Below are 56971 nucleotides of genomic sequence, written 5' to 3' on the forward strand. Positions count from 1 at the left end.
CTACGAGATCGCCCCCGCCGGAAACGCCTCCACCAACGGCGGCATCACCGCCGTCTCCCGCATCCCCGGCAGCATGGAACTCTGGTGGATCGGCGGCAACGGCTCCGTCCAGGGCGCCTACTGGTACGACGGCACACCCTGGACCCGCTACGAGATCGCCCCCGCCGGAAACGCCTCCACCAACGGCGGCATCACCGCCGTCTCCCGCATCCCCGGCAGCATGGAACTCTGGTGGATCGGCGGTGACAGCTCGGTCCAGGACAGCTTCTGGTACGACACCTCGAGCAAGAACTTCGACCAGAACGTCACCACCGACATCGCCATCGGAGGCGCGGCGCACGTCGTGATGCGGCAGGACGGCTTCTTCTCGTTCAGCACCCACGCGCACGACAGCGGCTTCGACAACATCGACTACACGATCACCGCCGCCGTGATGACGCCGGACGGGACCGTGTTCACCTTCCAGCACTCCGGCCACACGGAGGGGACCGTCGCCGGTCTGCCCTTCGGCACCCCGGACCGCAACGACGACTTCACGTTCACCGGCAACAATCCGAAGATCACCGAGAAGTGGGACGGCATCCTCGCCGGCACCTTCAAGGCCGACCTGGACGCGACGGACACTCTCGCGGCGGGCGTCGCGGGCGCTCTCGGCGACCTCGTGCAGGCGATCGTGTCCGCGGCGGGGAAGGCGGCGGCGCAGGCGGTCGTCAAGCTGGTGTCCTGACCGTCACGCCCGGCGCATCCCGCACCGCCCGCCCATGACGGCGGCCCCTCGCTCGGGTGAGCGGGGGCCGCCGTGAGCCGCCCGGTGCGGGACGCGCCGGGCCTCAGCCCTGCGCTGCGCCTCGGCCCTGCGCCGCGCCTCAGCCCTGGTCGCCGCCGCGGCGGCGGCGGGCGAGCAGGACGAGCGCGCCGCCGAGGAGCACGACACCACCGCCGACTGCCGCGATGACCGGGGTGGCGTCGCTGCTACCGGTCGCGGCCAGCGCCGGGCCGGCCGGGGTCGGCGCGGACGTCACGGGCGGGACGGGCGCGGCGGTCGACGGGGTGGACGTGGGCGTCGACGACCGGCTCGGCGTCACGGTCGGGGTGACCGGGGGCGGGGTCGGCGTCACCGTGGCGGTGGGCGACGTCGTCGGCGTCACCGTCGCGGTGGGCGACGGGGTGGGGGTCTGCGTCGCCGTGGGGGTCGGCGTCGGCGTCGGGGTGACGGTCTGGCTGGGAGTCGGGGTGGGCGTCGGGGTCGCGCAGACCTCGATCGTCTTCGTCTCCGTCTTGTTCCAGTCGCCGTTTTTCGGGTCCTCGGTGGTGGTCACCACGAACGTCGCCTTGATCGGCGCACTGTGGGCCTTCACCGGGAAGGTCTGCTTGAAGCTCTTGCCGAACTCCTTCTGGTCCAGCAGCTTCTCGCCGTCGACGGTCAGGCTGACGGCGTTCTTGACGCCCGCCTTGTCGCTGTAGTTGGCGAGGTCGATCACGATCTTGTCGCAGGTGACCTGCCAGGTCGGGACGTGGGCCGAGGCACTGGTCGCCAGCGCCACCGGCAGCAGGACGGCCGCCACGGCCGTTCCCGCGATCGCCGCACTGCCGATGCCTATCTGCCGCCGCTGTCGCGCCATTTCGTAGTTCCCTCCGAACGGTCTTGTGCAGCAGGCGCATTGAGTGGAACAGCGGTGGGCCCGCTACGACTGTCCGGGGGACTCTACCGGCAGCCCCCTACCGCTCCACACCCCACTGCACGTCCGGATTTCGACTTTCCGGTGACATTCGGATGTGCTTCGGCGGCCTCGCGGGCCCGTCAGCTCGGGCAACACGGCTGCGGACGACCCGAATGGACACGGTCAGGGTGGCCGAAAGACTGCACCCCTGGTGATCATTTTCGATCACCAGGGGTGCCTGAAGGAGCAAAACGGGTCATGCTCCTTCAACCGGTACGGAGCGGTCCGTCACGGGTCAGACCCGGCCGGCCGCCTTGCGCCGACGCGCGACCAGGACCAGCGCGCCACCGGCGGCGAGGGCCAGGCCACCGGCGATCGTCAGCGGCACGACCGGACCGGAGCCGGTGTGGGCGAGGCCGCCCTCGGTGACGGCCCCGGCCGACGGGCTCGCCGAGGCGCCCGGCACGGCCGCCGAGGCGGACCCGCTCGCGGACGGGCTCGCCGACGCGCTCGCGGACGGCCTCGCGGTGGCCGGAACGGACGGGCTGCCCGAGGCGCCCGGGGTCACCGTGGGCACCGGGGTGCCGGTCGCGCCGGGGGTGGTCGGCGGCGTGCTCGGGGTCCCGGTGGAGCCCGGCGTGCTCGGGGTGACGCTCGCCGACGGCGTACCGGTCGGCGGCACCACCGGCGGCGTGGTGGCGGGCGGAGTGGTCGGCGGCGTGGTCGGGGGCGTGGTGGGCGGCGTGGTCGGCAGGCAGCCGGTGAAGGGGTAGTGGTGCGTCTCCGCACCGCCCTTGCCGGTCAGCGACTTGACGATGACCGAGCCGTTCACCGGGGCCGCCGAGCCGAGGTCGAACGCGGCGTTCGGCGCCAGCACGGTGCCGGACCAGGCGGCCTGGCTGCTCTTGACCACCTTGGTGGCGGTCGGGAAGTTCCAGAGCAGCTTGGAACGGACCGCACCGCCGTGCGCGCTCTGCAGCTTGTCGTCCAGGACGTAGGCCTTCTTGCCCTCGTCCCAGAGGTGGAAACCGGTGGTCCGCGCGGCCGCCATGTCGTAGGAGTCGCCGGTGACGGTGACCACGGTGACCGAGCCGGCCGGCACCTTCACGAAGATGTCGGTGGCGCCCTGGAGGGCGGCGGCCGAGACCGTGAAGCTGTTGAAGGCGGCGTCGCCGCTGGTGAGGTGGAGCTCCTTGCCCTTGGCCTCGACCTTGGCGCCAGCGGTCTGCGGAGTACCGGCCAGGGCGGTGGAAACGGCGCGCACCCGGGCGAACTCGGCGGCGAAGTCGATCGGCGACCTGCCCTGGGCGACCGTGCCCTGGTGGGCCTGGACCACGGCGCCCTCGGCCTTCGAGCCGTAGACGCCGTTGCCCTTCATCACCTGGGTGTTGTTGCCGGTGAGCTTGCCGGCGACGACCAGGGCGTTGCCGCCCGGAAGCGCCTTCACCTGCTCGGGGGTCAGCTCCTGGCCGACCGAGAAGCCGCCGGTGAAGTCGGCGTTGCCGCCGACCGCCACCGCGCCCTCGGCGTCCGGCGTGTGGGTGTCGTCGCCCTCGACGAACTCCCCGTAGAGGTTGGCGACCCCGAGGCTCAGGCACTGGCCCGGCTCGGCGACGGCGTGGGCGGCGGCCGGGGCGACGAGCCCGGCCAGAACGAACGAGCCGCCGAGCGCGAGCGCGGCGGCGGGAACGGATATGCGCATGTGCAGGATCTCCGCTTGTGTGCGGGGGTGTGGGAGGGGTCCGGAAAAAGGTATGGACCAAACCGCACTCTTTCGGCCAGACCGGCAATTGGTCAAGACCACTGACCCCCTTGACCGAATGGTCCCTTTTGACCCGTCATGCCCATGGTGGTTTTACCGCCAAGTCGACATCGAAGCCCCCGCGGCCTCCGCCCGCCCCCGCCCCAAGATCGGCTGTAAGGCCGCATACCATGGACGCCGTGCCTAACACCACCCCCTTCTCCCTGCTCGCCGAGCGCTGGCAGCCCTCCGCCGCCGTGGTCAAGCGCGCCGCGTTCGCCGCGCTGGTGATGAGCGTGGTGATCGTCGTCACCGGCGGTGCCGTCCGCCTCACCGCCTCCGGCCTCGGCTGCACCACCTGGCCGCGCTGCACCGACGAGAGCCTCACCCCGACCGCCGAGATGGGCTTCCACGGCGTCGTGGAGTTCACCAACCGGATGCTCACCTACGTGCTGAGCGCCGCCGTCGGCTGGGCGATCCTCGCCGCGCGCTGCGCCCGGCCCCGGCGGCGCGGCCTGACCAAGCTCGGCTGGGCCCAGTTCTGGCTGGTGATGAGCAACGCCGTGCTCGGCGGCATCACCGTGCTGACCGGCCTCAACCCCTACACGGTGGCACTGCACCTGATCGCGGCGATGGCCCTGGTCTGGGTGGCGACCCTGATGTGGGAGCGCTCCAAGGAGGGCGACGGTCCGGCCCGGCCGCTGGTGGCCGAGCCGATCAAGCGGCTCGCCCAGGTCCTGGTCGGCGTGATCGGCCTGCTGGTGGCCGCCGGCACCTTGGTCACCGGCGCCGGCCACCACCCCGGCACGCCCAAGGACAACAAGATGGTCCCGCGGATCCCGCTGGACTACGACCGGCTCGCCCAGGCCCACGCCGACCTGGCCTTCCTCTCGATCGGCCTCTCGATCGCGGTGGTCTTCGTGTTCGTGGCCGTGAAGGCCCCGCCGGCCGCCCGGGCCCGGTCCCGCGAGCTGCTGATCGGCCTGCTGCTCCAGGGCGTGATCGGCTTCGTCCAGTACTTCACCGACGTCCCGGAGCTGCTGGTCGGCCTGCACATGCTGGGCGCCACCCTGATCTGGATCGCCGCCCTGCGGATCCCGCTCGCCCTGCGCACCCGCGAGGACGCCCCAGCGACCGCCGACGCCCCCGCACCCCGCACCCCCCAGGCCGCGGCCGCCTGACCCCGCGCGGACATGCCGAAGGGCCCCGGTCTCACGGAGACCGGGGCCCTTCCTCGTGCGCCGGGGCGGGGTCAGCCGCCGATCTGGATGCCGGCCATCCGCTTCCACTCGTACGCGCCGGTGCGCACCTTCAGACCGAGTTCGCCCTCGAAGTTCTCGTGCAGGGTGACCCCGGCCAGCTCGGCGGCCCGGCGGCCGACCGCGTAGCTGGGCGCGACCTGGTCGCCCCAGGCGCCGTCGGCGCCGACCACGACGATCCGGGTGGCGACCGCGCCGACGTACTCGACGACACCGTCGGCGCTGCCGCCGTGCGCCGCGGCGAAGGCGGTCAGGTTCTTGGCGATGCGCTTGGCGCGGCGCTCGGCACGGGCGTCCGGCGCGGCGGGGGTGGCGGTCTCTGCGCTGCTCATGCCCGCATGCTACCGAGCGGTAGTAGAGCTGGCGACGGGAGCGCCGTGTGCACCGGGCCACATACTGGTGGGGTGACCTTCGACGGCTGGCCGGCCGAGGCGCTCGACTTCTACGAGCACCTCGAGGCCGACAACTCCAAGACCTTCTGGCAGTCCCACAAGGACCGGTACGAGCAGGCCGTGCGGGAGCCGATGGAACGGCTGCTGGACGAGCTCGAGCCCGAGTTCGGGCCGGGAAAGATCTTCCGCCCCAACCGCGACGTGCGGTTCAGCGCGGACAAGTCCCCGTACAAGACGCACATCGGCGCCCACCTGGCGGCCGGCGGCTACGTCCAGCTCTCCGCCGACGGCCTGGCCTGCGGCAACGGGCTGTACCGGCTCGCCCCCGACCAGCTGGACCGCTACCGGAGCGCGGTCGCCGAGGACGTCTCCGGCGCCGAGCTGGAGCGGGTGGCCGACCGGGTCCGCCGGGCCGGGCCGGAGGTGGTCGGCCGGGACTCCCTGAAGTCCGCCCCGCGCGGCTACCCCAAGGACCACCCCCGGATCGGGCTGCTCCGCCACAAGGGGCTGATCGCCTGGCAGGAGTGGGCTCCCGAACCCTGGCTGGGCACCCGCGCCGCGTACGAGCGGATCACCGGGTTCCTGCGCGCCTCGCAGCCGCTCAAGGACTGGCTGGACGGCCACGTCGGCCCCTCCGAGCTGCCCGACCGCTAGCCCGTCGGCACCGCCGCGACGCCCGCCCGCCGCACCACCCGCCCGCCGCGCCGCCCGCCGGCCCGGCCGGCACCGCCAGGAACGCGAAGGGCCCCGGTCGACTCGACCGGGGCCCTTCCTCACGCCTGCGTCACCGCGTCACTTCACGAACGGGTCCACCGCGATCACCACGAACAGCAGCGTCAGATAGGTGATCGACCAGTGGAACAGCCGCATCTCCTTCAGCTTGGCGCCGACCACACCGGCCTTCGCCCGCCCGTACAGCGCGTGCGCCTCCTTCAGCCAGAAGGCGCCCAGCACCACCGCGGCGGCCGGGTACAGCCAGCTGGTGTCGGCCAGCGGCCACAGCAGCAGCGAGACCGCCACCATCACCCAGGAATAGGCGACGATCTGCTTGGCCACCGCCAGGTTGCCCTTGAGCACCGGCAGCATCGGCACCCCGGCCCGGGCGTAGTCCTCGCGGACCTTCATCGACAGCGGCCAGTAGTGCGGCGGCGTCCAGAAGAAGATCACCAGGAACAGCACCAGCGCCGACCAGGAGAGCGAGTTCGTGATCGCCGCCCAGCCGACGAAGACCGGCATGCAGCCGGCGATGCCGCCCCAGACGATGTTCTGCGCGGTGCGGCGCTTCAGCCCCAGCGTGTAGACGAACACATAGAAGAGGAGCGCGCCGAGCGCCAGCGCGGAGGACAGCCAGTTGACCAGGAGGCCCAGCCAGAGCGTCGACAGCACACCGAGCGCGATGCCGAACACCAGCGCCTCGCGCGGTGACACCATGCCGGTGACGATGGGCCGGCGCTCGGTGCGGGACATCACCGCGTCGATGTCCCGGTCGATGTACATGTTGAGGGCGTTGGCGCCGCCCGCCGAGAGGTAACCGCCGATGACCACCTCCAGCACCAGCAGGAGGTTCGGCACCCCGCGCTCCGCCAGGAACATCACCGGCACCGTGGTGATCAGCAGCAGCTCGATGATCCGCGGTTTGGTCAGTGCGACGAAGGCGCCGACACGGGCCCCGAACGGCCGGTGCGCAGGCGTCGCCCCGGTGACCCCGGCGGGACGGGATTCGACGGCGGTCACTAACACCCCAACTGAAGATGAATCCTCACAGGCGGCCACCGGAACGTTGTTCCCGAATCGTCCGCTCTGCGCGTACCACGCCACCTTAGACGCTCCATATCTCCCCACCGGCCCCGGGGTGCCCCGGCGGGGCGGAACGCACACCCCCGGGTGAACCCCCGCGGTCCCCACCAGGAACGTTGTCCGCGAAGCCGCTCCCGGGCCCGCCGGGACCACCGGTCCCCCGTCCCGCGCGCCGGAGAGGCGAACCGGACGGATCCGGGCGAGGGTGGACAAAGGGACCGGGCCCCCGGTCGCACGGTCGTCCACGAAATGTCCGGGGAATGACTGCCAACATGCCAGGGTTCTCCCACCACGGAGGGTGAGCCCCGGGCCGGACGGTAGGCTCGCCCACAGAAGCGGGATCTACCCTCCGTGACCGGCACCACCCAGCGTCCGGCCCCAGCGACGTGGCCGACCCGGTCCCTCACGGGGTCACTCTTCACAATGGAAGGAGCCCTGAGACAGGGTGAGCACGACGCCGAATGCATTCGAGTGGTCGGACCTCGACGACCGGACCGTCGACACGGCCCGGGTCCTGGCGATGGACGCGGTTCAGAAGGTCGGCAACGGACACCCGGGGACGGCCATGTCGCTGGCCCCCGCCGCCTACCTGATCTTCCAGCGCTTCCTGCGCCACGACCCGACCGACCCGGCCTGGGCCGGCCGTGACCGGTTCGTCCTCTCCCCCGGGCACACCAGCCTGACCCTCTACACCCAGCTCTACTTCTCCGGCTACGGCCTGGAGCTCGACGACCTCAAGGCCTTCCGGGTCGCCGGCAGCCGCACCCCCGGTCACCCGGAGCACGGCCACACCGCCGGCGTCGAGACCACCACCGGCCCGCTCGGCCAGGGCATCGCCAACGCCGTGGGCATGGCGATGGCGGCCCGCTTCGAGCGCGGCCTGTTCGACCCGGACGCCGCGGCCGGCGAGTCGCCGTTCGACCACACCGTCTGGGCCATCGTCTCCGACGGCGACCTGGAGGAGGGCATCTCCGCCGAGGCCTCCTCGCTCGCCGGCCACCAGAAGCTCGGCAACCTGGTCGCGCTCTACGACGACAACCACATCTCGATCGAGGGCGACACCGAGACGGCCTTCTCCGAGGACGTCCTCAAGCGCTACGAGGCGTACGGCTGGCACGTCCAGCGCGTCGCCCCGAAGTCGAACGGCGACATCGACGTCGCCGCGCTCGCCGACGCCCTCGCCGCCGCCAAGGCCGAGACCTCCCGCCCGTCGATGATCGCTATGCGCACGATCATCGCCTGGCCGGCCCCGGACGCCCAGAACACCGCCAAGGCGCACGGCTCCGCGCTCGGCGCCGCCGAGATCGCCGCCACCAAGAAGGTCCTGGGCTTCGACCCGGAGAAGACCTTCGAGGTCAGCGACCAGGTCATCGAGCACGCCCGGCTGGTCGTCAAGCGCGGCAAGGCCGCCCGCGGCGAGTGGGAGAAGTCCTTCGACGCCTGGCGCGCCGCCAACCCGCACCGCGCCGCCGAGTTCGAGCGCATCACGGCCGGCGAGCTGCCCGAGGGCTGGAAGAAGGCCGTCCCGGTCTTCGAGGCCGGCAAGGCCGTCGCCACCCGCAAGGCCAGCGGCGAGACCCTCAAGGCCCTCGGCCAGGTGATCCCGGAGCTGTGGGGCGGCTCGGCCGACCTCGCCGAGTCCAACCTCACCACCATCGACGAGGACAGCTCCTTCCTCCCCGAGGGCAACCCGCTGAAGTCCGCCAGCCCCTACGGCCGGACCATCCACTTCGGCATCCGCGAGCACGCCATGGGCTCCACCATGAACGGCATCGCGCTGCACGGGAAGACCCGCGTGTTCGGCGGCACCTTCCTGGTCTTCGCCGACTACATGCGCCCCGCCGTCCGCCTGGCCGCCCTGATGAAGCTGCCGGTCACCTACGTGTGGACGCACGACTCCATCGGCCTCGGCGAGGACGGCCCGACCCACCAGCCGGTCGAGCACCTGGCCTCGCTGCGCGCCATCCCGGGTCTGGCCATGGTCCGTCCGGCCGACGCCAACGAGACCGCCGTCGCCTGGCGCACCGTCCTGGAGCGCCAGACCACCCACCCCGGCCCGGTCGGCCTGGCCCTCACCCGCCAGAACGTCCCGACCTTCGACCGCACGGTGTACGGCTCCGCCGAGGGCACCGCGAAGGGCGGCTACATCCTGGCCGAGGCCTCCAGCGGCACCCCGCAGGTGATCCTGCTCGGCACCGGCTCCGAGGTCCAGCTGGCCGTCGACGCCCGCGAGGTGCTGGAGGCCGAGGGCATCGCCACCCGGGTCGTCTCGGTCCCGTCCTTCGAGTGGTTCCAGGAGCAGGACCAGGCCTACCGCGACAGCGTGCTGCCGCCGTCGGTCAAGGCCCGCGTCTCGGTCGAGGCCGGCATCGCCCAGGGCTGGCGCGAGCTGGTCGGCGACCACGGCCGGATCGTCTCGCTGGAGCACTTCGGCGCCTCCGCCGACTACCAGGTGCTGTTCGAGGAGTTCGGCATCACCGCCGAGCGCGTCGTGGCCGAGGCCCACAACGCGCTCCGCTCGCTCGAGGCCGTCAACCGCTAGCGGCCCCCGGGCCGGGGCGCCGACCGCACATCGGCGCCCCGGCCCGCCCCACACACCCCACAGCAGCAAAAGACGTAAGGACTGAAGCACCATGACCGACGCACTGAAGCGCCTCAGCGACGAAGGCGTGGCGATCTGGCTGGACGACCTCAGCCGCAAGCGGCTGAACAGCGGCAACCTCGCCGAGCTGGTGCAGCACAAGCACGTGGTGGGCGTGACCACCAACCCGACCATCTTCCAGAAGGCCATCGGCGGCGGCGACAGCTCCTACGACGGCCAGCTGAAGGACCTCGCCGTCCGCAAGGTCACCACGGACGAGGCCGTCCGCATGATCACCACCTCGGACGTCCGTGACGCCGCCGACGTGCTGCGCCCGGTCTACGACGCCTCCAACGGCCGCGACGGCCGGGTGTCGATCGAGGTCGACCCGCGGCTCGCCCACGAGACCGCCGCCACGGTGGCCGAGGCCAAGCAGCTGTGGTGGCTGGTCGACCGCCCGAACGTGTTCATCAAGATCCCCGCCACCAAGGCCGGTCTGCCCGCGATCGCCGAGGTCATCGGCAAGGGCATCAGCGTCAACGTCACGCTGATCTTCTCGCTGGAGCGCTACAAGGCCGTCATGGAGGCCTACCTGACCGGCCTGGAGGCCGCCAAGGCCAAGGGCCTGGACCTCTCCCAGATCGAGTCGGTCGCCTCCTTCTTCGTGTCCCGCGTGGACACCGAGATCGACAAGCGGCTGGAGAAGATCGGCGGCGACGCCAAGGACCTCCGCTCCAAGGCCGCGCTGGCCAACGCCCGCCTCGCCTACCAGGCGTACGAGGAGGTCTTCGGCAGCGTCGACGGCAAGAGCGCCGGCAGCGCCCGCTGGGCCGCCCTGGAGGCCGCCGGCGCCAAGCCGCAGCGTCCGCTCTGGGCCTCCACCGGCGTCAAGGACCCGGCCCTGCCGGACACCCTCTACGTCACCGAGCTGGTCGCCCCCGGCACCGTGAACACGATGCCCGAGGCCACCCTGGACGCCACCGACGACCACGGTGTGGTCACCGGCGGGACCATCGTCCCCAACTACGCCGACGCCAAGGCCGTGATGGACGCCATCGCCGCCGCGGGCGTCGACTACGACGACGTCGTCCAGGTGCTGGAGGACGAGGGCGTCGAGAAGTTCGAGCAGTCCTGGAACGAGCTGCTCGACACCGTCACCGCCTCGCTCGCCTCCTTCGCCGACGAGAAGTGACCCCCTGCGAACGGCGCACGAAAGCGGAGCCCATCAAGTGAGCACTGATTTCCCCGAGTTGACCCCGGTGCAGGACGCGGACGACCTCCCGTCGGCACCCGTCAACCCGCTTCGCGACCCCTCGGACCGGCGGCTCCCGCGCATCGCGGGGCCGTCCGGCCTGGTCATCTTCGGGGTCACCGGCGACCTCTCCCGCAAGAAGCTCATGCCGGCCATCTACGACCTGGCCAACCGCGGCCTGCTGCCGCCGGGCTTCTCGCTCGTCGGCTTCGCCCGCCGCGAGTGGGAGGACGAGGACTTCGCCAAGGAGGTCCACGACGCGGTCAAGGAGCACGCCCGCACCCCCTTCCGCGAGGAGGTCTGGCAGCAGCTCGCCAAGGGCATGCGTTTCGTCCAGGGCGACTTCGGCGACGACGAGGCCTTCGACAAGCTCCGCGAGACCATCGAGGAGCTGGACCAGGCCCAGGGCACCGGCGGCAACTTCGCCTTCTACCTGTCCGTGCCGCCGAAGTTCTTCCCGACCGTCGTCCAGCAGCTCAAGAAGCACGGGCTGGCCGACCCGCCGAGCGGATCCTGGCGCCGCGCCGTCATCGAGAAGCCCTTCGGCCACGACCTGGAGTCCGCCCAGGAGCTGAACCGGATCGTCCACGAGGTCTTCCCCCGGGACGAGGTCTTCCGGATCGACCACTACCTGGGCAAGGAGACCGTCCAGAACATCCTGGCGCTCCGCTTCGCCAACCAGATGTTCGAGCCGATCTGGAACCGGTCGTACGTCGACCACGTGCAGATCACCATGGCCGAGGACATCGGCATCGGCGGCCGGGCCGGCTACTACGACGGCATCGGCTCCGCCCGTGACGTCATCCAGAACCACCTGCTCCAGCTGATGGCGCTCACCGCCATCGAGGAGCCGGCGTCCTTCCACCCGAAGGCGCTGGTGGCCGAGAAGCTCAAGGTGCTCAGCGCCGTCAAGCTCCCGGCCGACCTGGGCGAGCACACCGTGCGCGCCCAGTACACGGCCGGCTGGCAGGGCGGCGAGGAGGTCGGCGGCTACCTCGACGAGGACGGCATCAACCCGGACTCCAAGACCGACACCTACGCGGCCATCAAGCTGGAGATCAACAACCGCCGCTGGGCCGGGGTGCCGTTCTACCTGCGCACCGGCAAGCGGCTGGGCCGCCGGGTCACCGAGATCGCGGTGGTCTTCCAGCGCGCCCCGTACCTGCCGTTCGACTCCTACGCGACCGAGGAGCTGGGGCAGAACGCCCTGGTCATCCGGGTGCAACCGGACGAGGGCGTCACCGTGCGGTTCGGCTCCAAGGTGCCGGGCACCTCCTTCGAGGTCCGGGACGTCACGATGGACTTCGCCTACGGCGAGTCCTTCACCGAGTCCTCCCCGGAGGCGTACGAGCGGCTCATCCTCGATGTGCTGCTCGGCGACGCCAACCTCTTCCCGCGCCACCAGGAGGTCGAGCTCTCCTGGCAGATCCTCGACCCGATCGAGAAGTACTGGGACGCCCACGGCAAGCCCGCGGAGTACGCGGCCGGCACCTGGGGCCCGGCCGAGGCGGACGAGATGCTCGCACGAGACGGCAGGAGCTGGCGCCGGCCATGAAGACCGACCTCACGGACACCACGTCCAGCAAGATCAACGCAGCGCTCATGGAGGCCCGCCGGGCCAGCGGCTCGACGGCCGCCGGCATGGTGCTCACCCTGGTGATCGTGACCGACGAGGGCAGCGCGTACGACGCCCTCAGGGCCGCCAACGACGCCTCCCGCGAGCACCCCTCGCGCACCCTGGCGGTCATCAAGCGTGCCGGGCGCTCGCCCCGGGCCCGCGCCGAGACCCGCCTGGACGCCGAGATCCTGGTCGGCTCCGACGCCGGCTCCGGCGAAACGGTCGTCCTGCGCATGCACGGCGAACTCGCCGCGCACGCCCAGTCGGTCGTCCTGCCGCTGCTGCTGCCGGACGCCCCGGTCGTGGTCTGGTGGCCGGAGAACGCGCCGCTGCACCCGGCGCAGGACCCGCTCGGCGCGCTCGCCCAGCGCCGGATCACCGACGCGGTCACCGCCGAGTCCCCGGTCGGCCAGCTCGCCCAGCGGGCCCAGAGCTACACCCCGGGCGACACCGACCTGGCCTGGACCCGGATCACCGGCTGGCGCTCGATGCTGGCCGCCGCGCTGGACCAGCGGCCGTCCACGATCACCTCCGCGGTGGTCGAGGGCGAGTCCTACAACCCCAGCGTGGAACTGCTCGGCCTGTGGCTGCACAACCGGCTGCACGTGCCCGTCGAGCGGGTCGTCACCAACGGCCCGGGCATCACCGCGGTGCACCTGCGCACCACGGACGGGGACATCACCCTGGACCGCCCGGACGGCCTGCTGGGCACCCTCTCGATGCCCCGCTCGCCGGACCGCCAGGTGGCGCTCAAGCGGCGCGAGACCTCGGAGCTGATCGCCGAGGAGCTGCGCCGGCTCGACCCGGACGACATCTACGCGGTGGCCGTCCGCACCCCGGTGGAGCGGCTCAAGGAGCCGGACACCACCGAGGCGGCGGCCGCGGCGAAGGCCGCCGGCGCGGCCGTCGAGCAGGCCGCCGAGGAGGCCGTGGCCGAGGAGACGGCCGCCGCCACCGCCCCGGAGGGCGGGGCCCGCAAGGGCGCCGCCAAGCGCGCCGCCAAGAAGGCGGGCGCATGACCGCGGCCACCCCGCAGCTGGTCGTCCACCGGGACAAGGAGCTGATGGCCCAGGCGGCCGCGGCCCGGCTGATCACCCGGATCGTGGACGCCCAGGCCGCCCGCGGCACCGCCTCGGTGGTGCTCACCGGCGGACGCAACGGCAACGCCCTGCTGGCCGCGATCGCCGCCTCCCCGGCGCGCGACGCGATCGACTGGGCGCGGCTGGACCTCTGGTGGGGCGACGAGCGCTTCCTGCCCTCCGCCGACCCGGAGCGCAACGCCGTCCAGGCCCGCGCCGAGCTGCTGGACGCCGTCCCGCTCGACCCGGCGCGGGTGCACGAGATGCCCGCCTCGGACGGCGTCGACGGCTCGGACGTGGACGCCGCGGCCGCCCGCTACGCGGAGGAGCTCGCGAAGGCGGCCGGCCCCGCCGACCGGCTCCGGGTGCCCGCCTTCGACGTGCTGCTGCTCGGCGTCGGCCCGGACACCCATGTCGCCTCGCTGTTCCCGGAGCACCCCGGGGTGCGGGAGACCGAGCTGACGGTGGTCGGCGTGCGCGGCGCGCCGAAGCCTCCGCCGACCCGGATCTCGCTCACCCTGCCGGCGATCCGGGCCGCCCGCGAGGTCTGGCTGCTGGCGGCCGGCGAGGACAAGGCGGACGCGGTCGCGCTGGCCCTGTCCGGCCCCGGCGAGCTCCAGGCACCCGCCTCCGGCGCGCACGGCACCGGCCGCACCCTGTGGCTGCTGGACCGCGCCGCCGCGGACCGGCTGCCGCCCCAGCTGTACCCCCCGGCCTCGGCCTGAGGCTCGGGAACACCGAAGGGCGCCACCCGTCACGGGTGGCGCCCTTCGGTGTTCGCCTGCTGCTCAGATCTCGCCGCGGAGCTTGGCCAGCGCCTCGGCGAGGATCGCCTCGCCGTCGGCGTCGGTGCGCCGCTCGCGGACGTAGGCCAGGTGGGTCTTGTACGGCTCGTTGCGGGAGGGCGCGGGCGGGTTGTGCTCGTCCTGCCCGGCCGGGAAGCCGCAGCGCGGGCAGTCCCAGGTGTCCGGGATGACCGCCTCGGCCGCGAAGCTCGGCCGGGTCTCGTGCTTGTTGGCACACCAGAAGGAGATCCGGTTGCGGGGGGCGGATTCGCCGCGCTCCGCCTCACCCATCGGGCCGGCTCCGACCCTGCTGCCACGGATGGCGTTGCCACTTGCCACGGTCTGACTCCCTGCGTGCTGGTGCGCCGACGCGCCGCGATGCGCGTCGGTGGCGAAAGTCGTCCTAGTGTAAGCAGGAGTTAAGGATGCGCCACCACCGGCTCCGCCCCGGACCCTTCCAGGATAGGCCGCGGGGCGACGGGGCGTCAGAGGTATGTCAGCTCTTGTACTTCAGGACCATGCTGAGCACGAACAGCGAGGCGAACCAGGCCAGACCGACCACGATCGTGATGCGGTCCAGGTTGCGCTCGGCGACCGCGGAGCCACCGCCGGTGGACATCGCGCCACCACCGAACATGTCCGACAGGCCGCCGCCCTTCCCCTTGTGCAGCAGCACCAGGAGGATCATCAGCAGGCTGAAGACGATCAGGGCAATCGAGAACCCGATAACCACGACGGGACCAACTCTCTCGTATCTTCGGCGAAGGGGCCGGACCACGTCGGGTGGTCCGGCCCCAAAGCCTACGTTGCTGCGGCGGCGTTAGCCTACTGCCTGCTCACGGTACCGCACGATCTTGACGAACTCCTCGGCGTCCAGCGAGGCACCGCCGACCAGGCCGCCGTCGATGTCCGGCTTGGCCATCAGGCCGGCCGCGCTCGACGACTTGACCGAACCGCCGTACAGCACCCGGACCTTGTCCGCGAGCTCGGCGGAGTACAGCTCGGCGATCCGGGCGCGGATCGCGGCGCAGACCTCCTGGGCGTCCTCGGGGGTCGCCACCTCGCCGGTGCCGATCGCCCAGACCGGCTCGTAGGCGACGACGACCGACTCGGCCTGGTCGGCCGGGACGTCCTTCAGGCCGCCGTCGAGCTGGGCCAGGGTGTACTCGACGTGGGTGCCGGCCTTGCGGATCTCCAGCGGCTCGCCGATGCACAGGATCGGGGTGATCCCGTTCCGGTAGGCGGCCTTGACCTTGGCGTTGACCAGCTCGTCGGTCTCGTTGTGGTACTCGCGGCGCTCGGAGTGGCCGATCACCGCGTAGGTGCACTTCAGCTTGGACAGCATCGGGCCGGAGATCTCGCCGGTGTAGGCGCCGCCGTCGTGCTGCGAGATGTCCTGCGAGCCGAACTTGATCTTCAGCTTGTCGCCGTCGACCAGGGTCTGCACCGACCGCAGGTCGGTGAACGGCACGAGGACGGCGACCTCGACCGCCTCGTAGTCCTTGTCGGCCAGCGCGAAGGCCAGCTTCTGGGTGTGCTGGATGGCCTCGAGGTGGTTGAGGTTCATCTTCCAGTTGCCCGCCATCAGCGGGAGACGCTCAGTCATGCGTGATTCAGCCTTCCAGTGCGGCGAGACCGGGGAGGGTCTTGCCCTCCAGGTACTCGAGGCTCGCGCCACCGCCGGTCGAGATGTGCCCGAACTTCGTCTCGTCGAAGCCCAGGATGCGGACGGCGGCGGCGGAGTCGCCGCCACCGACCACGGTGAACGCGTCGCTGTCGACCAGGGCCTGCGCGACCGCCCTGGTGCCCTCGGCGAAGGCCGGGTGCTCGAAGACGCCCACCGGGCCGTTCCAGAACACCGTCTTCGCGTCGGCCAGCTTCGCCGCGAACAGCTCCCGGGTCTTCGGGCCGATGTCGAGGCCCTCCTTGTCCGCCGGGATGCCGTCGGCGTCGACGACCTCGAAGTCCTCGACCGGAGCGTGCGTCTTCGTGTCCGGGAACTTCGCGGAGATCGCGACGTCCACCGGCAGCACGAACTCGACGCCGCTCTCCTCGCCGCGCTTCAGGTAGTCCAGCACCGTCGGGATCTGGTCCTCCTGCAGCAGCGAGATGCCGACCTCGTGGCCCTTGGCCTTGAGGAAGGTGTACGCCATGCCGCCGCCGATCAGGATGCGGTCGGCCTTGCCGAGCAGGTTGTCGATCACGCCGACCTTGTCCGAGACCTTGGAACCGCCGAGCACCACCACGTACGGGCGCTCGACCTCCTCGGTGAGGCGCTTGAGGACACCGACCTCGGTGGCGATCAGGTCGCCGACCGCGTGCGGCAGCAGGGCCGGCAGGTCGAACACCGACGCGTGCTTGCGGTGCACCGCGCCGAAGCCGTCGCCCACGTACAGGTCGGCCAGCGCGGCGAGCTGCTCGGCGAAGGCCTTGCGCTCGGCGTCGTCCTTGCTGGTCTCACCGGCGTTGAAGCGCAGGTTCTCGAGCAGCGTGACCTCGCCGTCGGCCAGGGCGGCGACGGTGGCCTTCGCGCTCTCGCCCACGGTGTCGGTCGCGAACGCGACCGGGCGGCCGAGGATCTCGCCGAGGCGGGCGGCCACCGGCGCGAGGGAGAACTGCGGGTCCGGCGCGCCCTTGGGACGGCCGAGGTGGGAGGCGACGACGACCTTCGCGCCGCGTTCGACGAGCTTGGCGATGGTCGGGGCGACGGCGCGGATCCGGCCGTCGTCGGTGATCGTGCCGTCGGAAAGCGGGACGTTCAGGTCCGCACGCACGAACACGCGCCTACCGGCGACGTCCAGATCTTCGATGGTCTTCACGGTCTTCGGTCTCCTGGCGAGATGGTGGAGCAGGGGACGGCACAACGCTGTGCCGTCCATGGGGAGTTGAGGGTGCGCAGACGGAGGGCCCGGTCGGCTTCGCACATGCCTTCCGGGCCCTCCCCCCTACTTCACGTCAGCTCCCGCTGCGTCAGAGCCCGGCACCGACGAGGGTGGTCAGGTTGACGAGGCGGTTCGAGTAGCCCCACTCGTTGTCGTACCAGCCGAAGACCTTGACCTGGTTGCCCTGGACCATGGTCATCAGCGAGTCGAAGATCGTGGAGAACGGCGAGTTCACGATGTCGGAGGAGACGATCGGGTCCTCGGTGTACTGCAGGATGCCCTTGAGGGTGGTCTCGGAGGCCTTCTGGAAAGCCTCGTTGACCTCCGCGACGGTGACGTCGCGCTCCAGGGTGACCACCAGGTCGGTGATCGAGCCGGTCGGGACCGGGACGCGCAGCGAGGTGCCGTCCAGCTTGCCCTTGAGCTCCGGGAGGACCAGGGCGGTGGCCTTGGCGGCACCCGTCGAGGTCGGGATGATGTTGAGGGCCGCGGCGCGGGCGCGACGCAGATCCTTGTGCGGGAAGTCCAGGGTGACCTGGTCGTTGGTGTACGCGTGCACCGTGGTCATCAGACCCTTGACGATGCCGAAGTTCTCGTTCAGCACCTTGGCCAGCGGCGCCACGCAGTTGGTGGTGCAGGAGGCGTTGGAGATGACGGTGTGCTTGGCGCCGTCGTACTTCTCGTCGTTGACGCCCATGACGATGGTGATGTCCTCGTCGGTGGCGGGCGCCGAGATGATGACCTTCTTCGCGCCGGCCGTGACGTGCTTCTTCGCCGCCTCGGCCTTGGTGAAGATGCCGGTCGACTCGATGACGATGTCGACGCCCAGCTCGCCCCAGGGGAGGTTCGCCGGGTCGCGCTCGGCGATGACCTTGAAGGTCGTGCCGTCGACGGTGATGCTGTCCGCGGTGTGGGACACCTCGCCCGGGAAGGTGCCCAGGATCGAGTCGTACTTGAGCAGGTGCGCCAGGGTCTTGGTGTCGGTCAGGTCATTGACGCCGACGATCTCGATGTCCGCGCCCTGGGACTTAACCGCACGGAAGAAGTTGCGGCCGATGCGGCCGAATCCGTTGATGCCTACCCGGATCGTCACGAACCGATCTCCTCGTTAGGTACGCCGGACGCTATGCCGACGGGGTGGAATTTTGGGATGTCCCCGACCGCCTATGACCCTACCCCTCCGAGGCCGGATGGAGCACATCAGGCGTTTGCGCAACCCCTGGCGTGGCGCGTGTTCCCACCGTTTTCGGGCCGTCCGGCCGTGCCCGTCCGGGCAGTTGGTCCCGACCCGCGCGAGGCCCGCGGCAGCGGCCCGTCCCAGCACCCGGACACGACCGCGCCGGTGCCCGCGTTGGCGGGCACCGGCGCGTGGATCATCTCCGGGTCCGATCGTCAAGACCCCGGCCGGATCCGGTCGGGGAGCGGCGTCAGCTGAGCGCCATCTCGTCGGTGAGGTTGGCCTCGGTGCTCGGCAGTCCGAGCTCGGAGGCGCGCTTGTCGGCCATCGCCAGCAGCCGGCGGATCCGGCCGGCCACCGCGTCCTTGGTGAGCGGCGGGTCGGCGAGCGCGCCCAGCTCCTCCAGCGAGGCCTGCTTGTGCTGCATCCGCAGCTGGCCGGCGGCGGCCAGGTGCTCGGGCACCTCCTCGCCGAGGATCTCCAGCGCGCGGGCCACCCGGGCGCCGGCCGCGACCGCGGCCCGGGCCGAGCGGCGCAGGTTGGCGTCGTCGAAGTTGGCCAGCCGGTTGGCGGTGGCCCGCACCTCGCGCCGCATCCGGCGCTCCTCCCAGGCCAGCACCGACTCGTGCGCGCCGAGCCGGGTGAGCAGTGCGCCGATGGCGTCCCCGTCGCGGATCACCACCCGGTCCACGCCGCGCACCTCGCGGGCCTTGGCGGGGATGCCGAGCCGGCGGGCGGCGCCGACCAGGGCGAGGGCGGCCTCCGAACCGGGGCAGGTGATCTCCAGCGAGGACGAGCGGCCGGGCTCGGTGAGCGAGCCGTGGGCCAGGAAGGCGCCGCGCCAGGCCGCCTCGGCGTCACAGGTGGCGCCGGAGACCACGGCCGGGGGCAGACCCCGGATCGGACGGCCGCGGCCGTCCACCAGGCCGGTCTGGCGCGCGAGCAGCTCGCCGTCCTTGACCACCCGGACCACGTAGCGGCTGCCGCGCCGCAGGCCGCCGGGGGCCATCACGACCAGGTCCGAGGAGTGTCCGAAGATCTCCAGCAGGTCCTTGCGCAGGCGCCGGGCGGCGGCTCCGGTGTCGAGCTCCGCCTCGATCACGATGCGGCCGCTCACGATGTGCAGCCCGCCCGCGAAACGCAGGATCGCCGACACCTCCGCCTTGCGGCAGCAGGCCCGGGTGACCGGGAGCCGGCTGATTTCGTCCTTCACCGCTGGAGTCATCGCCATGGCCCGATCCTTCCATGTGTCCGGAAAATCCGGTCGTACGCGGCCGCCAAGAGCTCCGGGTCGTGTCGCGGCGTGCCGTCGGTACGGGCGACCCGGCCGAGCACCAGTGCGGCGCCCATCCGCTCGGCGGCCTTCTCCAGACCGGCCAGGTCGGCCTGGCCGAAGGCGCCGCCGGTGACGGCGCGCTCGTCCACCAGGATCGCATCCACCGCGAGCGCGGGGGCGTGGTCGGCGATGACGTCCAGATGACGCTGCGGGGTGAAGCCCTCGGTCTCGCCGGGCTGCGGGGCGAGGTTCAGCGTGAGCAGGCGGCGGGCCCGGGTCTCCACCAGGGCCTTCACCAGCTCGGGCACCAGCAGGTGCGGCAGCACGCTGGTGAACCAGGACCCGGGGCCCAGCACGACCCAGTCCGCCTCCCGCACCGCGGTGACCGCCTCCGGCACGGCGGGCGGCTCGTCCGGAACGAGCCGGACGGACTGCACGGTGCCGGGAGTGACCGCCACGCTGGCCTGGCCGCGGACGGCGCCCAGCTCGGTGGGGAAGGCCGGGTCGTGCCCCCGGACTATCGCCTCGATGTCCAGCGGGACCGCCGACATCGGCAGCACCCGGCCCTGGACGTTGAGCAGCCGGCCGACCCAGTCCAGCGCCGCCACCGGGTCCCCGAGCTTCTCCCAGAGCGCGACGATCAGCAGGTTGCCGACCGCGTGGCCGCCGAGCTCACCGGTGCCGGTGAAACGCTGCTGGATCACCTCGGACCAGGTGCGGCCCCAGTCGTCGTCGCCGCAGAGCGCGGCGAGCGCCTTGCGGAGGTCTCCGGGGGGCAGCACCCCGAGCTCCTCGCGGAGCCGGCCGCTGGAGCCGCCGTCGTCGGCGACGGTCACCACGGCGGTGAGGTCGGTGGTGAGCCGGCGCAGCGCGGAGAGCGAGGCCGACAGGCCCTGACCGCCGCCGAGTGCGGTGATCCGCGGAGCCTGATTGCTCCTGGGCGCCTGATGGGGACGGGCCGGGCCGGTGCGGGCCGCCCCGGTGCGGGACCGGCCGGTCAGGATCGACCTGACCGTGCTCCCGCTCCGGTCGGCGGTCTTGTTCTGCAGCTGCCGCCCGGGCACGTATCCCGTCACACCTACCTCGCGTTCCTCTTGCCGGGCCGCCGACCTCCGCCGGCGGCCCGGCAGGGGGTACGGCGGCTACTCCCGTCCCATGTCACGGTGGACGAGCACCGTTTCCACGCCGTCCGCGATCAGACGCTTCGTCAGCCGCTCGGACATCGCGACGCTGCGGTGCTTGCCACCGGTGCAGCCTACGGCAAGGGTCATGTAACGCTTCCCCTCGCGGCGATAGCCCTCGGTGACAATGCGCAGCAGCTCGGCGTAGCCGTTGAGGAACTCGTTGGCCCCGGGCTGCTGGAACACGTAGTCGGCGACGTCCGCGTCGGTGCCCGTCCTGGCCCGCAGCTCGGGCACCCAGTGCGGGTTCGGCAGGAAGCGGCAGTCGACCACGAGGTCGGCGTCGACCGGCAGGCCGTACTTGAAGCCGAAGGACATCACGGTGGCGCGCAGCTCGGGCTCGTCGTGGTCGGCGAACTGGGCGTCGAGCTTGGCCCGCAGCTGGTGGACGTTGAGGTTGGAGGTGTCGATCACCAGATCGGCCTCGCCGCGGAGCTCGCGCAGCAGCTCGCGCTCCTGGGCGATGCCGTCGACGATCCGGCCGTCGCCCTGGAGCGGGTGCGGGCGGCGCACGCTCTCGAAGCGGCGGACCAGGGCGTCGTCGGAGGAGTCGAGGAAGACGACGCGCAGCCGCACGCCGCGCTTCTCCAGCTCGTCCAGCGAGGTCAGCAGGTCGTCGAAGAACTGCCGGCCGCGGACGTCCACGACGGCGCCGATCCGGGCGACGTTGCCCTGGGAGCGGGCTCCGAGGTCGACCATGGTCGGGATGAGGGCCGGCGGCAGGTTGTCCACCACGAACCAGCCCAGGTCCTCCAGGCACTTGGCGGCGGTGGAGCGGCCCGCCCCGGACATGCCGGAGATGATCACCAGCTCCGGGGTGTTCTCGCCGCCGGCCTCCGGCCGGGCGGTGCCCCCGTAATCGGACACGGTCACTTCGGTTCCCCGCTCTCGGTGGTTCTGCTGTGGAGAACGCGCGTCGCGCGGGCATGCTTCCCGGCGCCACTCGGACGAGTGGGCGCGGGGCACGCCGGCTGACGGGCGGCGTCGGCCGTCATGGCGTCTCCTGAATGGGTACGGTCTCGGGCGCCGCGGGCGCCGGCTCGTCGGCGCCGTCCTCGATGATCTCGCCCGTGGCGGTGTTCACGGCTGGTGCGGCAGGTGTACGGGACGACAACGCCGCCGCAACGGTCTCCGCCGTCCGCCGGCCGATGCCGGGGACCGCGCAGAGTTCGTCGACGGTGGCGGCCCGAAGCTTCTTGAGCGAGCCGAAGTGCTTGAGCAGCGCCTGACGGCGAGTCTCGCCGAGGCCGGGGACGGAGTCCAGTTCTCCGGCGGTGAGTCGCTTGGAACGCTTGCCGCGCTGGTAGCCGATGGCGAAGCGGTGGGCCTCGTCGCGGACCCGCTGGAGCAGGTAGAGGCCCTCGCTGCTGCGCGGGAGCACCACCGGGTCGTCCTCGCCGGGCAGCCAGACCTCCTCGAGGCGCTTGGCCAGGCCGCACAGCGCGATGTCGTCGATGCCGAGTTCGTCCAGGGCCCGCTGGGCGGCGGCGACCTGGGGCTGTCCGCCGTCGACGACCAGCAGTTGCGGCGGGTAGGCGAAGCGGCGGGGGCGGCCGTCCTCGGCGCGGGTGCCGGTGCCGTCGGCGGCGGTGGCGGTGCCTTCGACCGCGGTGGCGGTGCCGTCGGCGGCGGCGTCCGCGGCGTCCTCCGGGCCCTCCTCGGGGACGGCCCACTCGCCGGTGCGCTCGCGCTCCTGGAGGTAGCGGCGGAACCTGCGGCTGATCACCTCGTGCATCGAGCGGACGTCGTCCTGGCCCTCGAAACCCTTGATCTCGAAGCGGCGGTACTCGCTCTTGCGGGCCAGGCCGTCCTCGAAGACCACCATCGAGGCGACCACGTCCTCGCCCTGGAGGTGGGAGATGTCGAAGCACTCGATCCGCAGCGGGACGCTGTCCAGCTCCAGCGCGTCGGTGATCTCCTGCAGGGCGCGGCTGCGGGTGGTGAGGTCGGAGGCGCGCTTGGTCTTGTGCAGCGCCAGCGCCTGCTGGGCGTTGCGCTGCACGGTGGCCATGAGGTCCTTCTTGTCGCCGCGCTGCGGGATGCGCAGGTCCACCTGGGCTCCGCGCAGCCCGCCGAGCCACTCCCGGACCGGCTCGACCGGGTCGGGCAGCGCGGGTACCAGCACCTCGCGCGGCACGCCCTCGCCGCGCTCCTCGGCGCCGACGCCGCCGTAGAGCTGCTGGAGGGCGTGCTCCACCAGTCCCGCGGTGTCGACGTCCTCGACCTTGTCGGTGACCCAGCCGCGCTGGCCCCGGACCCGGCCGCCGCGGACGTGGAAGATCTGGACGGCGGCCTCGAGTTCGTCCTCGGCGACGGCCAGCAGGTCGGCGTCGGTGGCGTCGGCGAGGACGATGGCGTTCTTCTCCATGGCCCGCTTGAGGGCGCCGATGTCGTCGCGCAGCCGGGCCGCCTTCTCGTACTCCAGGTCGGCGGCGGCCTCCTGCATCTCGGTCTCCAGCCGGCGCAGGTAGTTGCCGGTGCGGCCGGCCATGAAGTCGCAGAAGTCCTCGGCCAGCGCCCGGTGGTCCTCCGGCGTGATCCGGCCCACGCAGGGCGCGGCGCACTTGCCGATGTAGCCGAGCAGACAGGGGCGGCCGACCTGGGCGGCGCGCTTGAAGACGCCGTTGGAGCAGGTGCGGACCGGGAAGACCCGCAGCAGCAGGTCGACGGTCTCGCGGATCGCCCAGGCGTGGCCGTAGGGCCCGAAGTAGCGCACGCCCTTGCGGTGCGCGCCGCGCATCACCTGGACCCGCGGGAACTCCTCGTTGAGGGTGACGGCGAGTTCCGGATAGCTCTTGTCGTCCCGGTACTTGACGTTGAACCGGGGGTCGAACTCCTTGATCCAGGAGTACTCCAGCTGGAGCGCCTCGACCTCGGTGGCGACCACGGTCCACTCCACCGAGGCGGCGGTGGTGACCATGGTCGCGGTGCGCGGGTGCAGTCCGGCGAGGTCCTGGAAGTAGGAGGACAGCCGGGGCCGGAGGCTCTTGGCCTTGCCCACGTAGATGACCCGCCCGTGGGCGTCGCGGAACTTGTAGACACCGGGCGAGGTCGGGATCGCCCCCGGCGCCGGACGGTAGGTGGACGGGTCAGCCATGGGTCCACCGTACCGACTCGGGCCGGGGGCGCGTGCGGGAGATCAACTGCTTCAGCGCGGGGTCACCTTGAGGTTGCCGCCCTCGACCGCCACGTCGTACGCGGGCAGCGGGGTCGGGGCCGGGCCGTCCAGCACGGCGCCGTCGGTGATGCCGAACAGGCTGCCGTGACAGGGGCATTGGATCTTCTGGTTCTTGACCTGGTCGACGATGCAGCCGGCGTGGGTGCACTTGGCGCTGAACGCCTTGTACTGGCCCTCGGCGGGCTGGGTGACGACGATCTTCTTCTCGCGGAAGACGGTGCCGCCGCCGACCGGGACGCCGGAGGCCGGGCCGAGGTCGACCGGGGTCTTGGCGGCGGAGTCGGAGCCGGAGGAGGCCGAGGAGCAGCCGGTGACGGCGACGGTGCCGCCGGCGGCGAGAACGGCCGCGGCTCCGCAGAGCAGGGTGCGGCGGGAGGGGGCGGGGCTCTCGGGGGCCTCGGACATGAGGGTGCTCCTGGTTTCGGCGGCGGCGTTCGGCGGCGGCTTCGCGGCTGCGGGCCGCCCGGAATTCTATGCGGCCCGCCTCCGCCCGCCCCCGGGGTGCCGGGGGCGGGCGGAGGCGGGCGGCGACGCCCGTCCGCTACTTGCGCGCCGCCGCGGCGCGCTTGCGGGGGGCCTTGGCCTTGGCCGGCGCGGCCGGGGCCTCCTCGAGGCCGCCCGGCAGGATGTCCCGGAGGAACTTGCCGGTGTGGCTCTCGGAGACGGCCGCGATGTCCTCGGGGGTGCCCTCGGCGACCACGGAACCGCCGCCGGAGCCGCCCTCGGGGCCCATGTCGACGATCCAGTCCGCGGTCTTGATGACGTCGAGGTTGTGCTCGATCACGATGACCGTGTTGCCCTTGTCCACCAGACCGGAGAGCACCTTGATCAACTTGCTGATGTCCTCGAAGTGGAGTCCGGTGGTGGGTTCGTCCAGCACGTAGACCGTCCGGCCGGTGGAGCGCTTCTGCAGCTCGGAGGCGAGCTTCACGCGCTGGGCCTCGCCGCCGGAGAGCGTCGGCGCGGACTGGCCGAGCCGGACGTAGCCGAGGCCGACGTCGTTGAGCGTGCGCAGGTGCCGGGCGATCGCCGGCACGGCCTCGAAGAAGCCGAGCGCCTCCTCGATCGGCATGTCCAGCACCTCGGCGATGGACCGGCCCTTGTAGTGGACCTCCAGCGTCTCCCGGTTGTAGCGGGCGCCGTGGCAGACCTCGCAGGGCACGTAGACGTCCGGCAGGAAGTTCATCTCGATCTTGATGGTGCCGTCGCCGGAGCAGTTCTCGCAGCGGCCGCCCTTGACGTTGAACGAGAAGCGGCCGGGCAGGTAGCCGCGGACCTTGGCCTCCTGGGTCTCCGCGAACAGCCGCCGGACGTGGTCGAAGACGCCGGTGTAGGTGGCCGGGTTGGAGCGCGGGGTGCGGCCGATCGGCGACTGGTCGACGTGCACCACCTTGTCCACCAGGTCGGTGCCGGTGATCCGGGTGTGCCGGCCGGGCACCGTGCGGGCGCCGTTCAGCTCCCGGGCGAGGTGGGTGTAGAGGATGTCGTTGACCAGGGTGGACTTGCCCGAGCCGGAGACACCGGTGATCGCGGTGAAGGTGCCGAGCGGGAAGCCGACCGTGACGTCCTTGAGGTTGTGCTCGCGGGCGCCGTGCACGGTGAGCTGGCGCTTCTTGTCCCGGGCGCGGCGGGCGGGCGGGATCGGGATGCTCCGCTTGCCGGACAGGTACTGGCCGGTGAGGGACTCCTTGTTGGCGAGCAGCTGCTTCAGCGAGCCGGAGTGCACCACCTTGCCGCCGTGCTCGCCGGCGCCGGGACCGATGTCGACCACCCAGTCGGCCATCTTGATGGTGTCCTCGTCGTGCTCGACGACGATCAGGGTGTTCCCGATGTCGCGCAGCCGGACCAGGGTCTCGATCAGCCGGTGGTTGTCGCGCTGGTGCAGGCCGATGGACGGCTCGTCCAGCACGTAGAGCACGCCGACCAGGCCGGAGCCGATCTGGGTGGCGAGCCGGATCCGCTGGGCCTCGCCGCCGGAGAGGGTGCCGGCCGCGCGGTCCAGCGAGAGGTAGTCCAGGCCGACGTCGACCAGGAAGCGCAGCCGCTCGTTGACCTCCTTGAGGACCCGCTCGGCGATCTGCTTGTCCCGGGCGTTGAGCTTCATCGCGCCGAGGAAGTCGGAGCAGTCGCTGATCGACATCGAGGAGACGTCGGCGATCGAGCGGCCCTCGACGGTGACCGCCAGCACGACCGGCTTGAGCCGGCTGCCCCGGCAGGTCGGGCAGGGCACCTCGCGCATGTAGCCCTCGAAGCGCTCGCGGCTGGAGTCGCTCTCGGCCTCCTGGTGCCGGCGCTGGATGAAGGGCACCGCGCCCTCGAAGCCGGTGGTGTAGGAGCGGTCGCGCCCGTAGCGGTTGCGGTAGCGGACCTCGACCTGGTGCTTGTGGCCGTACAGCAGCGCCTTCTTGGCGCGGGCCGGGAGCCCGGCCCAGGGGATGTCGGTACGGAAGCCCAGCTCGCCGGAGAGGGCGTCGATCAGCCGCTGGAAGTACTCCTTGGTGTGGCCGCCGGACCAGGGGTGGATGGCGCCCTCGTCCAGCGAGCGCTCGTCGTCGGGCACCACCAGCTCCGGGTCCACCTCCATCCGGTTGCCGAGGCCGGAGCAGTCCGGGCAGGCGCCGAACGGCGAGTTGAAGGAGAACGAGCGCGGCTCCAGCTCCTCGAACGACACGTCGTCGTACGGGCAGTAGAGGTGCTCGGAGTACATCCGCTCGCGCTCGGGGTCGCCCTCGGGGAGGTCGACGAAGTCGAGCACGACCATGCCGCCGCTCAGCCGCAGGGCCGTCTCCACCGAGTCGGTCAGCCGGCGCTTGGCGCTGTCCTTGACGGTGAGGCGGTCGACCACCACCTCGACGGTGTGCTTCTCCTGCTTCTTCAGCTTGGGCGGCTCGGCGAGCTGGACCGTCTCGCCGTCCACCCGGGCCCGGGCGTAGCCCTTGGACTGGAGGTCGGCGAAGAGGTCGGCGAACTCGCCCTTGCGCTCGCGCACCACCGGGCTGAGGACCTGGAAGCGGGTGCCCTCGGCGAGCTCCAGCACCTTGTCGACGATGGCCTGCGGGGACTGCTTGGCGATCGGGCGGGAGCAGTGCGGGCAGTGCGGCTTGCCGATGCGCGCGAACAGCAGCCGCAGGTAGTCGTAGACCTCGGTGATGGTGCCGACGGTCGAGCGGGGGTTGCGGTTGGTGGACTTCTGGTCGATCGAGACGGCCGGGGAGAGGCCCTCGATGAAGTCGACGTCCGGCTTGTCCATCTGGCCCAGGAACTGCCGGGCGTAGGAGGACAGCGACTCGACGTAGCGGCGCTGGCCCTCCGCGAAGATGGTGTCGAAGGCCAGCGAGGACTTGCCGGAGCCGGAGAGGCCCGTGAAGACGATGAGGGAGTCGCGGGGCAGGTCGAGCGAGACGTTCTTGAGGTTGTGCTCGCGAGCACCGCGCACGATGAGGCGGTCGGCCACTGCTTCTGGCGCCTTTCTCCGGGACGAGAGGGCTGGGTGACGAGGGGTGTACTTCTTCCAGGATGCGGCAGCCAGCCTACTAGCTCACGCGTTCGATTATCGAGCTCGTCCAGCCGGGTCCACCCGAACGAGTGAGGACGATGCGCGGAGTCTTGACGCGGGGGCCGAAAAGCCCCTGCTCGGCGGCGGGCGACGGCGGTAGCGTCACCTGGTCAACGAGCGAAGCCCCCTCGGGGCAACGCCCCGCCCCGCACCGAAGGCCGAATCGATGACCGACGCACAGACCGACCCGCGGACCGAGCCCGCCGCCTCCCTGCCCTCCGTCGCCGCCCGGCACCTGGCCGAGGTCGAGGAGAGCACCCGCCGGCTGCTGCGGACCGTCGCCGGGATCGCGGCGGAGGCCGTCGCCGGGCCCTCCGCGCTGCCCGGCTGGACCCGCGGCCACGTGCTCGCCCACCTCGCCCGCAACGCCGACTCGCTGGTCAACCTGCTGGACGGCGCCCGCACCGGCACCGACATCCCGCAGTACCCGAGCGAGGAGGCCCGGGACCGGGGCATCGAGGACGGCGCACCCCGCCCGGTCGACGAGCAGCTCGCCGACCTGCGCGCCTCCGACGCCCGTTTCGGAGCGGCGGCCGCGCTGCTGCCGGACGGGGCCTGGGCCGCGGAGGTCCGGCACCGCAGCGGCGCCGTCTTCCCGGCCGCGGAGATCCCCTGGAAGCGGCTCGCGGAGGTCGAGTACCACCACGTCGACCTGGACGCCGGCTACACCCCCGAGCACTGGCCGGAGGAGTTCGCCACCGCCGAGTACCGCCGGCTCGCCGAGAAGCTGGCCGGGCCGGCCGGCGCCGGGCTGCCCGCCGTCGAGCTGCTGGCCGAGGACACCGCCGAACGCTCCGTGATCGGCGCCGGCGCCCCCGCACTGACCGTCGAGGGCCCCGTCCGCGCCCTGCTCGCCTGGCTCTCCGGCCGGTCCGACGGCGCCGGTCTGCGCCGCACCCCCGGCACCGACCTGCCGGTCCTCCCCCCGTTGGGCTGAGCCCCCTCGCAGGCGCGAGGATGGCCCTGACCCTGTAGCCCGACAAGGAGCGGACGGATGACGTACCACGGAGCGGTCAAGGTCGGCGGGCCGCCGGACGTGCGCGAGCTGGCGCACCTGATCATCACCAAGGTGGCGGTCGGCCCCCACGACAACAACGCCTACCTGCTGCGCTGCCGCGACACCGACGAGCAGCTGCTGATCGACGCGGCGGCCGAGGCGCCGGTGCTGCTGGAGACGGTCGGCGAGCGGCTGGCCACCGTGGTCACCACCCACCGCCACCACGACCACTGGGGTGCGCTGGCCGAGGTGGTCGCCGCCACCGGCGCGCGCACCGCGGCGGGCGAGCACGACGCCGAGGGCATCGACGTCCCGACCGCGCTGCCGCTGGCGGACGGCGACACCCTCGCGGTGGGCCGCTGCGAGCTCACCGTCCGGCACCTGGTCGGCCACACCCCCGGCGCGATCGTGCTGGTCTACGACGACCCGGTGGGCCACCAGCACGTGTTCACCGGCGACTGCCTCTTCCCCGGCGGCATCGGCAACACCTGGGGCGACAAGGACGCCTTCGCGAGCCTGTTCCGGGACGTCACCGGGAAGATCTTCGACGTGCTGCCGGACGAGGCCTGGGTCTACCCCGGCCACGGCGACGACACCACGCTCGGCGCGGAGCGCCCGCACCTCGCGGAGTGGCGCGAGCGCGGCTGGTAGACCCCGGCCACGAACAGGGGCGGGCCCGCGACCACTGCTCGGTCGCGGGCCCGCCCGGTTCACGGAGAGGTGCGTCAGGCGTCCAGCTTCTCCGGCTCGCCCCGGCCGCCCTGCTCCGCCTGCTCGGCCAGGGCCGCCTTCTTGGAGGCCATCAGGCTGGTCACGGTGGTCACGGCGAGCACCACCACGATGAAGCCCAGCGAGAACGGGATGCCGATCTCCGGCACGTGCACACCCTGCTCGTGCAGCGCGTGCAGCACCAGCTTCACGCCGATGAAGCCCAGGATGACCGACAGGCCGTACGACAGGTGGACCAGCTTCTTCAGCAGGCCGCCGATCAGGAAGTACAGCTGGCGCAGGCCCATCAGGGCGAAGGCGTTGGCGGTGAAGACGATGTACGGGTCCTGGGTCAGGCCGAAGATCGCCGGGATCGAGTCCAGCGCGAACAGGACGTCGGTGGTGCCGATCGCCAGCATGACGATCAGCATCGGGGTCATCAGCCGGCGGCCGTTCTCCCTGATGAAGAGCTTGGTGCCGTGGTACTTGTCGGTCGACGGGAAGCGCTGCTCGATCGACTTGAGCAGGCGGTTCTCCTCGAACTCCTCGTCCTCCTCGTCGGCCCGCGCCTCCTTGATCAGCTTCCAGGCCGTCCAGATCAGGAAGCCGCCGAAGATGAAGAAGACCCAGGAGAACTGGGCGACCAGCGCGGCACCGCCGGCGATGAAGACCGCCCGCAGCACCAGGGCGATGATCACACCGAACATCAGCACACGCTGCTGGTAGATCCTGGGCACCGCGAACTTGCCCATGATCAGGATGAAGACGAACAGGTTGTCGACACTGAGCGACTTCTCGGTGATGTAGCCGGCGAAGAACTCACCGGCCGGCGTCGCGCCGGAGTGCCACCAGAGGAAACCGCCGAAGATCACCGCCAGCACGACCCAGACCGTGGTCCAGATGCCGGCTTCCTTGATCGAGACCTCGTGCGGCTTGCGCCCGCCGATGAAGAAATCGGCCACGACCAGTGCCAACAGCACCACGATCGTGCCGACCCACAAACTTACGGAAACGTCCACTACTGCTCCTCCGGCAGGTAGGCGAGACAGTCATCGTCACTGCCGGAGGTCTCTTCCGCCCGTCGGACGCGCGACCGCGCACCCGTGGACCAGCGCCCCGGGATGCCGTGACAGGCATCCGTGATGACGGGGACGACTGCGAGGGAATACTCCCCTCCGCTGCAAGAAGGGTAACAGCACTCCCAAAGAAAGGTAAAGAAGGTAAAGAACCGTCAGAGGAACGGCTCGATGGCCGGCAGCAGGTCCTGGAAGGAACGGCCCTTCGCCGGGGCGCCGATCGCCTGCATCTCCCAGCCTCCGGAGCCGTCCCGGAACACCTTCGCCATGATCTGCCCGGTGTGCGGACCGCCGCCGGTCAGGTCGTAGCGGGCCAGCTCCAGCCCGGTCGCCTCGTCCACCAGCCGGCAGTGCGCGTTCTGCACCTCGGCGAAGGTCTGTCCGGTGTAGGAGCTGACCGTGAACACCACCTGGGTGATGTGCGGCGGCACGTGCGCCAGGTCCACCAGGATCGCCTCGTCGTCCTCCCCCACCCCGGAGCCGCCGACCAGGTTGTCCCCGGTGTGCCGGACCGAGCCGTCGGAACTCTCCAGGTGCTGGAAGAAGACCACGTCCGACGGGGTCCGCTCGGCGTACAGCAGCGCCGAGGCGTCCAGGTCGATCTGCCGCGTCCGGCTGCCGAACAGCCCCCGCCGGGGCGCCGCCCGCCAGCCCAGGCCCATCCGGACCACGGTGAGCGTCTCCCCCGGGCCCTTCTGCAGACTGACCCGCTGCCCCTTGGCCAGGTTCACCGACACGGCGGTTGTCCTCTCTGCCCAGCCGCACGGGATCCCCGCGCCGGCTCCACGGTGGAACACCCCGTTGCCGTCCCCCGGCTGAGGCCCCCTCTTACCGGCCGCCCGACAAGGGCCGCACCGCGGACCAGCCTAGGCCCTTTCGTCCACGCCTTTTCCGCCGTGTACCCCCTCACCGGGGCGACGACGCACCGGCGGGCGCGGCCGGGCGGAGAACCGGCCACGCCCCGCGGTCGGCCGCTACGCGATACCGGCCTCCCGCATCTGCCGCAGCTCCCGCTTCAGCTCCTTGACCTCGTCGCGCAGCCGGGCCGCGACCTCGAACTGCAGGTCGGTCGCGGCGGCGTGCATCCGCTCGGTCATCGACTGGATCAGCTCGGCCAGCTCCGCGGCCGGCATCGACTTCGCCGGCTTGCGGTCGGCACCCAGGGCCGGCACCGGCGCCTTGCCCTTGGCGCCCTTGCCGCCGGGCGCGCGGTACCCGGTGGACAGCAGTTCGTCGGTGTCGACGTCCTCGCGGGCGAGGGTGTCCAGGATGTCGCCGATCTTCTTGCGCAGCGGCTGCGGGTCGATCCCGTGCTTCTTGTTGTACGCCTGCTGGACCTCCCGGCGGCGGTTGGTCTCGTCGATGGCCTTCTCCATCGCCGGGGTGATCCGGTCCGCGTACATGTGGACCTGGCCGGAGACGTTGCGGGCCGCGCGGCCGATGGTCTGGATCAGCGAGGTGCCGGAGCGCAGGAAGCCCTCCTTGTCCGCGTCCAGGATCGCCACCAGCGACACCTCGGGCAGGTCCAGCCCCTCGCGGAGCAGGTTGATGCCCACCAGCACGTCGTACTCGCCGGCCCGCAGCTCCCGCAGCAGCTCGACCCGGCGCAGCGTGTCGATGTCGCTGTGCAGGTAACGGACCCGGATGTCCAGGCCGAGCATGTAGTCGGTGAGGTCCTCGGACATCTTCTTGGTGAGCGTGGTGACCAGGACCCGCTCGTCCTTCTCCACCCGCTTGCGGACCTCGTGCACCAGGTCGTCGATCTGGCCCTCGGTCGGCTTGACGATCACCTCGGGGTCGATCAGGCCGGTCGGGCGGATGATCTGCTCGACCTGGCCGTCGCCCCGGGAGAGCTCGAACTTGCCCGGGGTCGCCGACAGGTAGACGGTCTGGCCGATCCGCTCCAGGAACTCCTCCCACTTCAGCGGGCGGTTGTCCATCGCCGAGGGCAGCCGGAAACCGTGCTCCACCAGGGTCCGCTTGCGCGAGGCGTCACCCTCGTACATGGCGCCGATCTGCGGCACGGTGACGTGGGACTCGTCGATGACCAGGAGGAAGTCCTCCGGGAAGTAGTCCAGCAGGGTGTTCGGCGGGGAGCCCGGCTCGCGGCCGTCGAAGTGCATCGAGTAGTTCTCGACCCCGGAGCAGGTGCCGATCTGGCGCAGCATCTCGATGTCGTAGGTGGTGCGCATGCGCAGCCGCTGGGCCTCCAGCAGCTTGCCCTGCTTCTCCATCCTGGCGAGGGTCTGCTCCAGCTCCTTCTCGATGTCGGTGACCGCGCGCTCCATCCGCTCCGGACCGGCCACGTAGTGCGAGGCCGGGAAGACGTACACGGAGTCGTCCTGGCTGATGATCTCGCCGGTGAGCGGGTGCAGCGTGTACAGCGCCTCGATCTCGTCGCCGAACATCTCGATCCGGACGGCCAGCTCCTCGTACACCGGGAAGATCTCGATGGTGTCGCCGCGGACCCGGAAGGTGCCGCGGCTGAAGGCCAGGTCGTTGCGGGTGTACTGGATGTCGACGAAGCGGCGCAGCAGCACGTCCCGGTCGATCTCCTCGCCGACCTTCAGCCGCACCATCCGGTCCACGTACTCCTGCGGGGTGCCGAGGCCGTAGATGCAGGAGACGGACGCGACCACGACCACGTCCCGGCGGGTGAGCAGCGAGTTGGTCGCCGAGTGGCGCAGCCGCTCGACCTCCTCGTTGATCGAGGAGTCCTTCTCGATGTAGGTGTCCGTCTGCGGGACGTACGCCTCGGGCTGGTAGTAGTCGTAGTACGAGACGAAGTACTCGACCGCGTTGTTGGGCAGCAGCTCGCGGAACTCGTTCGCCAGCTGGGCCGCCAGCGTCTTGTTCGGCGCCATCACCAGGGTGGGCCGCTGCAGCTTCTCGATCATCCAGGCCGTGGTGGCCGACTTGCCGGTACCGGTGGCACCGAGCAGGACGACGTCCTTCTCCCCGCCGCGGATCCGCCGCTCCAGCTCGGCGATCGCCGCCGGCTGGTCACCGTTGGGCTGGTAGGGACTGACGACCTCGAAGGGCGCCACTGACCGCTCAATACTCGTGATGGGTCGCACGCCACCACCGTACGACCCACCACCGACAAGCGGAGACTACTTCGCGCTGTCCCGGGCGAGGGCGACCAGGCGGGAGACGGCGCGGAGGTACTTCTTGCGGTAGCCGCCGCGCAGCATCTCCTCGGGGAAGACCTGGTCGAAGGGGAGGCCGGAAGCGGTGATGGGGAGTTCGCGGTCGTACATGCGGTCGGCGAGGACGACCAGGCGCAGGGCGGTGGACTGGTCGTCGACCTGGCGGACGCCGCGCAGGCAGACGGCGGTCACGTCGTCCAGCAGGGCGCCGTAGCGGCTGGGGTGGACGGCGGGGAGGTGGGCGAGCAGGGTGTCGAAGTCGTCCAGCGAGGCGCCCGGGGTGCGGGCGGCGACGGCGTCGACCTCGGTGTCCCGGTACGGCGGCGGGGCGTCCGGCAGGCCGCGGTGGCGGTAGTCCTGGCCGTCGATCCGCATCGGGCGGAAGTGCGCCGACAGGCCCTGGATCTCGCGCAGGAAGTCGGCGGCGGCGAACCGGCCCTCGCCGAGCTTCTCCGGCAGGGTGTTCGAGGTGGCGCAGAGCTTGACGCCGTTCTCGACCAGGCGGCCGAGCAGGGTGGAGACCAGGACGGTGTCGCCCGGGTCGTCCAGCTCGAACTCGTCGATGCACAGCAGGCGGTGGTCGGACAGGGTCCGCACGGCCTGCTGGAAGCCGAGCGCGCCGACCAGGTTGGTGAGCTCGACGAAGGTGCCGAAGGCCTTGGGGCCGGGGACGGCGTGCCAGAGCGAGGCGAGCAGGTGGGTCTTGCCGACGCCGTAGCCGCCGTCGAGGTAGATGCCGGCCGGGCCGACGGGGGCCGGGGCACCGCGGCGGAACCAGCCCCGCTTGGGCGCGGCGCCGTTGCCGCCGTTGAGCGCGCCCGCGAACTGCTCCAGCACCTGCACGGCCTCGTACTGGCTGGGCTGGCCCGGGTCCGGGAGGTACGTCCCGAAGCTCACGTCGGAGAAGCGCGGCGGCGGCACCATCTCGGCGACCAGGCGCTCGGCGGGCACGACCGGACGGCGGTCGGTGAGGGCGATCGGCGAACCGGTGACGCCGGCTATCGGCTCGGTCGCGGTGTCGGGGCGGGAGGCTGCGGGCACGGTGGTCAAGGGTACGCCCGCTCGGCGCGGACTCCGACCCCGGCCGCTGCGAGACTGGAGGCATGCAGCAGCTGATCAGTCCGCCGGACGCGGTGTTCCAGGATCCGGAGTCGCCGGAGGCGCTCGCCGCCGTGTACGCGTACCCCGGGCAGGTGAATCGCGGCCGCCCGTGGCTGCGCGCCAACATGGTGGCCGGCCTGGACGGCGCCGCCCGGCTGGACGGGCTCTCGGACGGCCTGTCGAGCCCGGCCGACAAGAAGATCTTCGGGGTGCTGCGGGCCCTGTCGGACGTGGTGCTGGTGGGCGCCGAGACGGTGCGGGCGGAGGGGTACGGGCCGGCCGCGGCGCCGGCCTGGTCCGCCGCGGCGCGCCGGGCGGCCGGGCAGGCGCCCGCCCCGGTGATCGCGGTGGTCAGCCGCTCGCTCGGCCTGGACCTCGCGGCGCCGCTGTTCACCGAACCGCCGGTGCGCACCGTGGTGATCACCACCGAGGACGCGCCGGCGCGCAGCCTGGACGCGGTGGCCGAGGTGGCCGACGTGATCGCGGTCGGACGGGGTTCGGTGGACCTGCGGGCGGCGGTCGCGGCACTGGCGGACCGGGGCTGGACCCGGATGCTGACCGAGGGCGGCCCCCGGCTGCTCGGGCAGCTGGCCGCCGCGGACCTGCTGGACGAGCTGTGCCTGACGCTGGCCCCGCTGATCACCGGCGGCGACGCGCCGCGCATCATCCACGATGCGGAAATGCCTGACGTGCGGCGGATGCGGCTGGTCTCATTGATCGAGCAGAAAGGATTCCTCTTCACCCGTTACCTGCGTCCGCCGACCCCGTGACCCCCGGACCGTGATCCCGCTCCCTTCTGGGACTTCCTCCGCGTGGCCCGTGTGCCGGGTGAGCAGCGTGCGGAAAGCTTCCGCCGGGCAGTATGGGATGCGAAGCCGGGGCCCGGGGGCCGGTGTCTGGAAGGGACTCACGTGTTCAAGACGGTACTGATGATCGAAAAGGCGCTCTCCGACGCCGACGTGGAACTCGTCACCACGCTGCACAGCGAGGAGAAGGTGTCCTTCGTCGTCCTGATGCAGCCGCGCGGCAAGCAGGACGAGCTGCTGCGGGCGCTGGACGACGTGGCCCTGGGCCACCTCGACAAGGTGGTGCGCGAGCACGACGAGTCCGAGAGCGGGCCCACGGTGGCCACCGAGTCGCTCGAGCACAGCCTGCGCCACCTGCGCGACGCCGGCGCCGAGGCGGTCGGCGAACTCGTCGAGGAGAAGCCGCTGGACCGGCTGCGCGCCGTGGTGGAGGAGCACCGGGCCGACGAGGTGGTGGTGCTCACGTCCCCGCACTTCGTGGAGGAGTTCTTCCACCGCGACTGGGCCTCCCAGGCCCGCCACAAGGTGGGCGTCCCGGTGCTGCGGCTGTTCGCCAGCGACTCCTGACCCCGGCCCTCCCCGCGTCGGGCGGGGCGGGGTCCGGACGCCGTCGTGGTGCAGAATCGTCCTTGCGGTCCGGCGCGCCCCGGCCGCGAGGACGACCCGACCGTCGTCCGCACCTCCCCCGTCCCCGCCCCGTACGGAGCCCCGCCTTGAACGACGCCGCGCACGACCTGCACGCCCCGCACTTCATCGGCATCGGCGGCGCCGGCATGTCCGGCCTGGCGAAGATCCTCGCGGTGCGCGGGGCCAGCGTCTCCGGCAGCGACTCCAAGGAGTCCGAGACCGTCCTCGCGCTGCGCGCCCTCGGCGCGGCCGTCCACATCGGCCACGCCGCCGAGCACGTGCCGGACGGCGCGAGCAGCATCGTGGTCTCCAGCGCCATCCGCGCCGACAACCCGGAGCTGGCCGCGGCCCGCGAGCGCGGCATCCCGGTGGTGCACCGCTCCGACGCGCTCGCCGCGCTGATGGGCGGCCGCCGGGCGCTGGCGGTGGCCGGCACCCACGGCAAGACCACCACCACCAGCATGCTCGCGGTCGCCCTCGGCGAACTGGGCCTGGACCCGTCCTACGCGATCGGCGGCGACCTCGACGCCCCCGGTTCCAACGCCCACCACGGCACCGGCGAGATCTTCGTCGCCGAGGCCGACGAGAGCGACCGCAGCTTCCACAAGTACGCGCCCGAGGTGGCGATCGTGCTGAACGTGGAGCTGGACCACCACGCCAACTACGCCTCGATCGACGAGATCCACGAGTCCTTCGAGACCTTCGTCGCCCGGATCACCCCCGGCGGCACCCTGGTGGTCTCCGCCGACCACGACGGCGCCCGCGAGCTGACCGCCCGGGTGGCCGGCCGCGAGGGCCTGAACGTGGTCACCGTCGGCGCCGCCGAGGACGCCGACCTGCGGGTGCTGTCGGTCGTCGCGCGCGGCATGACCAGCGAGGTCACCGTGCTGCTGGACGGCGAGGAGCTGCACTTCACCGTCTCGGTGCCCGGCCGCCACTACGCCCACAACGCGGTCGCCGCGCTGGCCGCCGGTGTCGCGCTGGGCGTCCCGGCCGCGGACCTGGCGAAGGCCCTCGGCGCCTACACCGGTGTGCGCCGCCGGCTCCAGCTCAAGGGCGAGGCGGGCGGTGTCCAGGTGATCGACTCCTACGCCCACCACCCGACCGAGATGACCGCCGACCTGGAGGCGATCCGGGAGGCCACCGAGGGCCGGGTGCTGGTGGTGTTCCAGCCGCACCTGTTCAGCCGCACCCAGCAGCTCGCCGAGGAGATGGGCGCCGCGCTGGCGCTCGCCGACGCCTCCGTGGTGCTGGACATCTACCCGGCCCGCGAGGACCCGATCCCCGGTGTCACCAGCGAGCTGATCCTCGACGCCGCCCGCCGCGCCGGCGCCGAGGTCACCGCCGAGCACGACTTCGCCGCCGCCCCCGCCCTGCTGGCCGGCCTGGCCCGCCCGGGCGACCTGCTGCTCACCATGGGCGCCGGCGACGTCACCAATCTGGGTCCGGAAATCCTCGGGCACCTCGCGAACGTTTCCACCAACGTCTGAGTCCCCCCGACCTGGAGCCGTCATGAGCTACGAGATCGAGAAGACCGACGCCGAGTGGCGTGCCGAGCTGTCCCCGGAGGAGTACCACGTGCTCCGGGAGGCCGGCACCGAGCGCCCGTTCACCGGCGAGTACACCGACACCAAGACCGTCGGCGTGTACGGCTGCCGGGCCTGCGGGGCCGAGCTGTTCAGCTCGGAGACCAAGTTCGACAGCCACTGCGGCTGGCCGTCCTACTACGCGCCGCTGGCCGGCGACCGTGTCCAGTACATCGAGGACACCACGCTCGGCATGCGCCGGGTGGAGGTCCGCTGCGCGCGCTGCGGCGGCCACCTGGGCCATGTCTTCGAGGGCGAGGGCTACGGCACGCCGACGGACCAGCGGTACTGCATCAACAGCGTCTCGCTGACGCTGAAGCCGGCCGAGTAGCGGCGAACGGCGCCAGGTGGGCCCGGTACCCCGGCGGGGTGCCGGGCCCACCTGCCGTCCGGCCCGGCGCTACCCGGCCACCGGGGTGAAGCGGACCGGGAGGCGGACCAGGGCGCGGTGGAAGGGGCCGGGGCGCCAGCGCAGGGTGTCGGCGGGTTCGGCGAGTTCGAGGTCGCCGATCCGGCTGGTCAGCTGCTCGACCGCGGTGATCGCGATCAGCAGGGCCGGGTCGCGGGCCGGGCAGGCGTGCGGGCCGGCCGCCCAGGCCAGGTGGGCCGACTCGCCGCTGCGCAGCCCTGCGGTGTCCGGGCTGTCGGCCGGCGGCGCGGCCTCGGAGTTGGCGGCGGCGTAGGAGACCAGGACCAGCGAGCCGGCCGGGATCGCCCGGCCGGCCAGGACGGTGTCGCAGCGCGGGTAGTGGGCCGAGAGGTTGGCCAGCGGTGGCTCGTGCCAGAGCACCTCGTCGATCGCCTGGTGGGCGGTCATCGCGCCGCCGAACAGCGAACCGGCGTAGCGGGCGTCGGTGAGCAGCCGGCGCAGGGCGTTGCCGATGAGGTTGGTGGTCGGCTCGTTCCCGGCGATCATGGTCAGGGTGATCTGCCGGACCACCTCGTCGTTGTCGAGGCCCGCCGGGTGGGTGAGGAACCACGAGGTCAGGTCGTGCCGGGGGCGCTCGCGGCGCTCGGCGACCATCGCGGTGACCACGGCGACGAGGTCCGCGTACGCGGTCACCGCCTGCCGGGTGGACTCGATCATGCCGACGATGCCGGCCACCAGCCGTTCCCGGTGCTCGTCGGGCACGCCGAACCAGGTGGTCACCACGTGGACGGGCAGCCGGCGGGCGTAGTCGGCGATGAGGTCGGCGGAGCCGGTGGCCCCGAAGGTGCCGATCAGCCGGTGGGCGACCTCGGCCACCCGGCGCTGCAGCAGGTGCGGTTCCAGCAGCGCGAGGCCGTCGGTGATCACCTGCCGGTAGCGGGCGTGCGTCTCCCCGTCGCTGAACAGCGCGGTCGGCCGGTAGCCGAGCACCGGGAGCAGCGGGGAGTCCGGGGGGACGGTCTGCTGCCAGGCCCGGGAGTCCTTGGAGTAGGTGTCGGTGTCGCGCAGCAGGTCCAGCGCGGCCTGGTAGTCGGTGACCAGCAGGGCCCCGACGCCGGGCGCGATCTCCACCGGGGCGACCGGGCCCTGTCGGCGCAGCCGCTCGTAGACGGTCTGCGGGTCGGCGGCGAAGGCCGGGCCGTGGAGGGCGGTCGGGGCGGGCGCGGCGGGGGGCTGTGCTGCAGGGGGTTGTGCGATGGGGGTGGTCATGACTGCTCCGGGGCGGAGGGCGGCAGGCCGTGCAGGACGTGTTCGGTGAGGGCGATCAGGGCGTCCAGGCTGGAGCCGCGCTCGCGGGCGTCGCAGAGCACCAGCGGGGTGGCCGGATGCAGGTCGAGGTGGGTGCGGAGCACCTCGGGCGGGTGCGCCGGCGATTCGGGGAAGCGGTTGACGGCGACCGCGTACGGAAGGCCCTGTTCCTCGACCATGTCCATGATCTCGAAGGAGTCGGCCAGCCGGCGGGTGTCCGCCAGGACCAGGGCGCCGAGGGCGCCGCGCGCGATGTCCTGCCAGAGCGGGAAGAACCGCCGCTGGCCGGGGGTGCCGAACATGTACAGCACCACCTCGCCGGGCAGGGTGAGCCGGCCGAAGTCGACCGCGACCGTGGTGGTGGACTTGCCGGGGAGGCCGGCCAGGTCGTCGACGGGGGCGCCGGTCTCGGTCATCGCCTCCTCGGTGTGCAGGGTGGGGATCTCCGAGAGGGTGCGGATGAAGGTCGTCTTGCCGACGCCGAAGGGGCCGGCGACCACCAGCTTCATCAGCGTCTGTTCGGGGTCGGGCAGGTAGCCCACCCGGTCCGGGCGCCCCGGAGCGGGCGGCCTACCGGAGAGTGCGGAGTCCAACGAGGAGCCTCTCGACGAGGGAGCGGTCGGTCTGCTGGGCGCGGGGGATCGGCGCGCGGGCGTGCAGGCAGCCCGCCTCGACCAGATCGGCCGCGAGGAAGACGGTCGCGCTGACCGGGAGCCGCAGATGTGCGGCGGCCTCGACGACGGTGAGCGCGCCGGGCCGCAGCAGTTCCCAGAGCCGCCGGTGCTCGGCCTCCAGCTCGGTGAGCGCCTCCGGCTGCCCGGCGCCGGTCGCGAACAGCACGGTGAGCCGTTCGAACCCGTCGGTGCCGGCGCGGGCCCGGCCGCCGGTGGCCAGGTAGGCGGGCACCATCCGCCTGCGGGGGACGGCGGTCATGACCGCGGGGCGTCCTGCCGCCTGGCCGGGCTGGCCAGGGCTCGGCCGAGGGCGGCCACCTGGACCTGCATCTGGTAGGCGACGTTGCCGAGTTGGGCCTCGGGTGTGGTGAACACCGCGAGCGAGGTGTTCTCCCCGGCCGGGACGACGACGGCGAAGCCCAGCTCGGACTCGACCACGGTCTGCGCCAGCCGGGGCTGCTCGGTGTCGGTGAAGGCGGTGGTGAACGCGCGGGCGGCCGCGTGGACGGTGGCGGTCATCGCGGCGACCCGCTCGGCGGAGGCGCGGCCGAGGCCGGACGAGGCGGCCTCGACCAGGCCGTCACCGGTGGCGATCACCGCGTGGACGACGCCCGGCAGTTCCAGGAGCGGGCTCAGCACCCACCCGATCCCTTCGGCGGCGGCCGGGGCGCCGGTGGGCGAACCGGCCGGTGCGGGGGTGGCGGTGGCGGTGCTGGGGCTGGACGTGCTGCTCACGGCGCGGCTCCTCAGGAGGTCTGGGTGCTCCGGCGGCCGGACGCCGCCGCGGGACCGGCGCCGGTGCGGGCGGCGTCGGGGCGGGGCGGGGCCGCCCGGTCGGCGCCGGCGGGGCCGGTCGCCTCGGGGGACGGGGAGTGGGGGCTCTGGGGGGTGCCGGCCTCGGCACCGGCGGCCTCGGGGACGGTCACGGGGACGGCCTCGGCGGCTTCCTCGGTGACGGCCTCCGTGACGGACCCGGTCACGGCCTCGGTGACGGCCTCGGTGGCGGACCCGGTCACGGCCTCGGTGACGGCGTCGACGGTCGCGAGAACGGTCTCGGCGGCAGCGGCCCCGACGGCCTCCGCGGTGACGGCCTCCGCGACGGCGGCGCGGCCGGAGCCGGTGCCGTGCTGGAGCGCCTGCCAGCGGGCGGCCGCCTGCTCGGGCGTCCGCACCGGGCGGACGGCGCCGGGCCCGGGCGCCGCGGCACCCTCGGCCGGCGAGGGCTGCGCGGACACCGGCCGCCGCCGGCGGCGGCTGGGCAGCCCGGTGCCGTCGTCGGGCGCGGCGGGCTCGTCCGGCACCGCCCGTACCGGCGGGACGGCCTGCACCGGCGGTCCGTCGGACGGGCGCGGCAGCCCGGACGGCACCGGCAGGGCCGGCGGGTCCGGTACCGGGGGGACGACGTGGATCGCCGGGACACCCTCGCGGGCACGTCCGCCCGCGGTGGGAGCCGGTCCGGCCGGACCGGCTCCGGCCCGCAGCGGCAACGGGGTCAGCACCGACAGCGGCTGCTCCTCGTCCACCACCGTCAGCAGCCCGGCCGGGATCCGGAGCAGGGCCCGCATCCCCCCGTACGGGGAGGGCTCGACGTGGCAGGAGAAGCCGTACTGCCGGGCCAGCTTGCCGACCACCGCGAACCCGGTCCGCGGCGGGTTGCCGAGCTCGGTGAGCAGCACCTCGGACGGGCCAGCCAGCAGCCGGCGGGCCCGGCGGAGCTGGTCCTCCTCCATGCCGATGCCGCTGTCGTCGACGATCACCAGCGCACCCCGGCCGCCCTGCTGGAGGGTGACCGGGACGTCCGTCTCGGGGTGCGAGTAGGCGGTGGCGTTGGCGAGCAGTTCGGCGACCGCGATGGCCACCGGCTCGGCGGCCCGGGCCACCACGGCCAGCCGGCCCTCGCGCAGGTGGTTGGCCACCTTGATGCGGGCGTAGCCGGGCACCCGGGAGAGCGCGCCGACCACCACCTCGGCGAGCGGCGAGTCGGTGCGGGCCAGGCCCGGCCAGGCCTCGCAGAGCACGGCCACGGTCTGGATCCGGCGCAGCGCGACCTCGTTGCGGAAGTCGACCTCCAGCAGCCGGGGGTCGTCGTTGTCGTCCTGGAGCTGCTGGACCAGGCTCTGGATCTGGTAGAGCAGGGTCTGGATCTTCGAGGTGGCGCCGCGCATGGCGGAGCGGGCGGCGGCGTCGACGCGCTCCCGCTCGTCGGTGACGGCCGCGGAGGCCGCGTCCAGGACGGCCTGCAGGGCCTGCACGGCGGCCGGGCCGACGGCGTCGGCGGCGAGCGGTCCGGCGACCGGCGCGTTGGGGTGGCTCAGCCGCAGGGCGGCGGCGGCCACCCGCTCGGTGGCGAGGTGGCCGATCTCGGCCAGCAGGGCGGCGGCACCGGCCTCGGCCGCCGCGGCGCGCTGCTCCGCGGCGTCGGCCCGCTGCTCGGCCCCGGCCGCCCGGTGGTCGGCCTCGGCCGTGCGCTGTCCGGCCTCGGCGGCACGGTTCTCGGCACGGTGGGCGCGGTCCTCGGCGGCCAGCGCGCGGTCGGCCGCGCCGCTGGCCTCCACGGCCGCCTGCCGTGCCTCGGCCCCGGCCTCGCGGGCCTGCTGCTCGGCCCGGGCGGTCTGCCCCTCGGCGGCGCGGGCGCGTTCGGCGGCCAGGCCCGAGGCGGTCTCCGCGGCCTCGGCCCGGGCCGCGGCACGCGAGCGGCCGCGCGCCAGGAGCGCGGCGGCCACGAGCGCGGCGAGCGCGATCAGCGCCAGGGCCGGTACCAGGAACTGCGTCATCGACGTCCTCGGAGTTTCCTTGTACGAAGAACGGGGTCGGTCGGGTACCACCGGCCGGGTGCCGGGTACCGCGGACCGGGGTCCGGGTGCCCCGGACCGGGCTCAGGCCGTGGCGCGGCCGTTCGCGCGGGGGCGGGGCGCCCGGCGGTCGGTGTCCTCGTCGATCTCACGGGCCACCAGTGCCACCTGGTTCATCGCCGCGAGGATGTTCGGCACCTCGCTGCCGTCCAGGTGCCGGTACTCGGCCGCGACGGTGAGCACCAGCCGCTCGGGCAGCCCGAGTTCGGGGTACCGCTGCTCGGCGATGATCCGGCGCGCCGCGTCCAGCGCGGTGAGTCCGGCGGTGTGCAGGGCGTGGGTGCGCTCGCGGACGTGGCCGAGGTAGGCGATGTGCTCGTGGACGCCGGGGCGGTCGAGCACCGGGCCGTGGCCGGGCACGACGATCCGGGCGCCGGTGGCGAGGATCCGCTCGCAGGCGGCGATGATGTTCTCCAGCGGACCGGCCCAGTGCGAGGGGTGGTCCCCGGGCTGGGCGGCGGTCGAACCGAAGATCACGTCGCCGGTGAACACCGCGCGCTGGTGCGGGAGATGGACGATGAGGTCGCCGCCCGTGTGGGCCGCGGGCAGGCCGGTGATCTGCACCGGGTAGTCCCCCACCCGCAGCTCCAGTTCGCCCTGGAAGACGGTGTCCGGGTGGACGGGATCGGTCCCGGACCAGTCGAACTGCCCGAAGTGGCGCCGGAGGTAGTCGCCGAGCGGCGAGTCCGGGTCGCTCCCGGTGACCAGCGCGTGGGTCTGCTGCGGCGTCGGCTCCCAGTGGATGTGCTCCAGCGCCTCGCGGGTGGCGATCACCTCGGCGTCCGGCAGCACGCCCGCGCCCCAGAGGTGGTCGCCGTTGGCGTGGGTGACGACGATCCGGTCGACGTCGACGCCGTCGGCCAGCCGCTTGCGGCTCTCGGCGAGGAACTCGGCGGCCAGCGAGGGGTCGTAGGGGGTGTCGATCCACAACGCGGTCCGTTGCCCGGCGAGCAGTCCGCAGTTGGCCAGTCCCCAGCCCCGCTTCGGCGGAAGCCAGACGTACAGGTCCTCGGCAATCGCGCTCACGTTCGCACGGTTGATCGTCATGGGCGCGATTATGCCGATGATGCGACAGCGGCGGAGCGAAACCCTGGCGTTTTCGGCCATTCCCCGCCCCGGACTCTCCCGTCCCGCCCCTTTCCTCCCGGTTCGCCGCCCGCCGCCGTTCCGGGATCCGGTCAGCGGGCGTCCCGGCATCCGGTCGGGCACGGGCCCGGGCACCGGTCCGGGCACGGGCACGGGGTCAGGCACCGGGTCAGGCACCGGTTCCCGTCGGCGCGGACCGGACGGACGGCGCGACCGACGCCGGGTCAGCCGGACGGCAGGACGCGGCATACCTCCACCGTCACGTCCACGGTGTCCAGGCCGATCACCCGGCCCTCGACGGCGACGAATCCTTTCTCCCCCGAGCGGAACAGCCCGGCCAGCGGGGACTGCCGCCCGGCGGCCGCGAGCGCCTCCACCGCCATCGCCGAACCGAAGGCGAAGACCCCGCAGAGCACCACGCAGGGCGCCTGCCGGGAGGTGCGGGTGACGAACACGAAGCCGTGGTCGCGGACGAGTTCGTCGGCCGCGTTGTACTGCGCCTCGAAGGCCATCCCGCCCCAGCGGGCCCGGGCCGCCTGCGGGTGCTCCAGCCGGAAGTCCGGGAAGGCGGTGGCCAGCACGCCCGCCGAGTAGGCGTTGACGCTCGGCCCGCCGACCGAGAAGGTCGGCATCCGCGGGTCCTGCGCACCCGCGGTGACCAGTTCGATGGTGGCCTTGCGGTTGATCTTCCGCAGCAGGTCGGTGAGTTCGGCGATCGCCCGGGCCTCGGCCATCGGCATGAACAGGACGTTCCGAGGCCCCCGGCTGGTGAGCCGGCAGCCGTCCTTGGCGTAGGCGAACTCGCCCACCTCGATACTCGGGGTGACGATCTGCACCCGGCCGTACGGGCCGAGCAGCGCGCGCAGGAAGCCGTAGCGCAGGAAGAGGCGGGTCCGGGCGAGCGACCGCGCCGCGAGAAAGCCGATCACGGCCGGGACGAACCCGACCAGGATCTGGAGCAGGATCTCCATGGCACCCCCGCGATGACTCGGGCACGAACTGTGTGCGCCGATGTGATGCCCCGTAGAACCCCGGGAACTCCCGAGTCGGGCCGGCACCCGGCGTCCACGCCCCGTCGCACGCCCGATTCACCCGTCCGGCTCAATCCACCCGTCCTCCGGGCATCACGCTCCGTCACCCCCGCCCGCGCCGAGGGACCGGGTCAGCCGTCCAGTCGCTTGATGAACTTCCGCTCGCTCGCGCAGCGTTCGTAGCCCAGCCACTCGTTGATCGCCAGCATCGGCGCATTGGTCGCGTCGTTGGACGTGTACGCGTGCCGCAGACCGGCCGCACGGGCCAGCCGCAGCGACTCCAGCTTGGCGAGCTTGGCCAGCCCCCGGCCGCGGAACTCCCGGCGGCATGCGGTGAACGCCGACCAGTACCGGTCCGCGCCGTCGGTGTGGACGGCGGTGAACGCGGCCGGGCGACCGTCGACCACGGCCACGATGCTGAGTGCGGTGTCCAGGGCAGGGCGGTGCCACTCCCCCGCGAGCCACTCCTCGTAGTCGGCCGCGTCCATCGGCACCTCGCCCGGCTCGTCCCGGATCGCGTCCGCCTCGACCAGGAACACCGGGTGCGGGTCGGCCGCCCAGTCGCTCACCGGGCGCAGCTCGACCCCGGCGGGCAGCGGCGGGCCCTCCGGCAGCGGGCGGGCGAGGTCCCGGCCGCCGAAGTGGGCGGTCCGCCCCTCGGCGAAGCCCCGGGCCAGGGCGAAGGCGCGCGGGCCGGGCTCCTCGTCCACCCAGCTGTGGACCTCGGTCACGCCGTGCCCGGCCAGGTGCCGCTCGGCGGCGGCCAGCAGCCCGGTGAAGGCCCCGCGCCGCCGGTACTCGGGCAGGACGCTGCCGTTGGCGTGGCCGATGCCGGTGACGGTCGTCCCGGTCACCACCCCGCAGCGGACCGAGCCGACCACCCGGCCGTCCAGTTCCGCGACGAAGGTGCGGTAGTGCTGGCCCTTCGCCTGCTGGGCGTCCAGCCACACGAACATCTCGGGCGTCTGCACCAGGTGTTCACGCCCGGCCCGGTGGGCGGCCGCCACGGCCTCGGCGTCGTCGGGGCGGAAGTCACGAATTATCAGCGTTGTCATATTCGGCTCACCGTAGCGGCCGCCGGTTCGCCCCGCACCCGGTTTGTTCGCCGCCGGAACCGGTCCCACCTGCGGCGATGGGGGAAATCCCGGCCCAGGTCGCGGATTGACTCGACGCCAAGCTCAAGTAATGCTCTGAGATGACCGGTCGAGGCTTGGCAGCCGCTCCGTCCGGGGACATGCTCAGCACCACAGCCCGGTGGCCCTGGCGACGAGGCCCGCGCCGACCGACGGCTTTCCACCCAGCCCTCCGAAGGGGGCGCCCGATGACTTCCCCCACCCTGCGGACCGCTCCGCAGTCGCCCGCAACGACGACGGGCAGCACGACCGGCACCACCGCCGCCACTACCGGCACCGGCACTACCACCGCTACCGCCGCCGGCACCGCGCGCCGGCTCGGCGTCGGCCTCGGCTGGCGCAGCGAGATCGACACCGTGGTCGAGCGGCAGCCCGGCCTGGACTGGGTCGAGGTCGTCGCCGAGAACATCTGCGACGGCCACCTCCCCGCCTCCCTGCGGATCCTGCTCGACCGGGGCGTCACCGTGGTCCCGCACGGGGTCGGGCTCGGCCTCGGCGGCGCCGACCGGCCCGACCCGGCCCGGCTGGCCGGGCTCGCGGGGACGGCCGAGCTGCTCGGCTCCCCCGTGGTCACCGAGCACCTGGCGTTCGTCCGGGCCGGCGGCCTGGAGGCCGGCCACCTGCTGCCGGTGCCCCGCTCGCGCGACGCCCTGCGGGTGATCGCCGAGAACGTGCGGATCGCCCAGGACCAGCTGCCGGTGCCGCTGGCCCTGGAGAACATCGCCGCGCAGCTGGCCTGGCCGGACGACGAACTGACCGAGGGCCAGTTCCTGGCCGAACTGGTCGAGCGGACCGGCGTCCGGCTGCTGATCGACGTCGCCAATCTGCACACCAACCGGGTCAATCTCGGCATCGACCCGGCCGCCGAACTGGACCGGCTGCCGCTGGAGGCGCTCGCCTACGTGCACGTCGCGGGCGGCACCATGGTCGACGGGGTCTGGCACGACACCCACGCCCACCCGGTCACCGAACCGGTGCTGGAGGTGCTGGCCGAACTGTGCGCCCGGGTCGCGCCGCCCGGGGTGCTGCTGGAGCGCGACGCCGCGTTCCCGCCGCCGGCCGAGCTGGCGGCCGAACTCGACGCCGTGCGGCGGGTACTGGAGGGCGACCGGTGACCGCCGGCCGCGGCCCGGACGGCCTCGTCGACGGGGGCACCGACGCCGCCCGGGCCCGGCTGGCCGCCCGGCAGACCGAACTGCTCACCGCGCTGGTGGCCGGCGGCCCGGTGCCGCCCGGCTTCGACCCGGCGCAGGTGCGGGCCCAGGCGACCGGCCTGGCCGCCAAGCGGCGCGACACCGCCGCCAAGGTGGCCCCGGAGCTGCCCCGGCTGCTCGGCGCGTTGTACGGGCCGCTGTTCCTCGCCTACGCCCGCAGCCGTCCGCAGACCGGCGGCTACCGCGCCGACGCCCGGGCCTTCGCCGAGTGGGCGCTCGGCGGGCGGCCGGAACCCTCCGAGGACCAGCGCCGGGCCCTGGAGCACTGGCTCCACCCGGTGCCGCACCGCTCCGAACGCCGGCCCGGCCCGCTCGCCCGTCTGCGCCGCACCCTGCGGCCCGGCCGGGACGCCTGAGCGCCGCACCCGCGCCGCACCCGCGGCACCCGCGTCGGCACCGCTCCCGCGGCACCCGTGCCCGTCCGCCCCGGTACCGCGCCCGCCCGGGCCGCGCGTCCGGACCGGACCGCACCCCAGCACCGCCCCACCGCCCCACGAAGGCGCCACGCGCGCCCGAACCACGTCTCACCACCCGGGGGAACCACTCATGTGGCACAACAGCTACTACGTCGTACCCGGCCTCCTGCTGGCCGCCACCGTCCTCGTCGCCCAGCAGGCCAAGCGGGCCGCCCGGCGCGTCAGCGACCCCAAGGGCCTGCCCGGCCGCGGCATCGCCCTGCTCGAGGCCGCCTTCCTGGCCGGGGGCCCGGGCCGGGTCTTCGACACCGCCCTGGTCCGGATGCACCGGCGCGGCCACGTCGTGGTCAGCCGCTCCCGACTGGTCACGCTGACCGCCGCCGAGCCCGTCGACGAGGTCGACGGCGCGATCGTCGACGCGATCGGCGCCTCGCGCAGCCGGGACCTCGACTCGCTGCGCGTCGCGGTGATGCGCGCACCCGCCGTCCAGGCCGTCGGTGACGCGCTGGCCGCCCGCGGCCTGCTGCGCAACCCGGAGCGGCTGCGCCGGGCCAGGACCGCGCACCGGACGATCTGGCTCGCCCTGGCGGTCACCGCGGCGTTCGCCGTCGCCGCCCCGCTGCTGGCCTCCGACGAGCCGGGCAGCGACGGCCCCGCGCTCTGGCCCCCGCTGCTGCTGCTCGTCCTCGGCCTGGTCTCGCTGCTGGTCACCCGTCCGCCCAAGGGCCGGGTCACCCCGGCCGGGCGCCGCCAGCTCGGTCTGATGGACACCGGCAAGCCCTGGCAGCCGCACCACGGCGCGTTCGTGTCCGGCGCCGACGCCGTCCTGCTCGGCGCCGTCGCGCTCGGCGGCCTGGCCCTGCTCGGCCCCGACGGCCTCGGCGACGCGGAACTGCACGAGGCGATGCTCGCCGCGGCGGGCGCCGACCAGTCGGCCCGGGCCGTCGCGGCCGGCACCGGCTCCTCGTCCTCCGGCTCCTCCTGCGCCACCGGCCCCGCCGTCTGGTGCGGCTCCTCCTCCGACTCCTCGGACTCCTCCGGCTCCTCCGGATCGGGCTGCGGCAGCTCCTTCGGCTGCTCGGGCTCGAGCTGCTCCTCCGGCTCCTCGGGCTCGAGCTGCTCCTCGGGCTCCTCCGGCTGCGGTTCCTCCTCGGGCTCCAGCTGCGGCGGCGGCTCGAGCTGCGGCGGCGGGGGCTGCGGATCCTGAGCCCCGACCGGGAGCCGACGGCCCACCGGACGTCACAGTTCGGTATCGCGGTCCGGGAAGACGTTCCGCGCGCGGCGCGGCCGGGACTACAACAAGCCCATGTGGTTGCTCTTCCTCCTCCCGGCCTGCGTCGCCGCGGTGCTCTCCTGCATCCGGCTCGTCCGGACGACCGCCACCGCCGACGCGCTGTCCGGTCAGGAGGGCCCCCGGCCGGCCGAGGCGGTCGGGATCGGGCTGTACGAGACCGCGTACCTGGCCGGCGGACCGGACCGGGTGGTCGAGCTCGCGCTCGTCCTGATGGCCTCCCGGGGGCGGCTGCACCTCGCCCACACCGGCTGGACCACGGTCGTCGACCCGCGCGGCCGCAGCCGGCTGGAACGCGCGGTGATCGCCACCGTCGGCCCCGAGGGCCAGTGCCGCACCGACGACCTGCGACTGGCGATGGCCGCCCACCCCACCGTGCTGGAGATCGGCAGCCGGCTCTCGCTCGCCGGGCTGGCCACCCCGGCCACGGTGCGGCGGCACACCGTGCTGGTGGTCAGGCAGGTCCGGCAGGCGCTGCTGCTCTCGGTGGTCCTGCTGGCCGTGGCGCTGGTCGTCGGCGGCCTGACCGGCGGTGACACGGTGACCGCGCTGGCCTGGTTCTCGCTGCCGCTGGTGCTCACCTCCGGCACCCTGCTGATGGCCCGGGTCGACGTCTACCCGTACACCCGCTGGGCCTCGCCGATCGGCCAGGAGGTGCTCCGCGAGGTCCGCCCGCCGCGCCAGCACGGCCTCACCGACGACGACGAGCGCGAACTGCTCACCGCCGTCGCGATGAACGGCCCCGCCGCCCTCCCGGACGCCCGGCTGCGCGCCGCCCTGCGCCGCCACTGACACGCCGAAGGGCCCGCCCGCACGGCATTCGCCGGCGGACGGGCCCTTCGGCGTGCCTCGGCACGCGGGTGTGCTCAGACCAGGCCGTTGAGCAGCTCGGCGACGGGCTTGCGGCGGCCGGTGAAGAACGGCACCTCCTCGCGGACGTGCAGCCGGGCCCGGGACGGGCGCAGGTCGCGCATCAGGTCCACGATCCGGTGCAGCTCGTCCGCCTCGAAGGCGAGCAGCCACTCGTAGTCGCCCAGCGCGAACGAGGCGACCGTGTTGGCCCGCACGTCGGGGTAGCCGCGCGCCATCTGGCCGTGCTCGGCGAGCATCGCGCGCCGCTCGGCGTCCGGCAGCAGGTACCACTCGTAGGAGCGCACGAACGGGTACACGCAGACGTAGTCGCGCGGACGCTCGTCGGCGAGGAACGCCGGGATGTGCGACTTGTTGAACTCCGCCGGGCGGTGCAGCGCCATGTTCGACCAGACCGGCTCCAGCTGCCGGCCCAGGCCGGTGCGGCGGAAGCGGTTGTACGCCTCCTGGAGGTCGTCCGAGTCGGCGGCGTGCCACCACACCAGGATGTCGGCGTCCGCGCGCAGACCGGACACGTCGTAGGTGCCGCGCACCGTGACGTCCTTGGCGTCCAGCTGGGCGAACAGCTCCTCGACCTCGGTGACCAGGCCGGTGCGGTCCTCGGGCAGCGCGCCCTTGAGCTTGAACACCGACCACATGGTGTAGCGGATGACCTGGTTCAGGTCCCGCGCCTTCAACTTGGCGGGCTGCTCGGCGGCCTGCTGCTCAGCGGTCTCAGTCATGCGCCCATTGTCCTCTCGGTGACGTTCGCCCCGGTGAGCGGGGTCAGTACTCGGTCGAGCGCGGCGACGGCCGCCCGGGCGCTCGCGACGCAGGCCGGGATGCCCACGCCGTCGTACGCGGCCCCGCACAGGGACAGCGCTCCCACCCGGTCCGCCGCCGCCCGGATCCGGGCCACCCGGTCCAGGTGGCCGACCGGGTACTGCGGCAGTCCGGCGCGCCACCGGGTGACGGCGGTGTCGTACGGGCGGGCGGTCAGGCCGATCGCCTCGCCCAGGTCGGCCAGCGAGCGGGCGACCAGTTCCTCGTCCGCCAGCTCCAGCGGCTCCTCCTCGCGCAGCCGGCCGAGCGAGGTGCGCAGCACGAAGGCGTCCGGCGCCGACCGCTCCAGCCAGCCCCACTTGTTGGAGGAGAAGGTGGACGCCTTGATCCGCCGGCCGTCCACGGGCGGGACGAGGAAGCCGCTGCCGGCGGGGGTGCGGGCCAGGTCGGCGCGGCGGAAGGCCAGCGTGACCAGCGCCATCCCGGCGTACTCCACGGTGTCCAGCTCGGCGGCCGCGGCGGGCGCGTCGGCGCGCAGCAGCCGGGCGGCGGCCGGCGCGGGCACGGCCAGCACGACGGCGTCCGCGGCGAGCACCTCGCCGTCGCCGGTGGTCACCCGCCAGCCGTCGGGGGTGCGGCGGAGCTCCGTCACCGCGGTCCGGGTGCGCAGCTCGACGCCGGCCGCGGCGCAGGCCGCGGCGACCGCCTCCGGCAGGGTGCCGAGGCCGCCGCGCAGGCCCTGGAACACGGGGGTGCCGACGGTCGTCGGGCGGGTGGCCAGCGCGTGCACACCCTCGACCAGGGAGCCGCCGCCACGGGCGACCGGCAGCAGCGCGGGCACGGCGGCGCGCAGCGAGATCTCGTCGCTGTGCCCGGCGTAGACACCGCCGAGCAGCGGTTCCACCAGCCGGTCCACGACCTCGCGGCCGAGCCGGTCGGCGACGTAGCGGCCGATCGCGACATCGTCCGCGACCGCCTCCCCGAGCACCTCGTGCCGGGCCCGGTCCAGCCCCTCGGGGCTCAGCACACCGGAGTCCGCCAGCGCGGCGAGGTCCCCGGGAACGCCCATCACCTGTCCGCCGGGCAGCGGGCGCAGCGCGCCCCTGGTCCAGATCGCGGCCTTGGCGGTGGTCGGCGGCTCCAGCCGCTCCGCGAGCCCGACGGCCCGCGCCAGCTCGACCGCCTCCGGCCGCCGGGCGAGCATCGACTCGGCTCCGAGGTCCACCCGGACCCCGCCGACCTCGCCGCCCCGCAGCTTCCCGCCCAGCCGCTCCGACGCCTCCAGCAGCGTCACCCTCGCCCGCGCCGGCTCCCCCGCACCCCCGCCGACCACAGCGGCGGCGGTCAGCCCCGCGATCCCGCCGCCGATCACCACGACATGTGCTTGCGCCATGCCCCGCAGTCTCGCAGGTCTTTACACCTTTGCCTCAATCCGCCCGCTTCTGCCCCTTGCGGGCGGGCACGAGCGCGTCCAGGTCGACATCGACCGGGAACGGCACCGGCCGCTCCAGCCGCTTGCGGAAGATCCCGGCCGCGGTATAGGCGGAGGTCGGGTGGTCCAGTTCGTGGACGTGGACCACCGGCAGTCCCTCCTCCTCCTCGATCACCCAGTAGTGCGGGATCCCGGCCTCGGCGTACTTCCGCAGCTTGACCGTGCGATCCCGGTGGGCGGACTCGGGGGAGACGACCTCGACGACGAGCCTCACGTCGGCGGCGTCGAACCAGGTCCGGTCCGGATCGTAGTCGGCCTCCGCGACCACCAGGTCCGGCTCGGGGCGGTTCCGCCGGTCGAGCCTGATCGTCATCTCCCGCTCGGCCAGGAGGCCGTCCGGCACCAGTTCCTCCAGCACCGCGGTGAGCGCCGTCACGGCCCGACTGTGCCACGAGCGCTGCGGGGACATCATGAAGACCAGTGCTCCGTCGATCAGTTCGGTGTGGCGGGGCGCTTGCGGCAGGCGGTCGAGGTCCTCGGCGAACCATCCCTCGGCACGGGGCGGGTACATCCAGTCCGGCAACTCACTCATGGAGCCCACGGTAGCGACTCCGGGGCGGTCGTGGGGTCGTCGGGCCCCTACGGACAGAAGGTGTGCGGGCGGGACCGCGGTCCGGTGCGGGAGGGGCCGCGCCTTGTCCGCTCCGCAGCCGAGACGTGATCGAGCTGCGACCTCCCGGCCGGGTCCGGATCGGCCCGGGGTCCGTCGAAATGGTGTGGGTGCCCCGGGAGGGGGTGCCGGAACCATCGGACGACGGGGAGGGCCCGGACGTGGGACGAGGACGAGGGCGGCGCGGAGCGGGGGCGCTGGCGGCGGTGGCCCTGGCGGCGGTGCTGGCGGCGGGCTGCTCGGCGGGCCGGGACGGCGGGGCCAAGGACATGTCGGCGGCCGCCCCGGCGCAGGCCGCCGCCGGGGAGGCGGCCAAGGGGGACGCCGCGGTCGGGGCGCCGGGGGTGGCCTCGGTGGCGCCCAAGGCGCCGTCGGCCGGGCAGCCGGGTGCGGTGCCAGTGGTGGACGCCCGGCAGATCGCGTACTCGGCGCAGCTGACGGTGCGGACGGCACAGGTGGACACGGCGCTGGCGAAGGCCGGGGACCTGGCCGCCGCGGCGGGCGGTTACGTGGCGAGCGAGACCGGGAGCTCCGGCGGGGACGGCGGCCCGCAGAGCGGTCAGATCACGGTGAAGGTGCCCTCGGCGGCGTTCCGGCCGACGCTGGACCAGCTGGCCGGGCTCGGCGAGGTGCTGTCCCGGCGCAGCCAGGCGGAGGACCTCACCCAGCAGGTCGCGGACGTCAACAGCCGGATGCAGAGCCAGCAGGCGAGCGTGGACCGGGTGCGCGCGCTGATGGCGCAGGCGAAGACGCTGGCCGAGGTCGTCAGTCTGGAGAGCGAGCTGAGCCGGCGGGAGTCGGACCTGGAGTCGCTGCAGAAGCAGGTGAAGGAGCTGTCGGCGCGCACGTCGCTGTCCACGATCACGCTGGACGTGCGGCAGAAGGCCGGTCCGGTCCAGGACGTGCCGGACGCGCCGGACCGGGAGAAGGGGTTCTGGGCGTCGGTCGGTGCGGCGCTGGGCGGCGGCTGGCACGTGCTGGCCGTGATCGTCCGGGTGACCGTCATGGCGGTGGCCGCCGTGCTGCCGTTCCTGCTGGTGGCCGCGCCGGTGGCGGCGGTGGTGTGGGCGCTGCGCCGGCGGCGGAAGCCGGTCCCGGTGGCGCCGGAGCAGCGGGAGGACCGGGCGGAGGAGGACGAGGCGGAGGAAGAGGAGGACGAGCCGACGCACTGAGCCGGGCCCGCCGGTGGCGGCCCCGGGGAGGGGCCGCCGCCGGACGGCGGGTCAGCGGGCGCTGGCCTCGTGCACGAAGGCGACCAGACGGCTGAGCGCGTCCGGGTCCATGCTGGGCATGACACCGTGGCCGAGGTTGAAGATGTGGCCGCTGCTGCCGAGCGCCTGGGCGGCGTGCAGCACCTCGCGGGCCTTGGTCTCGACGGCCCTGGTGGGCGCGAACAGCACCGCCGGGTCGAGGTTGCCCTGGAGGCCCTTGCCGGGGCCGACCCGCTCGGCGGCGACGTTCAGCGGCACCCGCCAGTCGACGCCGACCACGTCCGCGCCGGCCTGGCCCATGAGGCCCAGCAGCTCGCCGGTGCCGACGCCGAAGTGGATCCGCGGCACGCCGTACCCGGCCACCGCGTCGAACACCTTGGTGCTGGCGGGCATCACCGAGCGGCGGTAGTCGTCCGGCGCGAGCGCGCCCACCCAGGAGTCGAACAGCTGGATCGCCGAGGCGCCGGCCTCGATCTGCACCTCGAGGAAGGCGGCGGTGATCCCGGCCAGGCGGTCGAGCAGCGCGGCCCACAGGTCGGGCGCGCCGTACATCATGGCCTTGGTGTTCTCGTGGTTCTTGGACGGCCCGCCCTCGATCAGGTAGCTGGCGAGCGTGTAGGGGGCGCCGGCGAAGCCGATCAGCGGGGTCGGGCCGAGCTCGTCCACGAGCAGGCCGACGGCCTCGGTGATGTAGGGGACGTCGTCCGGCTCCAGCGGGCGCAGCCGCTCCAGGTCGGCGAAGCTGCGGATCGGGTCGGCGATGACCGGACCGATGCCGGGCTTGATGTCGACGTCGATGCCGATCGCCCGGAGCGGCACCACGATGTCGCTGAAGAAGATCGCCGCGTCCACCTTGTGCCGGCGCACCGGCTGGAGGGTGATCTCCTTGACCAGCTCGGGCCGCATGCAGGACTCCAGCATGGGGATGCCCTCGCGGACCTTCAGGTACTCGGGCAGCGAGCGGCCCGCCTGGCGCATGAACCACACCGGGGTGTGCGGTACCGGCTCGTGCCGGCAGGCGCGCAGGAACGCCGAGTCGTACGCGGCGCCGCGGCGCGCGTCGGGCTGCTGACCGGGGGTGGCACCGGTCGGGGGGACTGCCGTCGTCTCGCTCACGCTCCAAATCTTCGCACGCGGCCCGGACCCGCCCGTCCCGGCGGTCCCGTCGCTTCCTCCAGGATCCGAACAAGGATCCGGCCGGAGATCCGGACGAGGATCCGGGCCGGGCCGGACCGGGATCCGGACGGGACCCCGGGCGGGACCGTGGGCGGGACCGCGGCGGGGACCGGGCCGGAGATCTGGCCGGATTGCCGCCCCGGCGCGCCGCGCGGGCAGAAGTTACGGCGATTACCCGGGTTTTCGACCTAGTCTTCGGGTCATGGCAGCGGTCGGAGGGCACCCCGCACAGGGTGGCGGAGCAGGTGGCGGAACGGGTCGGGAGGCGGCGCCGAGCGAGTTCCGGGCTGCCGTGGAGGCGTTCTCCGGTGCCCGGCTGCGCCCCGAGCTCGTCCTCTCCCCCGCCCCGGCCCCGCGCCGGCTGGCACCGTACTCCTTCGCGCTGACCGCCACCGTCGAGGTCGACGGCGAGGAGCTGGCCGACGGCCGGCTGGTGCTGCTGCACGACCCGGCCGGGCAGGAAGCCTGGAACGGGGACTTCCGCGTGGTCACCATGACCCGGGCGGAGCTGGAGCCGGAGATGGCCGGCGACCCGATGCTCTCCGAGGTCGGCTGGGCCTGGCTGCTGGACGCGCTGCAGGCGCACGGCGCCGGGTACGCGGAACCGTCGGGCACCGTGTCGCTCTGCGCCTCGCAGTACTTCGGCGGGCTGGCGGACCGGGCGTCGACCACCGAGATCGAGATCAGGGCGTCCTGGACGCCGGCCGACGGCCGCTTCGAGCGGCATCTGGCGGCCTGGGGGGACCTGCTCTGCATCGGCGCGGGCCTGCCCCCCGCGGCCGCGGCGCCGCACGCGCCCGCCGACGTCACGTCACTCGGTGGAGTGGTCCCGATGCCCGCGAGGCGACGTCCGCGCTCGCACTGAGGAGTGGCGCCGCCGCGGCGTCATCACCGGAGGCGACGCCACCCCCAGGGCTGACGGAGTGTGACTTCGGTGCGGCTCTCCGTCAATAATCCGGCCGAGTCCGACCGCTTCGCGTCGAGTCTGATCGATTTTGTGCGAATTCCAGGCATGTCGTAATCAGTCACCTGCGCGATTTGTCCGTATTGTTACTCACTAGATCGTGATCTTTCGCTAAAGCCGGGCACGGATGCTGCCGAAGCAGACTGTGACCCTTTCCGAACGCGGAACACTCCGACCGCCCCCTCGGGGTTCCGTCCGCCACTCCCGCAGGAGGCCTGGTGTCGGTCCTTCTTGAGCACCCCGCAAACGTGGTCGCCTACCGCCCGACCAAGCCCACCGCCATGGTGGTCATCGCCGATCCCCGCGTCCGAAACACCGTCACCCGTCACCTCTGGGCGCTCGGCGTCCGGGACGTGATCGAGGTGTCCTCGATCGCCGAGGCCCGCCCCCGGGTCTCCACCCCGCGCGACATCTGCGTCGCCGACGTCCACCTCCCCGACGGCTCGGGGCTGACCATCCTCGCCGAGACCCGTGCCGCCGGCTGGCCCAACGGGCTGGCGCTGTCCGCCGCCGACGACATCGGCGCCGTCCGCAGCGCCCTGGCGGGCGGGGTCAAGGGTTACGTGGTGACCGGCACCCGCACCAATGTCGCCATGCCGGGCCGCCCGGGCCTGCCGCTCGGCGCCGCCGGGCTGGCCGGCCGGATGCGGCGCCCCGGGATGCCGGGCATGCCCGGTGCGGCCGGGGCTCCCGGCGGCGCGCCCGGTGCCCACGGCGCGCCGGGCGCCCAGCAGACCGCCTACCGCGAGCTGTCCGGCCGTGAGGTCGAGGTGCTGCGACTGGTGGCCGAGGGCCAGTCGAACAAGGCGATCGGCGTGGCGATGGGCCTCTCGGCGCTCACCGTGAAGAGCCACCTCGCCCGGATCGCCCGCAAGCTCGGCACCGGCGACCGGGCCGGCATGGTCGCGGTCGCGCTGCGCACCGGCATCATCCACTGAGTCCCGGCGCCGCCGCGGCGGCCCAGGAGGAACGTTTCCTCCCGGGTCGCCGCGCGCCGCGGCCGGGAACGCCCTCCCGGGCCCGTCCGGAGCGCCCCGGGCGGACCC

At 73.0% G+C, this 56971-nt stretch carries 49 protein-coding genes and 2 pseudogenes; 20 read left to right on the forward strand and 31 right to left on the reverse strand.

Annotated features, from left to right (window positions below; all coding sequences use genetic code 11):
• Nucleotides 1-727 (forward strand): annotated as a pseudogene (locus ACIPYS_RS13990) (hypothetical protein); the annotation flags it as partial.
• A 139-nt stretch (nucleotides 728-866) separates the two neighbouring features.
• On the opposite strand, the gene ACIPYS_RS13995 reads toward ACIPYS_RS13990, so the two are convergent.
• Both ACIPYS_RS13995 and ACIPYS_RS14000 read right to left on the reverse strand, forming a co-directional pair.
• Nucleotides 867-1622: an LAETG motif-containing sortase-dependent surface protein gene (locus ACIPYS_RS13995; protein ID WP_400746075.1), complete on the reverse strand. Its 756-nt coding sequence runs from the start codon at nucleotides 1620-1622 to the stop codon at nucleotides 867-869.
• 334 nt (nucleotides 1623-1956) lie between these two features.
• Nucleotides 1957-3363 (reverse strand): choice-of-anchor A family protein, encoded by a 1407-nt coding sequence (locus tag ACIPYS_RS14000; RefSeq protein WP_400746077.1) that lies wholly within the window; start codon nucleotides 3361-3363, stop codon nucleotides 1957-1959.
• 230 nt (nucleotides 3364-3593) lie between these two features.
• Between ACIPYS_RS14000 and ACIPYS_RS14005 the strand changes: the two genes are divergently transcribed.
• Nucleotides 3594-4583, forward strand: a complete 990-nt coding sequence (locus ACIPYS_RS14005; RefSeq protein WP_093860091.1) for a heme A synthase — start codon at nucleotides 3594-3596, stop codon at nucleotides 4581-4583.
• Nucleotides 4584-4654: 71 nt separating this feature from the next.
• Here ACIPYS_RS14005 and ACIPYS_RS14010 read toward each other — a convergent pair whose 3' ends face one another.
• Nucleotides 4655-4993 (reverse strand): hypothetical protein, encoded by a 339-nt coding sequence (locus ACIPYS_RS14010; RefSeq protein WP_093860092.1) that lies wholly within the window; start codon nucleotides 4991-4993, stop codon nucleotides 4655-4657.
• Between the two features lie 72 nt (nucleotides 4994-5065).
• On the opposite strand from ACIPYS_RS14010, the gene ACIPYS_RS14015 reads away from it, so the two are divergent.
• Nucleotides 5066-5707 carry a DUF2461 domain-containing protein gene (locus ACIPYS_RS14015; protein WP_231978536.1) on the forward strand — a complete coding sequence of 214 codons (642 nt, stop codon included), beginning with the start codon at nucleotides 5066-5068 and terminating at the stop codon, nucleotides 5705-5707.
• A gap of 138 nt (nucleotides 5708-5845) precedes the next feature.
• On the opposite strand, the gene ACIPYS_RS14020 is transcribed toward ACIPYS_RS14015, so the two are convergent.
• Nucleotides 5846-6787 carry a heme o synthase gene (locus tag ACIPYS_RS14020; protein WP_093860094.1) on the reverse strand — a complete coding sequence of 314 codons (942 nt, stop codon included), beginning with the start codon at nucleotides 6785-6787 and terminating at the stop codon, nucleotides 5846-5848.
• A gap of 508 nt (nucleotides 6788-7295) precedes the next feature.
• Between ACIPYS_RS14020 and tkt the strand changes: the two genes are divergently transcribed.
• The 5 genes from tkt (at nucleotide 7296) to pgl (ending at nucleotide 14105) form a co-directional block, all read left to right on the forward strand.
• Nucleotides 7296-9392: a transketolase gene (tkt, locus tag ACIPYS_RS14025; RefSeq protein WP_093860095.1), complete on the forward strand. Its 2097-nt coding sequence runs from the start codon at nucleotides 7296-7298 to the stop codon at nucleotides 9390-9392.
• Nucleotides 9393-9483: 91 nt separating this feature from the next.
• Entirely contained in the window at nucleotides 9484-10623 is a 1140-nt protein-coding gene (gene tal / locus ACIPYS_RS14030; protein ID WP_093860096.1) for a transaldolase, read from the forward strand.
• 67 nt (nucleotides 10624-10690) lie between these two features.
• Nucleotides 10691-12238 carry a glucose-6-phosphate dehydrogenase gene (zwf, locus tag ACIPYS_RS14035; RefSeq protein WP_093864831.1) on the forward strand — a complete coding sequence of 516 codons (1548 nt, stop codon included), beginning with the start codon at nucleotides 10691-10693 and terminating at the stop codon, nucleotides 12236-12238.
• A complete protein-coding gene (gene opcA, locus ACIPYS_RS14040; RefSeq protein ID WP_400746081.1) occupies nucleotides 12235-13320 on the forward strand; it encodes a glucose-6-phosphate dehydrogenase assembly protein OpcA in 1086 nt (361 codons plus the stop codon). Before zwf ends, opcA begins: the two co-directional genes overlap by 4 nt.
• Entirely contained in the window at nucleotides 13317-14105 is a 789-nt protein-coding gene (gene pgl / locus ACIPYS_RS14045) for a 6-phosphogluconolactonase (protein ID WP_093860098.1), read from the forward strand. Before opcA ends, pgl begins: the two co-directional genes overlap by 4 nt.
• A 63-nt stretch (nucleotides 14106-14168) precedes the next feature.
• On the opposite strand, the gene ACIPYS_RS14050 is transcribed toward pgl, so the two are convergent.
• The 11 genes from ACIPYS_RS14050 to uvrA all read right to left on the reverse strand — a co-directional run bounded on the left by ACIPYS_RS14050 (nucleotide 14169) and on the right by uvrA (nucleotide 27313).
• Nucleotides 14169-14456 (reverse strand): RNA polymerase-binding protein RbpA, encoded by a 288-nt coding sequence (locus tag ACIPYS_RS14050; RefSeq protein ID WP_030308030.1) that lies wholly within the window; start codon nucleotides 14454-14456, stop codon nucleotides 14169-14171.
• Nucleotides 14457-14661: 205 nt separating this feature from the next.
• Complete coding sequence (gene secG, locus ACIPYS_RS14055; protein ID WP_093860099.1) at nucleotides 14662-14898, reverse strand: preprotein translocase subunit SecG; 237 nt, start codon at nucleotides 14896-14898, stop codon at nucleotides 14662-14664.
• Between the two features lie 87 nt (nucleotides 14899-14985).
• The gene (gene tpiA / locus ACIPYS_RS14060) at nucleotides 14986-15771 is read right to left on the reverse strand and encodes a triose-phosphate isomerase (protein ID WP_093860100.1); all 786 of its coding nucleotides are present in this window, start codon (nucleotides 15769-15771) and stop codon (nucleotides 14986-14988) included.
• 7 nt (nucleotides 15772-15778) lie between these two features.
• Nucleotides 15779-16984 carry a phosphoglycerate kinase gene (locus ACIPYS_RS14065; protein WP_093860101.1) on the reverse strand — a complete coding sequence of 402 codons (1206 nt, stop codon included), beginning with the start codon at nucleotides 16982-16984 and terminating at the stop codon, nucleotides 15779-15781.
• Between the two features lie 151 nt (nucleotides 16985-17135).
• Entirely contained in the window at nucleotides 17136-18140 is a 1005-nt protein-coding gene (gene gap / locus ACIPYS_RS14070; protein ID WP_030394968.1) for a type I glyceraldehyde-3-phosphate dehydrogenase, read from the reverse strand.
• Between the two features lie 334 nt (nucleotides 18141-18474).
• On the reverse strand, nucleotides 18475-19455 hold the full coding sequence (gene whiA / locus ACIPYS_RS14075) for a DNA-binding protein WhiA (protein WP_030394969.1): 981 nt from the start codon (nucleotides 19453-19455) through the stop codon (nucleotides 18475-18477).
• Nucleotides 19446-20549, reverse strand: coding sequence for a uridine diphosphate-N-acetylglucosamine-binding protein YvcK (gene yvcK / locus ACIPYS_RS14080; protein ID WP_093864832.1), 1104 nt, complete (start codon nucleotides 20547-20549; stop codon nucleotides 19446-19448). The genes whiA and yvcK overlap by 10 nt, the downstream gene beginning before the upstream one ends.
• A 93-nt stretch (nucleotides 20550-20642) precedes the next feature.
• Nucleotides 20643-21554 (reverse strand): RNase adapter RapZ, encoded by a 912-nt coding sequence (gene rapZ / locus ACIPYS_RS14085; protein ID WP_369826124.1) that lies wholly within the window; start codon nucleotides 21552-21554, stop codon nucleotides 20643-20645.
• A 118-nt stretch (nucleotides 21555-21672) separates the two neighbouring features.
• A complete protein-coding gene (gene uvrC / locus ACIPYS_RS14090) occupies nucleotides 21673-23778 on the reverse strand; it encodes an excinuclease ABC subunit UvrC (RefSeq protein ID WP_400746086.1) in 2106 nt (701 codons plus the stop codon).
• Nucleotides 23779-23829: 51 nt separating this feature from the next.
• Nucleotides 23830-24264, reverse strand: a complete 435-nt coding sequence (locus ACIPYS_RS14095) for a Rieske (2Fe-2S) protein (protein ID WP_093860103.1) — start codon at nucleotides 24262-24264, stop codon at nucleotides 23830-23832.
• Between the two features lie 136 nt (nucleotides 24265-24400).
• Complete coding sequence (gene uvrA, locus ACIPYS_RS14100) at nucleotides 24401-27313, reverse strand: excinuclease ABC subunit UvrA (protein ID WP_400746088.1); 2913 nt, start codon at nucleotides 27311-27313, stop codon at nucleotides 24401-24403.
• Between the two features lie 268 nt (nucleotides 27314-27581).
• Between uvrA and ACIPYS_RS14105 the strand changes: the two genes are divergently transcribed.
• Nucleotides 27582-28352, forward strand: coding sequence for a maleylpyruvate isomerase family mycothiol-dependent enzyme (locus ACIPYS_RS14105; protein ID WP_400746089.1), 771 nt, complete (start codon nucleotides 27582-27584; stop codon nucleotides 28350-28352).
• A 57-nt stretch (nucleotides 28353-28409) separates the two neighbouring features.
• Nucleotides 28410-29063 carry an MBL fold metallo-hydrolase gene (locus tag ACIPYS_RS14110; protein ID WP_093860106.1) on the forward strand — a complete coding sequence of 218 codons (654 nt, stop codon included), beginning with the start codon at nucleotides 28410-28412 and terminating at the stop codon, nucleotides 29061-29063.
• 74 nt (nucleotides 29064-29137) lie between these two features.
• Here the strand turns inward: ACIPYS_RS14110 and ACIPYS_RS14115 are convergent, their stop codons facing one another.
• The 4 genes from ACIPYS_RS14115 to zapE form a co-directional block, all read right to left on the reverse strand.
• Nucleotides 29138-30139 (reverse strand): TerC family protein, encoded by a 1002-nt coding sequence (locus ACIPYS_RS14115; RefSeq protein ID WP_093860107.1) that lies wholly within the window; start codon nucleotides 30137-30139, stop codon nucleotides 29138-29140.
• 212 nt (nucleotides 30140-30351) lie between these two features.
• Nucleotides 30352-30933 (reverse strand): TerD family protein, encoded by a 582-nt coding sequence (locus ACIPYS_RS14120; RefSeq protein ID WP_093860108.1) that lies wholly within the window; start codon nucleotides 30931-30933, stop codon nucleotides 30352-30354.
• 237 nt (nucleotides 30934-31170) lie between these two features.
• Entirely contained in the window at nucleotides 31171-33273 is a 2103-nt protein-coding gene (uvrB, locus tag ACIPYS_RS14125; protein ID WP_093860109.1) for an excinuclease ABC subunit UvrB, read from the reverse strand.
• Between the two features lie 36 nt (nucleotides 33274-33309).
• Nucleotides 33310-34395 (reverse strand): cell division protein ZapE, encoded by a 1086-nt coding sequence (gene zapE / locus ACIPYS_RS14130; RefSeq protein WP_400746092.1) that lies wholly within the window; start codon nucleotides 34393-34395, stop codon nucleotides 33310-33312.
• A 53-nt stretch (nucleotides 34396-34448) separates the two neighbouring features.
• Here zapE and ACIPYS_RS14135 point away from each other — a divergent pair, with 53 nt between their 5' ends.
• The 4 genes from ACIPYS_RS14135 to msrB all read left to right on the forward strand — a co-directional run bounded on the left by ACIPYS_RS14135 (nucleotide 34449) and on the right by msrB (nucleotide 37796).
• Entirely contained in the window at nucleotides 34449-35216 is a 768-nt protein-coding gene (locus tag ACIPYS_RS14135) for a pyrimidine reductase family protein (RefSeq protein ID WP_093860113.1), read from the forward strand.
• Between the two features lie 141 nt (nucleotides 35217-35357).
• Nucleotides 35358-35819: an indole-3-glycerol phosphate synthase gene (locus tag ACIPYS_RS14140; protein ID WP_093860114.1), complete on the forward strand. Its 462-nt coding sequence runs from the start codon at nucleotides 35358-35360 to the stop codon at nucleotides 35817-35819.
• Between the two features lie 167 nt (nucleotides 35820-35986).
• Complete coding sequence (murC, locus tag ACIPYS_RS14145; RefSeq protein WP_400746243.1) at nucleotides 35987-37369, forward strand: UDP-N-acetylmuramate--L-alanine ligase; 1383 nt, start codon at nucleotides 35987-35989, stop codon at nucleotides 37367-37369.
• A 22-nt stretch (nucleotides 37370-37391) separates the two neighbouring features.
• Complete coding sequence (msrB, locus tag ACIPYS_RS14150) at nucleotides 37392-37796, forward strand: peptide-methionine (R)-S-oxide reductase MsrB (protein WP_327681636.1); 405 nt, start codon at nucleotides 37392-37394, stop codon at nucleotides 37794-37796.
• A 69-nt stretch (nucleotides 37797-37865) separates the two neighbouring features.
• Here the strand turns inward: msrB and ACIPYS_RS14155 are convergent, their stop codons facing one another.
• The 8 genes from ACIPYS_RS14155 to ACIPYS_RS14190 form a co-directional block, all read right to left on the reverse strand.
• A complete protein-coding gene (locus ACIPYS_RS14155; protein ID WP_400746095.1) occupies nucleotides 37866-39104 on the reverse strand; it encodes a cytochrome P450 in 1239 nt (412 codons plus the stop codon).
• A complete protein-coding gene (locus tag ACIPYS_RS14160) occupies nucleotides 39101-39736 on the reverse strand; it encodes an ATP/GTP-binding protein (RefSeq protein ID WP_400746097.1) in 636 nt (211 codons plus the stop codon). The genes ACIPYS_RS14155 and ACIPYS_RS14160 overlap by 4 nt, the downstream gene beginning before the upstream one ends.
• A complete protein-coding gene (locus tag ACIPYS_RS14165) occupies nucleotides 39714-40076 on the reverse strand; it encodes a DUF742 domain-containing protein (protein ID WP_093860116.1) in 363 nt (120 codons plus the stop codon). Before ACIPYS_RS14165 ends, ACIPYS_RS14160 begins: the two co-directional genes overlap by 23 nt.
• Nucleotides 40073-40465 carry a roadblock/LC7 domain-containing protein gene (locus tag ACIPYS_RS14170; protein WP_093864835.1) on the reverse strand — a complete coding sequence of 131 codons (393 nt, stop codon included), beginning with the start codon at nucleotides 40463-40465 and terminating at the stop codon, nucleotides 40073-40075. The genes ACIPYS_RS14165 and ACIPYS_RS14170 overlap by 4 nt, the downstream gene beginning before the upstream one ends.
• 98 nt (nucleotides 40466-40563) lie before the next feature.
• Nucleotides 40564-42591 carry an ATP-binding protein gene (locus ACIPYS_RS14175; RefSeq protein WP_400746099.1) on the reverse strand — a complete coding sequence of 676 codons (2028 nt, stop codon included), beginning with the start codon at nucleotides 42589-42591 and terminating at the stop codon, nucleotides 40564-40566.
• Nucleotides 42592-42693: 102 nt separating this feature from the next.
• Complete coding sequence (locus tag ACIPYS_RS14180) at nucleotides 42694-43716, reverse strand: MBL fold metallo-hydrolase (RefSeq protein WP_093860118.1); 1023 nt, start codon at nucleotides 43714-43716, stop codon at nucleotides 42694-42696.
• Between the two features lie 263 nt (nucleotides 43717-43979).
• Nucleotides 43980-44726: a hypothetical protein gene (locus tag ACIPYS_RS14185; protein WP_093860119.1), complete on the reverse strand. Its 747-nt coding sequence runs from the start codon at nucleotides 44724-44726 to the stop codon at nucleotides 43980-43982.
• A gap of 191 nt (nucleotides 44727-44917) precedes the next feature.
• Nucleotides 44918-45841 carry a GNAT family N-acetyltransferase gene (locus tag ACIPYS_RS14190; RefSeq protein WP_400746102.1) on the reverse strand — a complete coding sequence of 308 codons (924 nt, stop codon included), beginning with the start codon at nucleotides 45839-45841 and terminating at the stop codon, nucleotides 44918-44920.
• A gap of 425 nt (nucleotides 45842-46266) precedes the next feature.
• Between ACIPYS_RS14190 and ACIPYS_RS14195 the strand changes: the two are divergent.
• From ACIPYS_RS14195 to ACIPYS_RS14205, 3 genes and pseudogenes are all read left to right on the forward strand, one after another.
• Nucleotides 46267-47489, forward strand: a pseudogene (locus ACIPYS_RS14195) (DUF692 domain-containing protein).
• 190 nt (nucleotides 47490-47679) lie between these two features.
• Nucleotides 47680-48756: a TIGR04222 domain-containing membrane protein gene (locus tag ACIPYS_RS14200; RefSeq protein WP_400746104.1), complete on the forward strand. Its 1077-nt coding sequence runs from the start codon at nucleotides 47680-47682 to the stop codon at nucleotides 48754-48756.
• A 99-nt stretch (nucleotides 48757-48855) separates the two neighbouring features.
• Nucleotides 48856-49632, forward strand: coding sequence for a TIGR04222 domain-containing membrane protein (locus tag ACIPYS_RS14205; protein ID WP_093860122.1), 777 nt, complete (start codon nucleotides 48856-48858; stop codon nucleotides 49630-49632).
• Between the two features lie 74 nt (nucleotides 49633-49706).
• On the opposite strand, the gene hemQ is transcribed toward ACIPYS_RS14205, so the two are convergent.
• Genes hemQ through ACIPYS_RS14220 form a run of 3 tightly spaced genes read right to left on the reverse strand, consistent with a single transcriptional unit; the run spans nucleotide 49707 to nucleotide 52496 of the window.
• Nucleotides 49707-50432, reverse strand: coding sequence for a hydrogen peroxide-dependent heme synthase (gene hemQ, locus ACIPYS_RS14210; protein WP_053648820.1), 726 nt, complete (start codon nucleotides 50430-50432; stop codon nucleotides 49707-49709).
• Nucleotides 50429-51865 carry a protoporphyrinogen oxidase gene (hemG, locus tag ACIPYS_RS14215; protein ID WP_400746106.1) on the reverse strand — a complete coding sequence of 479 codons (1437 nt, stop codon included), beginning with the start codon at nucleotides 51863-51865 and terminating at the stop codon, nucleotides 50429-50431. The genes hemQ and hemG overlap by 4 nt, the downstream gene beginning before the upstream one ends.
• 34 nt (nucleotides 51866-51899) lie before the next feature.
• Nucleotides 51900-52496, reverse strand: coding sequence for a Uma2 family endonuclease (locus ACIPYS_RS14220; protein ID WP_400746107.1), 597 nt, complete (start codon nucleotides 52494-52496; stop codon nucleotides 51900-51902).
• Between the two features lie 239 nt (nucleotides 52497-52735).
• Between ACIPYS_RS14220 and ACIPYS_RS14225 the strand changes: the two genes are divergently transcribed.
• The gene (locus tag ACIPYS_RS14225) at nucleotides 52736-53746 is read left to right on the forward strand and encodes a DUF4349 domain-containing protein (protein WP_400746109.1); all 1011 of its coding nucleotides are present in this window, start codon (nucleotides 52736-52738) and stop codon (nucleotides 53744-53746) included.
• Nucleotides 53747-53797: 51 nt separating this feature from the next.
• On the opposite strand, the gene hemE is transcribed toward ACIPYS_RS14225, so the two are convergent.
• Complete coding sequence (gene hemE, locus ACIPYS_RS14230; RefSeq protein WP_231978747.1) at nucleotides 53798-54811, reverse strand: uroporphyrinogen decarboxylase; 1014 nt, start codon at nucleotides 54809-54811, stop codon at nucleotides 53798-53800.
• A 352-nt stretch (nucleotides 54812-55163) separates the two neighbouring features.
• Here hemE and ACIPYS_RS14235 point away from each other — a divergent pair, with 352 nt between their 5' ends.
• Nucleotides 55164-55826 (forward strand): DUF3000 domain-containing protein, encoded by a 663-nt coding sequence (locus ACIPYS_RS14235; protein ID WP_093860127.1) that lies wholly within the window; start codon nucleotides 55164-55166, stop codon nucleotides 55824-55826.
• 317 nt (nucleotides 55827-56143) lie between these two features.
• Entirely contained in the window at nucleotides 56144-56863 is a 720-nt protein-coding gene (locus ACIPYS_RS14240; protein WP_045939925.1) for a response regulator transcription factor, read from the forward strand.
• The last annotated feature ends 108 nt before the right edge of the window (nucleotides 56864-56971 follow it).

It is taken from the genome of Kitasatospora sp. NPDC089913, from assembly GCF_044748625.1.
Taxonomy (GTDB): domain Bacteria; phylum Actinomycetota; class Actinomycetes; order Streptomycetales; family Streptomycetaceae; genus Kitasatospora.

What these genes read in the sequence shown, in the direction of transcription:
- ACIPYS_RS14220 (WP_400746107.1), bottom strand. Translation starts at nt 52,496, where the DNA reads ATGAGTGAGTTGCCGGACTGGATGTACCCGCCCCGTGCCGAGGGATGG.
- whiA (WP_030394969.1), bottom strand. Translation starts at nt 19,455, where the DNA reads ATGGCGATGACTCCAGCGGTGAAGGACGAAATCAGCCGGCTCCCGGTC.
- ACIPYS_RS14155 (WP_400746095.1), bottom strand. Translation starts at nt 39,104, where the DNA reads ATGACCACCCCCATCGCACAACCCCCTGCAGCACAGCCCCCCGCCGCG.
- ACIPYS_RS14165 (WP_093860116.1), bottom strand. Translation starts at nt 40,076, where the DNA reads ATGACCGCCGTCCCCCGCAGGCGGATGGTGCCCGCCTACCTGGCCACC.
- ACIPYS_RS14200 (WP_400746104.1), top strand. Translation starts at nt 47,680, where the DNA reads ATGTGGCACAACAGCTACTACGTCGTACCCGGCCTCCTGCTGGCCGCC.
- msrB (WP_327681636.1), top strand. Translation starts at nt 37,392, where the DNA reads ATGAGCTACGAGATCGAGAAGACCGACGCCGAGTGGCGTGCCGAGCTG.
- ACIPYS_RS14005 (WP_093860091.1), top strand. Translation starts at nt 3,594, where the DNA reads ATGGACGCCGTGCCTAACACCACCCCCTTCTCCCTGCTCGCCGAGCGC.
- ACIPYS_RS14095 (WP_093860103.1), bottom strand. Translation starts at nt 24,264, where the DNA reads ATGTCCGAGGCCCCCGAGAGCCCCGCCCCCTCCCGCCGCACCCTGCTC.
- ACIPYS_RS14190 (WP_400746102.1), bottom strand. Translation starts at nt 45,841, where the DNA reads ATGACAACGCTGATAATTCGTGACTTCCGCCCCGACGACGCCGAGGCC.
- ACIPYS_RS14050 (WP_030308030.1), bottom strand. Translation starts at nt 14,456, where the DNA reads ATGGGTGAGGCGGAGCGCGGCGAATCCGCCCCCCGCAACCGGATCTCC.
- ACIPYS_RS14010 (WP_093860092.1), bottom strand. Translation starts at nt 4,993, where the DNA reads ATGAGCAGCGCAGAGACCGCCACCCCCGCCGCGCCGGACGCCCGTGCC.
- hemG (WP_400746106.1), bottom strand. Translation starts at nt 51,865, where the DNA reads ATGGCGCAAGCACATGTCGTGGTGATCGGCGGCGGGATCGCGGGGCTG.
- opcA (WP_400746081.1), top strand. Translation starts at nt 12,235, where the DNA reads ATGAAGACCGACCTCACGGACACCACGTCCAGCAAGATCAACGCAGCG.
- ACIPYS_RS14235 (WP_093860127.1), top strand. Translation starts at nt 55,164, where the DNA reads ATGGCAGCGGTCGGAGGGCACCCCGCACAGGGTGGCGGAGCAGGTGGC.
- ACIPYS_RS14185 (WP_093860119.1), bottom strand. Translation starts at nt 44,726, where the DNA reads ATGGAGATCCTGCTCCAGATCCTGGTCGGGTTCGTCCCGGCCGTGATC.
- ACIPYS_RS14180 (WP_093860118.1), bottom strand. Translation starts at nt 43,716, where the DNA reads ATGACGATCAACCGTGCGAACGTGAGCGCGATTGCCGAGGACCTGTAC.
- ACIPYS_RS14135 (WP_093860113.1), top strand. Translation starts at nt 34,449, where the DNA reads ATGCAGCAGCTGATCAGTCCGCCGGACGCGGTGTTCCAGGATCCGGAG.
- ACIPYS_RS14205 (WP_093860122.1), top strand. Translation starts at nt 48,856, where the DNA reads ATGTGGTTGCTCTTCCTCCTCCCGGCCTGCGTCGCCGCGGTGCTCTCC.
- ACIPYS_RS13995 (WP_400746075.1), bottom strand. Translation starts at nt 1,622, where the DNA reads ATGGCGCGACAGCGGCGGCAGATAGGCATCGGCAGTGCGGCGATCGCG.
- ACIPYS_RS14175 (WP_400746099.1), bottom strand. Translation starts at nt 42,591, where the DNA reads ATGACGCAGTTCCTGGTACCGGCCCTGGCGCTGATCGCGCTCGCCGCG.
- pgl (WP_093860098.1), top strand. Translation starts at nt 13,317, where the DNA reads ATGACCGCGGCCACCCCGCAGCTGGTCGTCCACCGGGACAAGGAGCTG.
- ACIPYS_RS14000 (WP_400746077.1), bottom strand. Translation starts at nt 3,363, where the DNA reads ATGCGCATATCCGTTCCCGCCGCCGCGCTCGCGCTCGGCGGCTCGTTC.
- hemQ (WP_053648820.1), bottom strand. Translation starts at nt 50,432, where the DNA reads ATGACTGAGACCGCTGAGCAGCAGGCCGCCGAGCAGCCCGCCAAGTTG.
- uvrC (WP_400746086.1), bottom strand. Translation starts at nt 23,778, where the DNA reads ATGGCTGACCCGTCCACCTACCGTCCGGCGCCGGGGGCGATCCCGACC.
- ACIPYS_RS14110 (WP_093860106.1), top strand. Translation starts at nt 28,410, where the DNA reads ATGACGTACCACGGAGCGGTCAAGGTCGGCGGGCCGCCGGACGTGCGC.
- tpiA (WP_093860100.1), bottom strand. Translation starts at nt 15,771, where the DNA reads ATGACTGAGCGTCTCCCGCTGATGGCGGGCAACTGGAAGATGAACCTC.
- tal (WP_093860096.1), top strand. Translation starts at nt 9,484, where the DNA reads ATGACCGACGCACTGAAGCGCCTCAGCGACGAAGGCGTGGCGATCTGG.
- ACIPYS_RS14105 (WP_400746089.1), top strand. Translation starts at nt 27,582, where the DNA reads ATGACCGACGCACAGACCGACCCGCGGACCGAGCCCGCCGCCTCCCTG.